44 protein-coding genes, 1 tRNA gene and 1 other RNA gene (1 of these 46 running past the window's edge) are annotated in these 57,671 nt (G+C 72.7%); 31 read left to right on the top strand and 15 right to left on the bottom strand.

Annotated elements, in window-relative coordinates; genetic code table 11:
• Positions 1 to 247: the 3' portion of an NAD-glutamate dehydrogenase gene (locus ABZ990_RS21845; protein ID WP_361233927.1), read on the top strand. 4,733 nt of this gene lie to the left of the window's left edge; the window shows 247 of its 4,980 coding nt (coding positions 4,734-4,980); its start codon lies off the left edge, out of view; the stop codon is at positions 245 to 247.
• Between the two features lie 120 nt (positions 248 to 367).
• On the opposite strand, the gene ABZ990_RS21840 is transcribed toward ABZ990_RS21845, so the two are convergent.
• From ABZ990_RS21840 to ABZ990_RS21830, 3 genes are read right to left on the bottom strand one after another with little or no spacing between them, the layout of a single operon-like run.
• The gene (locus ABZ990_RS21840; RefSeq protein ID WP_361233924.1) at positions 368 to 1,780 is read right to left on the bottom strand and encodes a glycosyltransferase 87 family protein; all 1,413 of its coding nucleotides are present in this window, start codon (positions 1,778 to 1,780) and stop codon (positions 368 to 370) included.
• Between the two features lie 26 nt (positions 1,781 to 1,806).
• Positions 1,807 to 2,688 carry an ATP-binding cassette domain-containing protein gene (locus ABZ990_RS21835; protein WP_361233921.1) on the bottom strand — a complete coding sequence of 294 codons (882 nt, stop codon included), beginning with the start codon at positions 2,686 to 2,688 and terminating at the stop codon, positions 1,807 to 1,809.
• Complete coding sequence (locus tag ABZ990_RS21830; RefSeq protein WP_361233995.1) at positions 2,681 to 3,541, bottom strand: ABC transporter permease; 861 nt, start codon at positions 3,539 to 3,541, stop codon at positions 2,681 to 2,683. Before ABZ990_RS21830 ends, ABZ990_RS21835 begins: the two co-directional genes overlap by 8 nt.
• A gap of 317 nt (positions 3,542 to 3,858) precedes the next feature.
• On the opposite strand from ABZ990_RS21830, the gene ABZ990_RS21825 reads away from it, so the two are divergent.
• Positions 3,859 to 4,464 carry a TetR/AcrR family transcriptional regulator gene (locus ABZ990_RS21825; RefSeq protein WP_361233918.1) on the top strand — a complete coding sequence of 202 codons (606 nt, stop codon included), beginning with the start codon at positions 3,859 to 3,861 and terminating at the stop codon, positions 4,462 to 4,464.
• Between the two features lie 58 nt (positions 4,465 to 4,522).
• Here ABZ990_RS21825 and ABZ990_RS21820 read toward each other — a convergent pair whose 3' ends face one another.
• From ABZ990_RS21820 to ABZ990_RS21805, 4 genes are all read right to left on the bottom strand, one after another.
• Entirely contained in the window at positions 4,523 to 5,398 is an 876-nt protein-coding gene (locus ABZ990_RS21820) for a carbohydrate ABC transporter permease (RefSeq protein WP_361233993.1), read from the bottom strand.
• 65 nt (positions 5,399 to 5,463) lie between these two features.
• Positions 5,464 to 6,789: a sugar ABC transporter permease gene (locus ABZ990_RS21815; RefSeq protein WP_361233990.1), complete on the bottom strand. Its 1,326-nt coding sequence runs from the start codon at positions 6,787 to 6,789 to the stop codon at positions 5,464 to 5,466.
• A gap of 255 nt (positions 6,790 to 7,044) precedes the next feature.
• Entirely contained in the window at positions 7,045 to 8,415 is a 1,371-nt protein-coding gene (locus tag ABZ990_RS21810; RefSeq protein ID WP_361233916.1) for an extracellular solute-binding protein, read from the bottom strand.
• 441 nt (positions 8,416 to 8,856) lie between these two features.
• On the bottom strand, positions 8,857 to 12,546 hold the full coding sequence (locus ABZ990_RS21805; protein ID WP_361233987.1) for an FtsK/SpoIIIE domain-containing protein: 3,690 nt from the start codon (positions 12,544 to 12,546) through the stop codon (positions 8,857 to 8,859).
• Between the two features lie 740 nt (positions 12,547 to 13,286).
• Between ABZ990_RS21805 and ABZ990_RS21800 the strand changes: the two genes are divergently transcribed.
• The 4 genes from ABZ990_RS21800 (at position 13,287) to ABZ990_RS21785 (ending at position 19,655) form a co-directional block, all read left to right on the top strand.
• On the top strand, positions 13,287 to 15,092 hold the full coding sequence (locus ABZ990_RS21800; RefSeq protein ID WP_361233913.1) for a protein kinase: 1,806 nt from the start codon (positions 13,287 to 13,289) through the stop codon (positions 15,090 to 15,092).
• A gap of 509 nt (positions 15,093 to 15,601) precedes the next feature.
• Entirely contained in the window at positions 15,602 to 16,849 is a 1,248-nt protein-coding gene (locus ABZ990_RS21795; protein ID WP_361233911.1) for a protein kinase, read from the top strand.
• A 239-nt stretch (positions 16,850 to 17,088) separates the two neighbouring features.
• Positions 17,089 to 18,204, top strand: a complete 1,116-nt coding sequence (gene prfB / locus ABZ990_RS21790) for a peptide chain release factor 2 (RefSeq protein WP_361233908.1) — start codon at positions 17,089 to 17,091, stop codon at positions 18,202 to 18,204.
• A 485-nt stretch (positions 18,205 to 18,689) separates the two neighbouring features.
• On the top strand, positions 18,690 to 19,655 hold the full coding sequence (locus ABZ990_RS21785) for an LPXTG cell wall anchor domain-containing protein (protein WP_361233905.1): 966 nt from the start codon (positions 18,690 to 18,692) through the stop codon (positions 19,653 to 19,655).
• 335 nt (positions 19,656 to 19,990) lie between these two features.
• Here ABZ990_RS21785 and ABZ990_RS21780 read toward each other — a convergent pair whose 3' ends face one another.
• Complete coding sequence (locus tag ABZ990_RS21780; protein WP_361233902.1) at positions 19,991 to 20,176, bottom strand: hypothetical protein; 186 nt, start codon at positions 20,174 to 20,176, stop codon at positions 19,991 to 19,993.
• A gap of 224 nt (positions 20,177 to 20,400) precedes the next feature.
• Between ABZ990_RS21780 and ftsE the strand changes: the two genes are divergently transcribed.
• The 5 genes from ftsE (at position 20,401) to ssrA (ending at position 24,612) form a co-directional block, all read left to right on the top strand.
• Positions 20,401 to 21,090 (top strand): cell division ATP-binding protein FtsE, encoded by a 690-nt coding sequence (gene ftsE, locus ABZ990_RS21775; RefSeq protein ID WP_361233899.1) that lies wholly within the window; start codon positions 20,401 to 20,403, stop codon positions 21,088 to 21,090.
• Between the two features lie 19 nt (positions 21,091 to 21,109).
• Complete coding sequence (gene ftsX, locus ABZ990_RS21770) at positions 21,110 to 22,030, top strand: permease-like cell division protein FtsX (protein ID WP_361233896.1); 921 nt, start codon at positions 21,110 to 21,112, stop codon at positions 22,028 to 22,030.
• Positions 22,031 to 22,211: 181 nt separating this feature from the next.
• Positions 22,212 to 23,591, top strand: coding sequence for a S41 family peptidase (locus tag ABZ990_RS21765; RefSeq protein ID WP_361233894.1), 1,380 nt, complete (start codon positions 22,212 to 22,214; stop codon positions 23,589 to 23,591).
• 18 nt (positions 23,592 to 23,609) lie between these two features.
• Positions 23,610 to 24,152 (top strand): SsrA-binding protein SmpB, encoded by a 543-nt coding sequence (smpB, locus tag ABZ990_RS21760; RefSeq protein ID WP_361233891.1) that lies wholly within the window; start codon positions 23,610 to 23,612, stop codon positions 24,150 to 24,152.
• A gap of 91 nt (positions 24,153 to 24,243) precedes the next feature.
• Positions 24,244 to 24,612: a transfer-messenger RNA gene (gene ssrA / locus ABZ990_RS21755) on the top strand.
• Between the two features lie 205 nt (positions 24,613 to 24,817).
• On the opposite strand, the gene ABZ990_RS21750 is transcribed toward ssrA, so the two are convergent.
• Positions 24,818 to 25,147, bottom strand: coding sequence for a type II toxin-antitoxin system prevent-host-death family antitoxin (locus ABZ990_RS21750; protein ID WP_361233888.1), 330 nt, complete (start codon positions 25,145 to 25,147; stop codon positions 24,818 to 24,820).
• A 44-nt stretch (positions 25,148 to 25,191) separates the two neighbouring features.
• Positions 25,192 to 26,568 (bottom strand): MFS transporter, encoded by a 1,377-nt coding sequence (locus tag ABZ990_RS21745; protein WP_361233885.1) that lies wholly within the window; start codon positions 26,566 to 26,568, stop codon positions 25,192 to 25,194.
• 83 nt (positions 26,569 to 26,651) lie between these two features.
• Between ABZ990_RS21745 and ABZ990_RS21740 the strand changes: the two genes are divergently transcribed.
• The 3 genes from ABZ990_RS21740 (at position 26,652) to ABZ990_RS21730 (ending at position 28,902) form a co-directional block, all read left to right on the top strand.
• Positions 26,652 to 27,611 carry a LysR family transcriptional regulator gene (locus tag ABZ990_RS21740; RefSeq protein WP_361233882.1) on the top strand — a complete coding sequence of 320 codons (960 nt, stop codon included), beginning with the start codon at positions 26,652 to 26,654 and terminating at the stop codon, positions 27,609 to 27,611.
• Between the two features lie 184 nt (positions 27,612 to 27,795).
• On the top strand, positions 27,796 to 28,179 hold the full coding sequence (locus tag ABZ990_RS21735) for a hypothetical protein (RefSeq protein ID WP_361233879.1): 384 nt from the start codon (positions 27,796 to 27,798) through the stop codon (positions 28,177 to 28,179).
• A gap of 171 nt (positions 28,180 to 28,350) precedes the next feature.
• On the top strand, positions 28,351 to 28,902 hold the full coding sequence (locus ABZ990_RS21730) for a GNAT family protein (RefSeq protein WP_361233877.1): 552 nt from the start codon (positions 28,351 to 28,353) through the stop codon (positions 28,900 to 28,902).
• A 38-nt stretch (positions 28,903 to 28,940) separates the two neighbouring features.
• Here the strand turns inward: ABZ990_RS21730 and ABZ990_RS21725 are convergent, their stop codons facing one another.
• Positions 28,941 to 29,768 (bottom strand): helix-turn-helix domain-containing protein, encoded by an 828-nt coding sequence (locus ABZ990_RS21725; RefSeq protein ID WP_361233874.1) that lies wholly within the window; start codon positions 29,766 to 29,768, stop codon positions 28,941 to 28,943.
• Positions 29,769 to 30,945: 1,177 nt separating this feature from the next.
• Between ABZ990_RS21725 and ABZ990_RS21720 the strand changes: the two genes are divergently transcribed.
• The 3 genes from ABZ990_RS21720 (at position 30,946) to ABZ990_RS21710 (ending at position 36,234) form a co-directional block, all read left to right on the top strand.
• The gene (locus ABZ990_RS21720; RefSeq protein ID WP_361233871.1) at positions 30,946 to 33,306 is read left to right on the top strand and encodes a UvrD-helicase domain-containing protein; all 2,361 of its coding nucleotides are present in this window, start codon (positions 30,946 to 30,948) and stop codon (positions 33,304 to 33,306) included.
• 549 nt (positions 33,307 to 33,855) lie between these two features.
• The gene (locus tag ABZ990_RS21715) at positions 33,856 to 35,271 is read left to right on the top strand and encodes an NAD-dependent malic enzyme (RefSeq protein WP_361233868.1); all 1,416 of its coding nucleotides are present in this window, start codon (positions 33,856 to 33,858) and stop codon (positions 35,269 to 35,271) included.
• A gap of 681 nt (positions 35,272 to 35,952) precedes the next feature.
• Positions 35,953 to 36,234 carry an HU family DNA-binding protein gene (locus tag ABZ990_RS21710; protein WP_003968811.1) on the top strand — a complete coding sequence of 94 codons (282 nt, stop codon included), beginning with the start codon at positions 35,953 to 35,955 and terminating at the stop codon, positions 36,232 to 36,234.
• Positions 36,235 to 36,522: 288 nt separating this feature from the next.
• Here the strand turns inward: ABZ990_RS21710 and murA are convergent, their stop codons facing one another.
• Positions 36,523 to 37,863 carry a UDP-N-acetylglucosamine 1-carboxyvinyltransferase gene (gene murA / locus ABZ990_RS21705; RefSeq protein WP_361233864.1) on the bottom strand — a complete coding sequence of 447 codons (1,341 nt, stop codon included), beginning with the start codon at positions 37,861 to 37,863 and terminating at the stop codon, positions 36,523 to 36,525.
• A 495-nt stretch (positions 37,864 to 38,358) separates the two neighbouring features.
• Here murA and ABZ990_RS21700 point away from each other — a divergent pair, with 495 nt between their 5' ends.
• The 9 genes from ABZ990_RS21700 (at position 38,359) to ABZ990_RS21660 (ending at position 50,324) form a co-directional block, all read left to right on the top strand.
• Positions 38,359 to 38,919, top strand: coding sequence for a YqgE/AlgH family protein (locus ABZ990_RS21700; RefSeq protein WP_361233985.1), 561 nt, complete (start codon positions 38,359 to 38,361; stop codon positions 38,917 to 38,919).
• A 234-nt stretch (positions 38,920 to 39,153) separates the two neighbouring features.
• On the top strand, positions 39,154 to 39,441 hold the full coding sequence (locus tag ABZ990_RS21695; protein ID WP_361233861.1) for a DUF3039 domain-containing protein: 288 nt from the start codon (positions 39,154 to 39,156) through the stop codon (positions 39,439 to 39,441).
• A gap of 253 nt (positions 39,442 to 39,694) precedes the next feature.
• On the top strand, positions 39,695 to 41,539 hold the full coding sequence (locus ABZ990_RS21690) for a beta-N-acetylhexosaminidase (protein WP_361233982.1): 1,845 nt from the start codon (positions 39,695 to 39,697) through the stop codon (positions 41,537 to 41,539).
• 242 nt (positions 41,540 to 41,781) lie between these two features.
• Entirely contained in the window at positions 41,782 to 42,669 is an 888-nt protein-coding gene (locus tag ABZ990_RS21685) for an FAD binding domain-containing protein (protein ID WP_361233858.1), read from the top strand.
• On the top strand, positions 42,666 to 44,198 hold the full coding sequence (locus ABZ990_RS21680; protein ID WP_361233855.1) for a 2Fe-2S iron-sulfur cluster-binding protein: 1,533 nt from the start codon (positions 42,666 to 42,668) through the stop codon (positions 44,196 to 44,198). The genes ABZ990_RS21685 and ABZ990_RS21680 overlap by 4 nt, the downstream gene beginning before the upstream one ends.
• Positions 44,195 to 46,480 (top strand): molybdopterin cofactor-binding domain-containing protein, encoded by a 2,286-nt coding sequence (locus ABZ990_RS21675; RefSeq protein WP_361233852.1) that lies wholly within the window; start codon positions 44,195 to 44,197, stop codon positions 46,478 to 46,480. The genes ABZ990_RS21680 and ABZ990_RS21675 overlap by 4 nt, the downstream gene beginning before the upstream one ends.
• Positions 46,481 to 46,858: 378 nt before the next feature.
• Positions 46,859 to 47,281, top strand: a complete 423-nt coding sequence (locus ABZ990_RS21670) for a hypothetical protein (RefSeq protein ID WP_361233849.1) — start codon at positions 46,859 to 46,861, stop codon at positions 47,279 to 47,281.
• An 11-nt stretch (positions 47,282 to 47,292) separates the two neighbouring features.
• Positions 47,293 to 49,638 carry a hypothetical protein gene (locus tag ABZ990_RS21665; protein WP_361233846.1) on the top strand — a complete coding sequence of 782 codons (2,346 nt, stop codon included), beginning with the start codon at positions 47,293 to 47,295 and terminating at the stop codon, positions 49,636 to 49,638.
• Positions 49,635 to 50,324 (top strand): hypothetical protein, encoded by a 690-nt coding sequence (locus ABZ990_RS21660; RefSeq protein WP_361233843.1) that lies wholly within the window; start codon positions 49,635 to 49,637, stop codon positions 50,322 to 50,324. The genes ABZ990_RS21665 and ABZ990_RS21660 overlap by 4 nt, the downstream gene beginning before the upstream one ends.
• A gap of 21 nt (positions 50,325 to 50,345) precedes the next feature.
• Here the strand turns inward: ABZ990_RS21660 and ABZ990_RS21655 are convergent, their stop codons facing one another.
• On the bottom strand, positions 50,346 to 50,729 hold the full coding sequence (locus ABZ990_RS21655) for a phage holin family protein (RefSeq protein ID WP_361233840.1): 384 nt from the start codon (positions 50,727 to 50,729) through the stop codon (positions 50,346 to 50,348).
• Between the two features lie 110 nt (positions 50,730 to 50,839).
• Positions 50,840 to 50,914: transfer RNA gene (locus ABZ990_RS21650), tRNA-Cys, on the bottom strand.
• 203 nt (positions 50,915 to 51,117) lie between these two features.
• Here ABZ990_RS21650 and ABZ990_RS21645 point away from each other — a divergent pair.
• The 5 genes from ABZ990_RS21645 (at position 51,118) to ABZ990_RS21625 (ending at position 56,552) form a co-directional block, all read left to right on the top strand.
• Positions 51,118 to 52,599 carry an MFS transporter gene (locus ABZ990_RS21645; protein WP_361233837.1) on the top strand — a complete coding sequence of 494 codons (1,482 nt, stop codon included), beginning with the start codon at positions 51,118 to 51,120 and terminating at the stop codon, positions 52,597 to 52,599.
• A gap of 162 nt (positions 52,600 to 52,761) precedes the next feature.
• Entirely contained in the window at positions 52,762 to 52,971 is a 210-nt protein-coding gene (locus ABZ990_RS21640; protein WP_361233834.1) for a hypothetical protein, read from the top strand.
• Positions 52,972 to 52,994: 23 nt separating this feature from the next.
• Positions 52,995 to 53,435: a type II toxin-antitoxin system death-on-curing family toxin gene (locus ABZ990_RS21635; protein WP_361233980.1), complete on the top strand. Its 441-nt coding sequence runs from the start codon at positions 52,995 to 52,997 to the stop codon at positions 53,433 to 53,435.
• Between the two features lie 108 nt (positions 53,436 to 53,543).
• Positions 53,544 to 55,331 carry a DEAD/DEAH box helicase gene (locus ABZ990_RS21630; protein WP_361233831.1) on the top strand — a complete coding sequence of 596 codons (1,788 nt, stop codon included), beginning with the start codon at positions 53,544 to 53,546 and terminating at the stop codon, positions 55,329 to 55,331.
• Positions 55,332 to 55,910: 579 nt separating this feature from the next.
• Positions 55,911 to 56,552, top strand: a complete 642-nt coding sequence (locus tag ABZ990_RS21625) for a helix-turn-helix domain-containing protein (RefSeq protein WP_361233829.1) — start codon at positions 55,911 to 55,913, stop codon at positions 56,550 to 56,552.
• A 217-nt stretch (positions 56,553 to 56,769) separates the two neighbouring features.
• Here ABZ990_RS21625 and ABZ990_RS21620 read toward each other — a convergent pair whose 3' ends face one another.
• Complete coding sequence (locus ABZ990_RS21620; protein WP_361233826.1) at positions 56,770 to 57,447, bottom strand: DUF998 domain-containing protein; 678 nt, start codon at positions 57,445 to 57,447, stop codon at positions 56,770 to 56,772.
• Positions 57,448 to 57,671: the final 224 nt, after the last annotated feature.

Here is a 57,671-nt window from a genome sequence, read left to right as displayed (position 1 = left end):
GGCCCGCGCCTCGATCCGCCAGGACCTGTTCGCCGCGCACGCCGCGCTCACCTCGGACGTCCTGGCGGCCGGGACCGACGAGGCGACGCCGGAGGAGCGGTTCACGGCCTGGGAGGCCGCGAACACGGCGATCCTGGGCCGGGCGCGCACGACCCTGGAGGAGATCCAGGGCTCGGACGCCTTCGACCTGGCGAACCTGTCGGTCGCGATGAGGACGATGCGCACGCTGCTGCGTACGCACAGCTGACCCGTTCAGGGGTAGCGAAAGGGGGGGCGCCCCCACCGGTTTTCGTACCGGTGGGGGCGCCCCTTTTTTTCGTTCCGGGGGTGCGGGTGCGGGGCGGGGGTGTGGGTGTGGGGCGGGGGGCTACGCGTTCGGGGGGACCGTCGCCGTCCACAGGCGGCGGGCGGCGAGCGCGGCGGCGGCGAGCAGGACGCCGTTGCGCAGCGCCATGACGGTGACGCCCTGCCAGGTGCCGGTGACGACGTCCATGTAGAGGACGGGATACGCGAGCGAGCTGAGGGCGGCGGCGGGCAGCAGCAGCATCGCCACGGGGCGCATGACGGTGGCGCGGAAGGTCAGACAGACGGCGCCGAGGCCGAGCAGCCAGATCAGGTACTGGGGGCTGATCACCCGGCTGGTGACGGTGAACATCAGCACCGCCGCGAGCGCCGCGTCCGCCGGGGTGGCCGCCGTCCACGTCCGGGCCCGCAGCCGCCACAGCAGCAGCCAGATGAAGGCGAGGGCGGTCAGCAGCAGCGCCAGGTGCGCGAGGGTGGACACGTACGGGCCGACGTACTCGAAGGCGCCGTACCGGAGTTCCACGAAGCCCTGCCACACTCCGGCGGCCCTCGCGAGGGCGAGGCCGGTGCCGGTGACCGACTCGATCTGGACGCCCCGCCCGCCCTGCTGCCGCAGGAAGTCCAGCGAGCCGGTGAACATCAGCGCCAGCGTCGCCAGCAGGGTGGCGGCGGTGACCGCCGCGGCGATCCAGGTGTCGCGGGTGGTGCGCCCGCGCGGGGTGCCGATCAGGGCGAGCGCCGGCCACACCTTGATCATCGCGCCGAGCCCGGCGAGCACCCCGCCCGCGCGGTGCGCGAGGGCCCGCCGGGACCGCAGCGCGAGCAGGGCGAGGACCGCGAGGGCGGTCGGCATCAGGTCGTAGCGGGCGAACGGCAGATGGAGCAGGAGCGGCAGGCCGAGCACCCAGTACCAGGCGCCGTGGGTGAGCCGGTCGCGGTCGGCGACGGCCAGGGCGAGTACGACGACCGCGTCCGCGAGCAGGACGAGCAGCGTGAACGCCTGGAAGTACGTGAACCAGGGCAGGAGCCCGGGGGAGATCACCGCGAGCGCCGCGCCCGGCGGGTACTGCCAGGTGACGTCGCCGGGCGGGAAGGTGCCGTGCGCGAACAGGCCGTACCAGTAGTGGTAGAGCGCGTACACCTCGCTCGCGACCCCGCCGATGCCGAGCCGGTCGCGCCACAGCAGGAACAGCATGCCGGCCCGGGTCACCGCCCAGGTGGCGGCGAGCGCGAGCAGCGGGCCGCGCCCGACGGTCACGAAGGTGGCGGCGGTGAAGGTCTCCGAGTCGAACGGCGAGCGGGTGAGGCGGGGGCGCGCGGTGGTCGTGGAGACCGCACGGGAGGTGTCGGAGGCCGTGGGGGAGGCGTCGGCACCGGCACCGGGGGCGCCTGCGGCAGTGCCGGGGGCAGCGCCGGGAGCGGAGCCGGCGGTGGCGGCGGTGGTGGCGGTGTCGTGCGGAGGGTGATCGTTCGTCATCCCTCCGCACTTTAGGGGGCTATGACCTATTTACAGCCGGTCTTGCCCGTCGTGCCGGTGAATTCCTCGTACGCCGCCACGACCTCGCCCGCCGGACCGTCCATGCGAAGGACGCCCGCCTCCAGCCACAGCGCGCGGTCGCAGGTTTCGGTGATGGTCGAGTTCGAGTGGCTGACCAGGAAGACCGTGCCCGCCTCGGCGCGCAGCTCGTCGATCCGCCGCTTGCTGCGCCGCCGGAAACCGGCGTCGCCGGTCGCCAGTGCCTCGTCGATGAGCAGGACGTCGTGGGTGCGGGCGGCGGCGATGGAGAAGCGGAGCCGGGCGCCCATGCCGGAGGAGTACGTGCGCATGGGGCGGGAGATGGCGTCGTCGCGTTCGTTGATGCCGGAGAACTCGACGATCTCGTCGTAGCGGGCGGCGATCTCCCGGCGGCTCATGCCCATCGCGAGCCCGCCGAGGATGACGTTCCGCTCGCCGGTGAGGTCGCCCATGAGTGCCGCGTTGACGCCCAGCAGGGACGGGCTGCCCTGGGTGTACACACGGCCCGCGCTCACCGGCAGCAGGCCCGCGATGGCCTTGAGCAGGGTCGACTTGCCCGAGCCGTTGGAGCCGATCAGGCCGATGGCCTCGCCCCGGAACGCGGCGAAGCTGACGCCCTTGACCGCGTGGACTTCGCGGGTGGCGGTCGTCGTGCCGGTTCCGGTTCCGGCGGGCTTTCCGGTGCCGGGGGTACGGCGGCGGGACGCGATCCGGCTGAGCGCGGCGGTCGCGCTGCCTCGGCCGGCGGCCCGGCCGCCCTGGACGGTGTACGTGACGTGGACGCCGTCGGCGACGACGGTGGGGGTGGGTTCGGGCGCCCTCGTCGGTGCCTGCGGGGTGTGCGGTGCGTACGAGACGGGATCAGCCACGGCCGTAGGTCTCCTCTGCCTTCCAGAAGTAGACGAATCCGCCGGCGAAGACGAGCGCGGCCCAGCCCGCCGCGAGCGGCCACACGTGCGGTGGGAGCTGCGAGGCGTGGAAGCTGTCGACGAGCGCGAAGCGGAGCAGGTCGATGTAGACGGCGGCGGGGTTGCACTGGAGCGCCACGATCACGGCGTGCGGCAGATCGCGGCCCGCGGTGAGGTGGGGGATGGACCACATGACCCCGGAGGCGTACATCCAGGTCCGCAGCAGGAACGGCATCAGCTGCGCGACGTCCGGCGTCTTCGCCGCGAGCCGGGCCATGACGAGGGCGAGCCCGGCGCTGAAGAGGGTCTGGCACACGAGCGCCGGGATCGCGAGCAGCCAGCTCGGGCGCGGGAACTCGCCGAAGCAGAAGAGGATCACGGCCAGCGCGCCGAGCGAGAACAGCAGTTGCTGGAGCTGCTGGAGGGCGAGCGCGAGGGGCAGGCCGGCGCGCGGGAAGTGCAGGGCGCGGACCAGGCCGATGTTGCCGCTGATCGCACGGGTCCCGGTCATGATCGTCTGGGAGGTGAAGGTCCACGCGAAGACGCCCGTGAGCAGGAACGGGACGTAGTCGGGGACGCCCTGCCGGGTGTTCATGAGGACGCCGAAGATCAGGTAGTAGACCGCCGCGTTGAGCAGCGGGGTCGTCACCTGCCAGAGCTGGCCGAGCCGCGCCTGGCTGTACTGGGCGGTCAGCTTGGCCGTCGCGAAGGCGGTGATGAAGTCCCGCCGGGACCACAGCTGCCGCGCGTACGCGGGGAGCGAGGGGCGGGCGCCGCTGACGGTCAGGCCGTGGCGCAGGGCGAGGGCCCGCAGTTCCTCGGAGGTGAGGGGCGTGGGGGATGCGGGGGAGGTGTCGGCGGGGGCAGGGCCGTCCGGCGCGGGGGCGGGCGCGGGGGCGGGAGCGGCGGGGGTGCCGGGAGGGGGTGGCGCGAGGGTCCGGGTGGTCACGGGGATCCCCTTTGTTCCGGGGTGGAGGGCGCGAGAGGGCGAGCGACGCGGGAGGGAGTAAGCGATGGGACGGGTCCGTATCGTCGCTACGGGGAGCGTAGGGGCGACCGCCGTCGGAACGCAACCGTATCGTCGGTACGGCATCGTTTCCCCTGGTGAGCGCGCTGGCTAAGATCCTCGGTATGACGACAGCCCCGGGAACCCCACGCCGCGCGCCCGCCGGAGCCGCCGTGCTCCGCGAGGACGTGACCGAGGCGATCCGGGCCGCCGTCTTCGCCGAACTGGCCTCGGTCGGTTTCTCCCGGATGTCCATCGAGGGCATCGCGCGCCGCGCGGGCGTCGGCAAGACCGCCGTCTACCGGCGCTGGAAGTCCAAGCTCTCGCTCGTCGTCGACCTCGTCGGCGCGGTCGCCGTCCAGGGCCTGCCCGCGCCCGACACCGGCTCGCTGTACGGGGACGTCCGCGCCCTCCTGGAGGTCGCGTCCCACGCGCTGCGCCACCCGGTCGCCTCGCAGGTCATCCCGGACCTCCTCGTCGAGGCCGCCCGGCACCCCGAGATCGCGGACACCCTGAAGGCCGCGCTGCTCGACAGCCGGCAGGGCGTGGTGGCGCGGATCGTCCACGCCGCCGCCGAACGCGGCGAACTGCCCGCGGACACCGACCCCGACCGGGCCGTGGACCTCGTGCTCGGCCCGCTCTACTGGCGGCTGGGGGTCGTCCGTACCGAACCGCCGCGGGGCTATCTCGACGACCTCGCGCGCTCGGTGGTGGCCGCGCTCACCGCCTGATCCCGTACGGGACATGCCGTACGGGAGGCCCCGTACGGGCCGGGCGCGGGCTGCCCGGCTACTTCACCGCGCCCGCCATCACCCCGGACACGAACTGCCGCTGGAACGCGAAGAACACCACCAGCGGGATCACCATCGACACGAACGCGCCGGGCGCGAGCACGTCCACGTTGTTGCCGAACTGGCGGACCTGCTGCTGGAGCGCCACCGTGATCGGCGGCGAGGCGGCGTCGGCGAAGATCAGCGCCACCAGCATGTCGTTCCACACCCACAGGAACTGGAAGATCCCGAGCGACGCGATGGCCGGCCCGCCCAGCGGCAGCACCACCCGGGCGAACAGGCGCAGCTCGCCCGCCCCGTCCAGACGGGCCGCTTCGAGCAGTTCGCGCGGGATCTCGGCGAAGAAGTTCCGCAGCAGGAAGATCGCGAACGGCAGCCCGAAGGCCGTGTGGAACAGCACCACCCCCAGCGTCGTCTCGAAGATCCCGAGCGTCCCGAACAGCTTCGACACCGGTACGAGCGCCACCTGCACCGGCACCACGAGCAGCCCCACGACCAGCAGGAACCACCCGTCCCGGCCCGGGAAGTCCAGCCACGCGAAGGCGTAGCCGGCGAAGGAGCCGATGACGATCACGAGGAGGGTGGCGGGCACGGTGATCAGGATCGTGGAGCCGAGGGAACCGGTGATCGTGTGGTTCGCGAGCAGATCGCGGTAGTTCTCGGTGGTCAGCTGCGCCGGGGCGGTGAACACCTGCCACCAGCCGCTCGCGGCGATGTCGGACGGCGAGCGGAGGGAGGAGAGCAGCAGTCCCGCCGTCGGCATCAGCCAGAACAGCGCGACCAGGACCAGGAAGACCCGGACCGCGCCCGAGGCGGCCCGCGCCGCGACCCGTGCCGCGATCCGTGCCGGGGCCCGTGCCGGGGCCCGTGACACGGCGGCGCGCTGGGCGGGCGTCGCGCTCCCGGCGGAGGAGTCGGAGGAGGCGGAGGAGAGGGGGCTCACCGGCGGTTCTCCCTTCGCATCCGGCGGATGTTGAAGCCCATCACCGGCAGGACGAGCAGCAGGAGCAGGACGGCGATCGCCGAGCCGACCCCCAGGTCCGCGCCCGTGCCGAAGGACGAGCGGTAGAGCTGGAGGGCGAGGACGTTCGCGTCGGCCAGCGCCGAGCCGGGCGCGATGACGTAGACCAGGTCGAAGACCTTCAGGACGTTGATCATCAGGGTGACGACGACGACCCCGAGGACCGGCGCGAGCAGCGGGACCGTGATCCGGCGGAACACCTGCCACTCGTTCGCCCCGTCGACCCGCGCCGCTTCGAGGAGCTCGCGCGGCAGCCCCGCGAGCCCGGCCGCGATCAGCACCATCGCGAACCCGGCCCACATCCACACGTAACTGCCGATGATCGCCGGGGTGACGAGCGTGGGACCGAGCCAGGACACCCCGGCGTACTGCTCGCGGAAGTTGCTCGCGGGCAGCCGCAGTACGGCCCCGTCGGCGGCGGCCGGCAGCCGGAAGGCGCCGTCCGCGCCCGCCGTGGCCCGCGCCACCACCCGGCCGTCCTTCACTGCCTCGATCCGCAGCCCCTTGAGGCCGGGCTCCCGGGGGTCGACGGTGTTCGGCCGCCCGCCGCCGCCCGGGGTGAAGTCCAGCCACGCGACTCCGGTGACCGGTCCGTCGTTCCCGCCGCCGGCCGAGCCCGGGGTCGGGGTCGGGGTCGGGGTCGCCTCCGGGGTACGGGCGGGGCGCGCGTCCTTCGGCATGCGCGCCGGAGCCACCCCGACCAGCGGCAGCAGCGCGGGCGTCCCGGCGTGGACCGGCGCCTTGGTCTCGTACGCCCCGCCGCCCGCCGCCTTCAGCGGATGCACCGGCAGCGGGCGGGCGCGGGGGAAGGACGACGACTCGGCGAAGGTGTCGTGCACGCCCACCCAGACGGCGTTGGCGACACCGCGCTCCGGGTCCTGCTCGTACACCAGCCGGAAGATGATCCCGGCGGCGAGCATCGAGACCGCCATCGGCATGAAGACGACGAGCTTGAAGGCCGTACCCCAGCGCACCCGTTCGGTGAGCACCGCGAAGATCAGGCCGAGGGCGGTGGCCACGGTCGGCGCGACGACCACCCAGATCAGGTTGTTGCGCAGGGCGGTGCGGATCGCGTCGTCCGTGAAGAGGGCGACGTAGTTGTCGAACCCCGCGAAGGAGTCGCCGCTCTTGTCGAAGAAGGAGCGCTGCACCGAGTAGCCGATGGGGTAGACGACGAGCGCGCCGAGCAGGAGGAGGGCGGGGAGGAGGAAGACGGTGGCGGTCAGGGCAGAGCGGGGACGCAGGGACCGCCGCGCGGACCCTGCCCGATCGCCGCGACGAGGGGTTCCGGGCGGTGCGGCGGCTCCGGGCGGTGCGGCGGGTCCGGAGGGGGCGGGGGATCCGGAGGGGGCGGAGGTTCCGGACGGGCCAGGGGCTTCGGACGGGACGGGGAATCCGGGAGGTCCGGCGGAACCGGCGGTCCCCGTGGACCCGCCGGGGTCGCCGGATCCCCCGGACGAGGGGGAGGCGGTGGTGCCGTGCTCGCGGTCCACCGCCGATCAGTCCTTGTACGCCTTGACGGCCTCGGCTTCCAGCGTCGCCTGGGTGCCGGACACGTCCTTCGGGTTCTTCAGGAAGTCCTGGAGCGCCTTCCACTCGCCCTTCCCGGGCGTCCCGCCGAACGACTGGGGCATCTGGTCCGACATGTCGAAGCGGAAGGCGTCGCCCGCCCCGATCAGCGCCGAGGCGATCGTCCGCTGGACGTCGTTCGGGTACGCGGCCGGCTCCAGCGACTTGTTGGGGGAGAGGAATCCGCCCTCGGCCGCCCAGATCGCGGCCGCCTCGGGCGAGGCCAGGAAGGTGAGGAGCGCCTGCGCCCCCTTGCCGTCCTTCAGTGCCACGGCCGCGTCGCCGCCCGTGACCACGGGCGCCGTGCCGCCGGCGACCGCCGGGAACGGGAACACCTTGGCGTCCGTGCCGATCTTCGCGCCCGTCTCGGCGATGTTGACGGCGGAGAAGTCGCCCTCGAACACCATCGCCGCCTTCGCCTGGCCGCCGCCGGCGAAGGTCTGGGAGACGGAGACCGGGAACTCGGTCTGCAGCGCGCCGTTCGTGCCGCCCGCGAGCAGCGACGGCTTGCCGAACAGCTCCGCCAGCGTGGACAGCGCCTTGGCGACGGACGGGTCGGTCCACTTGAGTTCATGGCGGGCCAGCCGGTCGTATTTATCCGGCCCGGCCTGGGAGAGATAGACGTTCTCGAACCAGTCGGTCAGCGTCCAGCCGTCCGCGCCGCCCACCGACACCGGGGTGGCCCCGGACGCCGAGATCGTCTCGGCGGTGGAGACCAGTTCCTTCCAGCTCTTCGGCTCCCTCGCGCCCGCGTTCTCGAACACGGCGGCGTTGTACCAGACCAGCGACTTGTTCGCGGCCTTGAAGTACACCCCGTAGGGGGTGCCGTCGACGGTGCCGAGGTTCTGCCAGCCCTTCCCGTAGTGGGCGGCCAGCTGCGCCTTGGCCTCCGGGCCCAGCGGCTTGAGCCACTTCTGCGCGACGGCCTGCCGGATGGCGCCGACCTGCGGCAGCATCGCCACATCGGGCGGGGAGCCGCCGGCGATCTTCGTGCCGAGGAAGTTCACGATCGGGTCCTGGGCGGGCACGAACGTGACGGTCGCGCCGGTGCGCTTCTCGAACTCCTTGAGGACCTTGGTGAAGTTGGTCTGCTCCGGCCCGGTCCAGACGGCGGCGACCTCCAACTTCTGGCCCTTGAGCGACGGCAGCGTGAGTCCGGAGTCCGCGGAGCCGCCGCCGGTGCCCGCGGAGGGGCGGTCGTCGTCCGATCCTCCGTTCCCGCCCCCGCACGCCGCGGCGGTGAGGACGGCGAGCGCCGTCACCGCGACGAGTCGAAGAGTTCGCCCTCTGCCCTGACGCATCCGAGCCCCGCCTCTCCCGCGCTGTCTGGTCCGTGGCATCCGGTCTACGCCCGGGGGCCGGGGCCCGCAATACCGCCTTCCGTGTCAAGTGCGCGATTGTGATGGGCCCGTGACGTGACGTCAGGTGAGGAGGCGGGGAGCGGCGGGGCGGAACGAGGGGGTGGGTGAGGGTTCGGCGGGGGGTGCGGCGAGGGGCGCGGTGGAGGTACGGCGGGGTGTGACGCGGGTACGGCGAGGGGCGCGGCAAGGCGTGCCGAGGCGCACGCCGGAGCGCTTTCGGGGGCGCGCGTCAGGGGTGCTCAGGGGCGCGGGTTCAGGGGCGTGCGTCGGGGGTGCTCAGGGGCGTGCCGGGGCCCGTACGAGGGCGCGAGGGGTCTCGCGCCGGGGCTCGTATCCCGTACCGGATCCGGGGAAGGGGGCCGACGGCCCGGCACACGGCCGTCAGGCGGGTGCCGGGGACGTCAGCGGAGGTATGGGGGTGGCCTCGACCGACCGGGCCGCCCGGTCCAGGGCGCTGGCCAGCAGGGCCAGGTCCGTCGGGCCGTTGCCCAGCTCGCGGATCGGCCGGCGGGCCGGCGGGTCGCCCATCCGCTCCCACTCCACCGGGACGACCGTGGGCCGCTGGGTCGCCGTGCGCGGGATGCGCCCGGTCACCCGGCCCGTCTGGAACGGGGTCACCCGGCCGTCCGGATGCCCGAGCCGTCCCCGGCCGGGCTGGGGCCCGTCCGGGCCGCCGTCGGGTGCGGCGGGCGGCGGGTCGAGGACGATCCGCAGCCGCGCGCCGTGCGCCAGTTCCGTGTCCGAGGTCCGGTCCGGCTGCGCCGAGGCCGCGACCAGATGGATGCCGAGCCGCGCCCCGCCCCGCGCCACGGCCTCCAGGGCCCGCATCACCGATCCGGCCGCCGGCCGTCCCGGCGCGCCGAGCGCGGGCGCCACCAGCGCGTCGTAGTCGTCGACGATCACCACGAGCCTCGGCAGCGTCCCCGCCCCGTCGGCCGGGCTCCCGGCACCGGCACCGACACCGGTATTGGCACTGGCACCGGCACCGGCTCCCGGTGCGGCCGAGCCGCCCGAGGACCGGGCGAGCCGCGTACTGGGTGTGTCGCCGAGAGCGCCGCCGCTGTCGCCGCCGGTCCGGTACGTCCGGGCGCTCGCCTGGTCGTAGAGGTCGGCCGACGGACGGGCGAGCCGTCCGCTGGGCGTGTCCCCGAGACCGCCGACGCCGTCACCGCCGGTGCGGTACGTCCGGCTGCTCGGCCGTTCGTGGAGGTCGGCCGCCCCGGCCCGGGGCAGCCGCCCGCTCGGGGTGTCCCCGAGAACGGCGGCGCCGCCCAAGGACCCGGCCGCGCCACCCGTACGGGAGTCCCCGGAGCGCGCCTCCGGGATCCGCGCCGTCGCACGGGACGCCGACGACGTCAGTGCGGAGGCCCCCGGGACAGACGAGCCAGACGAGCCGGATGGGACAGACGAGCCAGACGAGACGGAAGCGAGAGCAGAGGAGGACGAGGAAGGAGACGAGGCCGGGGCCGCGGACGGCAGCGACTCGGCGGGGCTCGGCGCGCGCTGGCCGACCAGCCGGCCGGCCGAACGCCGGTCGGCGAAGTCGGTGTCCCCGAGCAGCTCGGCACGCCGCTTCAGCTCGGCGTTCAGCGCCTGTGCGAACTCCCGCATCCGTACCGGATCGGAGGCCACCAGATGCTCGGTGACATGCGGCAGCTCCGTGCACACCGCGAGGCCCTCGCCCCGCCCGCCGCCCGCCCCGTCGACCAGGAGCAGGCCCAGCCGGTCCGGCCGGCCGCCCGCCGCGAGGGAGGCGGCGATCGAACGCAGCAGCTCGGTGCGGCCGCTGCCCGCCGGGCCCTCGATCAGCAGATGCGGGCCCTCCTTGGTGAGGTCCACGGCGGCCGGCCCGTGCGGGCCCGCGCCAAGCACCGCCGTACCCTCCGGGGCCGAGGCCCAGCGGGCCATCAGGGACGCGGGGGTGGCCCGGGCCAGCCCCAGTTCGTCCAGGAGCCGGGACGACGGCGGCAGAGCGGCGGCGGTCCGCCCGCCGTCCGCGCCGGCCGTGTCCGGGCGCAGCGGCGCGAGGGCGCGGCCGAACCGCTCCGCCCAGGCGACCGACACCGCGTCGAGCACCCCGACCGTGCCGTGCCCGGCGACCCGCCCGCCGGCCGTCCGCAGCAGCCGCAGCGCGGTCGCCACATCCCCGCTGAGCAGGGCCGCCGCCCCGCACTCACGGAAGGCGAGGGAGGTCGCGCACGCCGTCTCGTACGTCGCGGCGACCGGCGAGGCCGGCGACGCGGACGGCGCCTCGGCCAGCGCGATCAGATGGATCCCGACGGCGGCGCCCGCCACCGCGAGCCGCGCCGCCGTCTCGCGCAGCGCGGCGGAGCCCGGGTCGCCGTCGACGACCACGACCGTCACCGGTCCGGTGTGCCGGGCGGCCGCCTCGGCGATCGCGGCGCGGTCGGCGCTCGCCCAGCCCGTGCCGAGCGGCCCGCCGTCGAGCCGCCGGGTCAGTTCGGTGAGCCGCGCGTGGGCCTGGTCGCGGTCGTACGCGAGAAGCAGCCGGCAGTCCTGGCCGTGCGCCGGACGGGTGTGCGGCAGCCAGCCGAGCCATCCCCAGTTGCGGCGCCGCTCTTCCAGGGGGCGGCCGCGGTCGGCGCTGACCAGCACGATCTCCAGGTCGCCGGGGGAGTGCAGCGCGGCGAGCTGGGCCACCACCGAGCGGGCCAGGCCGTCGAGACGGGCCGTGGGTCCGGCGAGGCCGAGCGCACCGGCCTCGCGCAGCCCGACCGTGACGGGCACGCCGGACAGCTCGGCCCGGTCGGTCGTGCCGAGCCGGACCACCAGGGCCTCGGGATGGTCCAGGCCCCGCTCCCACAGGCGCGGGCCGGGGCCGAGGGCGGTGAGCAGCACGGCCGCCGGGTCGGGCCAGCTGTCGGCCGGGGCGCGGCCGGGGCCGCCAGTGCCGCCGGCGAGGCCCTCGGGGAAGGCGGGCACCGGCGTCACGCCGTACTCCGCCTCCGGCTCCTCCCGGCCGCCCGCGAACCGCCGCGCCCAGGCGCCGATCCCGCGCTTACGGGTCTGCCGGGTCCGGCCGTGGTGCTCGAACCCGCCGTGGGAATCACCGTGGGAATCGCCAGGGGACTCAGCGTGGGACTCGCCGGGCTCTGCCACGCGCGCGTGCCCGTCCCGGTCGGTGTCCCACTCGCCGTTCCCGTTCCTGTTCCCGGTTCCAGTTCCGGTTCCGTCTTCGTTCGCGGCGGCCGTTCCGTCGAGGCGCCGGTTGCCGCCGTGCGTCGGCGTCTCGGACGACGCCGTACGCGCACCGCCGAAGGGTTCGTACGACTGTCCGAGCGGGGTGACGGCCGTGCCACCCGTGGTGCTCGGGCCGCCGTTGCGCGGGCCGTTCGGGCCGTTCGTGCCGCTTGCGCTCCCCGGGCCGGCCAGGGTTCCGGCGTGCGCCACCCGCAGATGGCCCTCGCCGTCCGAGACGGTGGCCAGGGTGTCCTCGGGGCCGCCCGCCGGACCGGTCGTCAGACGCAGGGCGGACTCGCCGACGCGCAGCACCGCGCCCGGCGCGAAACGCACCGGCCGCGCGCCGACGGGCGTGCCGTCGAGCGTCGTCCCGTTGGTGGAGCCGGGGTCGGCGACCGTCACCCGGCCGTCCGGGGAGACGGTCACGGTGCAGTGGGTACGGGAGACGTCGGGGTCGTCGAGCGGTACGTCCGCGTCCACGGAACGGCCGATGACGATCGCTCCGCCGTGCAGCAGATGGACACCGCCGGCGTCGGGACCCGCGACCACATGGAGCCGGGCCGGGGCCTTCTCGCCGACGTGCTCGTCCGGTCCGGGCGGGCCCGGTACATGGAGGGACAGCACGCCGCCGTCGACCAGCGGCGGCTCGCCGAGCAGACAGCGCCGGGTGTCCAGCCGCTCCCCGCCCGCGTACAGCACGGTCGCGTGGGACGAGGGGGTCTCCGGGCCGGAGACGGCCGTGGCGAGCGCGGCGGCCACGGCGGCCAGCTCGGTCCCCGCGGGGGCGGTGACCAGCACGTCACAGGTGCGCCCCGCACCGTGGTCGGCATGGCCGGCGTGCGGTGCGAGGACGGTCAGCCGGATCTGCATCGCCGTCAGCGGTCCCTTCTGCGCGGCGCGCCCGGCAGGGGAATCACCCACTCGCTCCCCCCACCCGAACGCGGACGCGTCGTCCGGTCAGGTCGGCACGGTGCGCGCGGGCTCCCTACCCTCGACACGACGTGCTGTACGCATCCTCGCACCTGCCACCGACAACCCGCCCCCGGGTGGCCACCAAATGATCTTGTCCGGTCACCGATGGGCCGAATTTGGCCTGGTTGCGTACGTACGTGGTTGCAGCGCACCGGCGTTCGGACCGCTCCGGGCGCCCGCCGCACCCGCGTTCTCGGCCGCGCTCGTGGCGGCACCCCGACGCCGCCAGGGGCGTACGCCAGGGAGCGCGGGGGAGTGCGTGAAGGAGCCCCCGAGAACCCTTGGGGGATCACCCAGGGGAGCCCCCAAGGGTTCTCCCGGGCCCCAGGTGGCAACCCGGCCTCCGCTTTCGGCGTCTTGCCGCACGGGCGTGGGTGTCCCGTCCGCCACCCGCCCCGTCCGCCCCGCCCGCCCACGACGAGTACCCACGACGCGCACCCGCGACGAGTGCCCTGACCGGCTCACGGGCCCGGCCATGATCGACCGGTCAGGCCCTAAAGTGGGTCGGACACCCTGACGGGCCCCGGAAGGGTCCCGGCGCGTCCGAGGCGCGGGTTTGGACGGGGTACGGAAACACACAGGGACCGCGGGGACATTCGGCGACACCCCGGGACCACGATCAGCAGGGAGCGCGTGACGTGCGGCCTATCGGCAGCAAGTACCTGCTCGAGGAGCCGCTCGGCCGCGGCGCCACGGGCACCGTCTGGCGAGCCCGCCAGCGGGAGACGGCCGGCGCGGAGGCGGCGGTCCCGGGCGAGCCCGGCGAGACCGTCGCGATCAAGGTCCTCAAGGAGGAGCTCGCCAACGACGCGGACATCGTGATGCGCTTCCTGCGCGAGCGGTCCGTGCTGCTGCGGCTCACCCACCCCAACATCGTGCGCACCCGCGACCTGGTCGTGGAGGGCGACGTCCTCGCCCTGGTCATGGACCTCGTCGACGGCCCCGACCTGCACCGCTACATCCGCGAGAACGGCCCGCTCACCCCGGTCGCCGCCGCGCTCCTCACCGCGCAGATCGCCGACGCCCTCGCCGCGAGCCACACCGACGGCGTCGTCCACCGCGACCTCAAGCCCGCCAACGTCCTGCTCCGGCAGGACGGCGACGGCATGTACCCGATGCTCACCGACTTCGGCATCGCGCGCCTCGCCGACTCCCCGGGCCTGACCCGCACCCACGAGTTCGTCGGCACGCCCGCGTACGTGGCGCCCGAGTCCGCCGAGGGCCGCCCGCAGACTTCCGCCGTCGACATCTACGGCGCCGGCATCCTGCTGTACGAGCTGGTCACCGGCCGGCCCCCGTTCGGCGGCGGCACCGCCCTGGAGGTGCTGCACCAGCACCTCACCGAGGAGCCGCGCCGTCCCTCCACCGTGCCCACCCCGCTGTGGACGGTGATAGAGCGCTGTCTGCGCAAGAACCCGGATGAGCGGCCCAGCGCCGAGAACCTCGCCCGAGGGCTGCGGACCGTCGCCGCCGGCATCGGCGTGCACGCCACCCCCGACCAGATCGAGGCCGCCGAGGGCGTCGGCGCGCTGCTCGCGCCCGACCCGGCCCCCGCGCCGGTCCCGGGCGCCGGGAACGACCCGGCCGGCGCCACCCAGGTGCTGCCCGCCGGTTCCGCCGCCCCGGCGGGGATCGGCCGGCAGGGCTCGTACGACCCGGCCGCGCCCACCAGCGTGCTGCCGGCCGGCGGACCGGCCGGTGCGGCCGACCCGACCGCCGTGCTCCCCGCTGCGGGCCCCGGCCAGGGCGGCGCCGACCCGACCCGGGCCATGCCCCCCGTACCGCAGGACCCGCCGGGCGAGCAGCCGCACCCCTGGCAGAACCAGCTGCGCGCGGCCCGCGACCGCAACGAGCAGACGGAGATGCAGTACCTCGACCCGGGCGAGGACCCCCTGCGCCGGCGCCCGCAGCGCCGCCCCCAGCCCCAGCAGCCCCCGCAGCAGCCGCAGCAGCCGCAGCAGTATCAGCAGCAACCGCCGCCGCAGCAGTACCAGCACCCGCCCCGGCCGCCCCAGCAGTACCAGCAGCCGCAGCGGCCCCCGCAGGCCCCGCCGCCGGCGCCGTACCAGCAGCCGCATCCGCAGCAGTACGCTCCCCAGCCGCCGCAGCAGCAGTACGCGCCCCCGCAGCCGCCCCCGGCGGCGCCCGCGCCCGCGCCCGCACCCGCGCCGCGCGAGCCGCGTCCGCCGCGCCAGCGCGGCGCCAACCCGATGCGTATCCCGGGGCTCGGCTGCCTCAAGGGCTGCCTCTTCACGATCGTGCTGTTCGTGGTGGCGGGCTGGCTCGTCTGGGAGCTGACCCCGCTCCAGGACTGGGTCGCCCAGGGCAAGGGCTACTGGCAGGCGATCGGCGACGGCATCTCCTCGCTGAGCGACTGGATCTCCTCGGTCACCCAGAGCACGGGCACGGGCCTGGGCACGGGCGGCGACACCACCGGCCAGTGACCCCGCCGACCGCTACCGGCCGGTCAGTGACCGGCCGGTAGCCGGTAGCCGGTAGCCGGTAGCCGGCCGACCGGCGGATCGGACAACCGGCTGCCGGACGCCGTCACCACCCGTCGCCTGCCACCACCCGTTGCCGCGTGCCGGGTCGGCGCCCCGGCCGTTCCTGGCTGTCGCCGGCCTTCCCGACCGCTCGGCCACCCGACCGCTTCACGGCGGCCGGTGCGCCGGCCGGGCCGCCTCCCGCCCCGCAGGTCGCCGCGCGGTCCGCGGCACCCGTACTGTCTCCCCTACCGTCGCGCGTATCGCGCCCCGCGGTGACCCGCTCTGCCCCGCCCATACCACCGTCTCCACCGAGTGGTAACCGGGGGTAACTGGCGGGGCGGGGCACCCGGAGACGGATCAGGCCATCGACATGTCGACTTCCTCGGGGTGTTTTCCCCTCGGAAGTGCCGGTCCGACTCTCCGGACGCGTAACTTTGTCGCGAACCGCAGCCGCTGAGGGAGCAGTCTTGGCACGGAATATCGGCAGCCGCTACACGGCCCACCAGATCCTCGGCCGGGGCAGCGCCGGCACGGTGTGGCTCGGCGAGGGACCCGAGGGCCCCGTCGCCATCAAGCTGTTGCGCGAGGACCTCGCCGCCGACCAGGAACTCGTCGGCCGCTTCGTTCAGGAACGCACCGCCCTGCTCGGCCTCGACCACCCGCACGTGGTCTCCGTCCGCGACCTCGTCGTCGACGGCAACGATCTCGCGCTGGTCATGGACCTGATCCGCGGCACCGATCTGCGCACCCGCCTCGACCGCGAACGCCGGCTCGCGCCCGAGGCCGCCGTCGCGATCATCGCCGACGTCGCCGACGGCCTCGCCGCCGCGCACAAGGCCGGTGTGGTCCACCGGGACGTCAAGCCCGAGAACATCCTGCTCGACATGGAGGGCCCGCTCGGCCCCGGCGGCGCCCACCCGGCGCTGCTCACCGACTTCGGCGTCGCCAAGCTCATCGACACCCCCGGCCGCACCAAGGCCACCCGGATCATCGGCACCCCCGACTACCTCGCCCCCGAGATCGTCGAGGGCCTGCCGCCCCGCGCCGCCGTCGACATCTACGCCCTCGCCACGGTGCTGTACGAACTGCTCGCCGGGTTCACGCCGTTCGGCGGCGGCCACCCGGGCGCCGTCCTGCGCCGCCACGTCACCGAGACCGTCGTCCCGCTGCCCGGCATCCCCGAAGAGCTGTGGCAGCTGATCGTCCAGTGCCTGGCCAAGGCCCCGGCGTCCCGGCTGCGCGCCTCCGAGCTGGCGACCCGGCTGCGGGACGTACTGCCCACCCTCAAGGGCATCCCGCCGCTCGACGTCGACGAGCCGGACGCGGACCCGGCGGGCGAGGCGGGCGGCGCGCCGGACGCGTACGCCGGCCGGCCGGACAGCGAGCCCGCCCCGCGCCGGGCCGCCGTCCCGCTGGTGCCGGGCGCCTCCACCGACTCCAACCGCGACACGCACACCTCCATGCGCGTGCCCGCCCCCGACGAGCTGTCCGGCGGCCCCCTCGGCACCGCCCGCGCCCCGCGCTCGGCGGGCGCCCGCCGCCCCGGCTCGGCCCGCCACAAGGCGGACGCGGTCCGCAAGCGCCGGATCACCCTGGGCGTCGCGGCGGCCGTCCTGGTCGCCGCGCTCGGGGTCGGCGGCTATCTGGCCGCCTCCGGGGACGCCGACGCGCCGCCGCGCGACGCGCAGGAGACGACACGGAGCGCGCAGCCGTAAGGACGCGCGGGCCCGGCCCGGCGGGGGCCCGCGCGGCCCCGGCCGGGCCGGCCCGTACCCGCCCGCGCGCGGCGCGCCCACGCGGTGTTCGTACGGCGGGCGCACGGCGTTCGTACGGCGCGTGGGCCGCGTTCGAGCCGTGCGTGAGCCGCGAATGAGCCGCGTATGAGCCGGGCCCGGCGGGCATATGCGGGGATCCACAGGTCCGGCTCCGCGCCATGAGCCGTTACGCTGGACGCGTGGCAGTCGTCGATGTATCCGAAGAGCTGAAGTCCCTCTCCTCGACCATGGGGTCGATCGAGGCCGTCCTGGACCTCGAAAAGATGAGGGCAGACATCGCCGTGCTCGAAGAGCAGGCCGCGGCCCCGTCCCTGTGGGACGACCCCGAGGCGGCGCAGAAGATCACGAGCCGGCTCTCGCGCCTCCAGGCCGAGGTCCGCAAGGCCGAGACCCTGCGCGGCCGCATCGACGACCTCGCGGTCCTGTTCGAGCTGGCCGAGGAGATGGACGACTCGGACACCCGGGCCGAGGCCGAGGGCGAGCTCGTCAACGTCCGCAAGGCGCTCGACGAGATGGAGGTCCGCACCCTCCTGTCCGGCGAGTACGACGAGCGCGAGGCGCTGGTCAACATCCGCGCCGAGGCGGGCGGCGTCGACGCCTCCGACTTCGCGGAGCGCCTCCAGCGCATGTACCTGCGCTGGGCCGAGCGCCACGGCTACTCGACCGAGATCTACGAGACCTCGTACGCGGAAGAGGCCGGCATCAAGTCGACCACCTTCGTGGTCAAGGCCCCGTACGCGTACGGCACCCTCTCCGTCGAGCAGGGCACCCACCGCCTCGTCCGCATCTCCCCCTTCGACAACCAGGGCCGCCGCCAGACCTCCTTCGCGGGCGTCGAGGTGCTCCCGGTCGTCGAGCAGTCCGACCACGTCGACATCGACGAGTCGGAGCTGCGCATCGACGTCTACCGCGCCTCCGGCCCCGGCGGCCAGGGCGTCAACACCACCGACTCGGCGGTGCGCATCACGCACATCCCGACCGGCATCGTGGTCTCCTGCCAGAACGAGCGCTCCCAGATCCAGAACAAGGCGAGCGCCATGAACGTCCTCCAGGCCAAGCTCCTTGAGCGCCAGCGCCAGGAGGAGCGCGCCAGGATGGACGCGCTCAAGGGCGACGGCGGCAGCTCCTGGGGCAACCAGATGCGTTCGTACGTCCTCCACCCGTACCAGATGGTCAAGGACCTGCGCACCGAGCACGAGGTCGGCAACCCGCAGTCCGTCCTCGACGGCGAGATCGACGGCTTCCTGGAGGCCGGCATCCGCTGGCGCAAGCAGCAGGAGCAGGCGGACGCGTAGGCCCGCCGGGGGCCCGCCCCCGCTTTACGCACCATGCACATACGGCCCGGGGCCCCGCTCACCAGATGAGCGGGGCCCCGGGCCGGTCGTCGTATCCGGGGCGGTCGGGTGGTCGCGGAAGACTCGTGGGAACCGTCGGGAACCGGCGGGAACGCACGGTCGGATGGTCGGCGATTCGCGCGCGCAAGCGGTGGGGTGATCGAGCTGGCGCTTTGTCGACAAGGGAACTGGCTTGGAAGAGGCGGGAGTTCAGGTTTACGTCACAGTTGCATCGCCGCAGGGCGGGCGGATCGGGAGCTTTCCGGCATCGCACGCGCAACGGCCTTGACGAGTTCTTTGAAACTCGGAAGGGTGGCACGCGGCACGCGTGTCTCCGGGGCGTGTGTGGACGGGGGCAGGTCCGGATCTCACGGTGATCGCCCCCAGTGCCCGGGCCCCGGGCCGCGGCTCTACGGACAAGATGAGCTACTGGGGGTAGCAAGCACATGACGAAGAAGACGCGGATCCGTATCGCGCGGATCGCGGCCGGCGCGGTGATCGCGGCCGGCGCGTCGCTGACGGCGGCCGGCGCCGCTTCGGCGGCCGGGGTGGGCATCGGTTTCTCTTCCGAGATCCAGGGTGACGGCCCGGGCGACGACTGTGGCGCGAACCCGGAGGGCTGCGACCCGGGCAACGGCACTGGCGGTGACAACGGGACCGGTGGTGACAACGGGACCGGTGGCGACAACGGCACCGGCGGTGACAACGGGACCGGCGGTGACAACGGCACCGGTGGCGACAACGGCACTGGCGGTGACAACGGCACCGGCGGTGACAACGGGACCGGCGGTGACAACGGCACCGGTGGCGACAACGGCACTGGCGGTGACAACGGGACCGGCGGTGACAACGGCACCGGTGGCGACAACGGGACCGGTGGTGACAACGGGACCGGTGGTGACAACGGGACCGGTGGCAACAATGGCACCGGCGGCAACAACGGGACCGGTGGCAACAATGGCACCGGCGGTGGCAACGGGACCGGTGGCAACAATGGCACCGGCGGTGGCAACGGGACCGGCGGCCACAATGGCACCGGCGGTGGCAACGGCACCGGTGGCGACCAGGGCACTGGCGGCAACGGCGGCGACCACGGCAACGGCAACGGCACGGGCGGTAACGGCAACACCGGCAACGGTGGCCACGACAACGGTGGCGACGCCAACTGCACCGTGACCGTCGACGGCGCCGAGTGCGCCGGCGGCACCGGCACCAGCGGTGGCGGCAACGACAACGGCGCCAACAACGCCGGCTCGCAGCCCGTCGAGCAGGGCCAGGTCAAGGAGGAGCTCGCCGAGACCGGTGCGGCGGAGACGTCGTTCCTGATCATCGGCGCCGCCACCATGATCGCCGGCGGCATCGGCTTCCGGATCCTGCCCCGCCTCGTCGGTGGCGCTCGCGCCGCCGTCTGAGACCGCTGATCCCGCGGGCGCTTAGGCCCCCAGGGGACACGGTCCGCTGAGACCGGACGCGAAGGGCCGGGGCGCCTCACCAGGTGCCCCGGCCCTTTCCCGTACTCCGTATCCTCCGCGTGCTCCGTGCTCCGTGCTCCGTGCTCCGTCCTTCGCGCCCGGGTACACCGGCTGCTCCGAACACTGTACGTACGTCGGTGTGGTGTCTCCGTACGCCATGCGCACGGCGCGACGCATCCGCGCGCACGCCCTCGGGTGCCTCCACACGCCCCGTACGCCCCGCACGCCTCACGCACTCCTGCTCGCGGGGCTCACGGCCGTACGGGCTTACGGGCTCACAGCCCCCGTACCGCCACCAGCAGGGCCGTCGCCGCCACCAGGGCGACCACCAGGGCCAGCAGCATCGCCGGCGTCACTCCCGTCGGCTGGGGCAGACGCTCGCGGTTCGCGCGGCAGACGGGGCAGCGGCCCTCCGCGACGGGCGCCGCGCAGTTGGCGCACACCAGTCGGTCATAGGTCATGCGCTCTCCTCCTCCCGCACCGGGCTCCTTCTCGAAGAACGTCCGGGGCGGCCCCGGCGTTCCTCTACCACTGTGCCAGCTCCGGCGCGTTTCGGCGCGCCCCGGGCCGGGTCGCCCGGAAGGACGAAAAGGATAAAGGACACAAGCGCGGTCCGCGACTGCGCGGGCCATGTCCGTTCGCGTATGGTCACGCACACCTACTCCCGGCCGACCGTGGTGCATCCGTGATCCGATTCGACAACGTCTCCAAGTCCTATCCGAAGCAGAACCGCCCCGCGCTCCGGGACGTTTCCCTGGAGATCGAGAAGGGGGAGTTCATCTTCCTCGTCGGTTCCTCCGGCTCCGGAAAGTCGACCTTCCTGCGGCTGATCCTGCGCGAGGAGCGCGCCAGCCACGGGCAGGTGCACGTCCTGGGCAAGGACCTCGCCCGCCTTTCCAACTGGAAGGTGCCGCATATGCGCCGCCAGTTGGGCACGGTGTTCCAGGACTTCCGTCTGCTGCCCAACAAGACCGTGGCCGAGAACGTCGCCTTCGCCCAGGAGGTCATCGGCAAGCCGCGCGGCGAGATCCGCAAGGCCGTCCCCCAGGTGCTCGACCTGGTCGGCCTCGGCGGCAAGGAGGACCGCATGCCGGGCGAGCTGTCCGGTGGTGAGCAGCAGCGTGTCGCCATCGCCCGGGCCTTCGTGAACCGCCCCATGCTGCTGATCGCGGACGAGCCCACCGGCAACCTCGACCCGCAGACCTCCGTCGGCATCATGAAGCTGCTCGACCGCATCAACAGGACAGGGACCACCGTCGTCATGGCGACCCACGACCAGAACATCGTCGACCAGATGCGCAAGCGCGTCATCGAGCTGGAGAAGGGCCGACTCGTCCGCGACCAGGCCCGCGGCGTTTACGGCTACCAGCACTGACGGGCGGGAGAACAGTCATATGCGCGCTCAGTTCGTGCTCTCGGAGATCGGTGTCGGTCTTCGCCGCAATCTCACGATGACCTTCGCGGTCATCGTCTCCGTCGCCCTCTCGCTGGCCCTCTTCGGCGGCGCCCTGCTCATGCGCGAGCAGGTCAGCACGATGAAGGACTACTGGTACGACAAGGTCAACGTCTCCATCTTCCTCTGCAACAAGAGCGACGCCGCCTCCAGCGCCAAGTGCGCCAAGGGAGCGGTCACCGCGCAGCAGAAGAAGGAGATCGAGTCCGACCTCAGGAACATGAAGGACCTCGTCGAGACGGTCCATCACGAGACCGCCGACGAGGCGTACAAGCACTACAAGCAGCAGTACAGCGACACGGCGATCGCGTCCGTCGTCACCCCGGACCAGATGCAGGAATCCTTCCGGGTGAAGCTGAAGGACCCGGAGAAATACAAGGTCGTGGCCACGGCCTTCGCGGGCCGTGACGGTGTCGAGTCGATCCAGGACCAGCGGTCCATCCTGGAGACCCTCTTCAACATGATGCGCAGCGTCAACTATGCCGCCGTCGCCCTCATGTTCCTGATGCTCGTCATCGCGCTGATGCTGATCATCAACACGGTCCGGGTGTCCGCGTTCAGCCGCCGCCGCGAGACCGGCATCATGCGGCTCGTCGGCGCGACCAACTTCTACATCCAGATCCCGTTCATCGCGGAGGCCGCGTTCTCCGGCCTCATCGGCGGCCTCTTCGCGTGCGTGCTGCTGCTCGGCGGGCACTACTTCCTCGTCGATCACGGACTCGAACTGGCCCAGCAGATGCCGCTGGTGAACTTCGTCGGCTGGGACGTCGTCCTCGCCCAGCTTCCGCTGGTCCTCGTCATCGGACTGCTGATGCCGTCCATTGCGGCGTTCGTCGCGCTGCGCAAGTACCTGAAGGTGTGACCGTCCGGCCTCGTACCGCCCCGGCCCCGGGTGACCTCGGGGCGGGGGTCGGTACGGGGTCGGGACGGGGGGCGGGGCGGGGCGGTTGGGACGCCAGGGGCACCGGATCACGGAGGGCGCCGTACGGCCAAGGGCCTTACGGCGCCCTCCGCTTGTCATCCGGTTGTCCTAGAGTGGCCGCATGCGTGCCGGTGCCGGCCCCGAGTTCTGTCGACGGCCCCGCGGAGTTCTCCGTGGGGCCGTCTTGACGTTGGTGTTCACCGGAGTGATCGGTACGGCCGCGGCCACCGGCGCCCTGCCGCGCCGCCCGGCCGCCCCGGAGCCACCCGCCGCGGCCGGGTCCCCGGACCTGTCCCCGCCGTCCGGTACGGCCCTGAGCGCCGCCCTCGGCCCCGGCGGCCCCGGGGGTTACGGCGGCTCCGCCGTGGTGCCCGTCGACCGTGACGCGCTGGCCCGCGCCGCCGCCGACGCCGTCGCTGACGGGAAGTCGGGCAAGCAGGCGGCCGAGGAGTTCGTCTCGCGCAGCGGCGACCGCTGGGGCGCGGTCTACGACGCACGCGAATACGCCGAGTTCGAGCAGAGCCTGGACGGTTCGTACACCGGCGTCGGACTCTCCGCCCGACGCGCGGGCGCGGGCCGCGTCGAGATCAGCCGGGTCCTGCCCGGCGGCCCCGCCGCCCGCGCGGGACTGCGGGCCGGCGACCGGATCACCGCCGTCGACGGGAGCCCGGTCGGCGACCGGTCCGTCTCCGAGGTCGTCGCGCTGCTGCGCGGCGACGAAGTCCCCGGCTCTGTGGCTCCCAGTTCTGTGGCTCCCGGTTCCCCGGCCGCCGGTTCTGCGGCCTCCGGCTCCCCGGCCGCCGACTCTCCAGCCGCCCACTCCACGGCACCTGGCACCACGGTCACCCTCGGCGTCGAACGCGGCCGGGCGGCGTGGTCCCAGCCGCTGCGCCGGGCCCGGCTCGTCACCGACCCGGTCACGGTCCGCCGCCTTGACGACGGCGCGGTCCTCGTCCGCGTCACCGCCTTCACCAAGGGAACGGGCGAGCGGATACGCACGGCCGTGCGCACCGCACCGGCCGGCACCGGGATCCTGCTCGATCTGCGCGGCAATTCCGGCGGACTGCTCGCCGAGGCCCGTACCGCGGCCTCCGCCTTCCTCGACGGCGGGCTGATCGCCACGTACGACATGGACGGCAGCCAGCACGCCGTGTACGCGGAGGGCGGCGGCGACACCGCGCGGCCCCTGGTGGCGCTCGTCGACGGCGGCACCATGAGCGCCGCCGAACTGCTGACCGGCGCCCTGAAGGACCGGGGCCGGGCCGTCACGGTCGGCTCGCGCACGTTCGGCAAGGGATCCGTACAGATGCCCGAGGCCCTGCCCGGCGGCTCGGTCGCCGAACTGACCGTCGGCCACTACCGCACCCCCGCCGGGAACGCGGTGGACGGCCACGGCATCACCCCGGACGTCCTCGTGCGGCAGGCGCCGGGGGCCAGGGCGGAGCAGCGGGCCGAGGAACGGGCCCGCACAGTATTGAGTGGCCTCGGAGGGGGCTCGTAGTGCGAAAATGACCGCACTATGGCTAAGGGACTCGTCAACGTGCAGGGCAAGCCTGCGAAGAAGAAGACCCAGGACAAGGGGCCGGAGCGCAAGCTCATCGCGCAGAACAAGAAGGCGCGACACGACTACCACATCCTGGACACCTACGAGGCCGGTGTGGTCCTCATGGGAACCGAGGTGAAGTCGCTGCGGATGGGGCGGGCGTCGCTCGTGGACGGATTCGTCCAGATCGACGGCCACGAGGCGTGGCTGCACAACATCCACGTCCCGGAGTACGTCCAGGGCAGCTGGACCAACCACTCGGCGAAGCGGAAGCGCAAGCTGCTGATGCACCGCGCCGAGATCGACAAGCTGGAGCAGAAGGCGTCCGAGACGGGTCACACGATCGTGCCCCTGGCGCTGTACTTCCTGGGCAGCCGGGTGAAGTGCGAGATCGCGCTCGCCAGGGGCAAGAAGGAGTACGACAAGCGGCAGACGCTGCGCGAGCAGCAGGACACCCGTGAGGCGAGCCGCGCGATCTCCGCCGCCCGGCGCCGGCAGCGGGCCGCCAAGCTGGGGTGACGCCCCGGGAATACGCTGGCGACCGTCGGCGTTGGTCACGTACGATGGGCCGTGCACCCCACCGAGGGCGCACGATTTGAAAAATCAACATGGGGATGATCGGTTTCGACAGCGGATGTCGAAGCAGGGGAAGCGTGTCGAGGAAGCGGCAATGATCTCGTAAACCACGCGCCGAAACCTATAATCGCCAACACCAAGCGCGATTCCTTCGCCCTCGCTGCCTAAGTAGCGACTTGCGAAGTGTCAGCCCGGGGCTGTTTCCGACCCGGATCCTGGCATCATCTAGGAAACTAAACCTTGATCCCGGTCACGGGGTGAAGAGGGAAATCAAACAGTGACTGAGCCCGTTCCGGACTTGTCTGGGTGATCCGGAGGGCTGAGAAAATCGCACCAGACTGCACACGGAGAAGCCCTGGTTCCGCACCGTTGGACGCGGGTTCGATTCCCGCCATCTCCACTCATCCCATGTGGGCGAAGGCCCGGTGGTCCGCAAGGACCGCCGGGCCTTCGTCATGTCCGGACCCCTCTGGGATCGCCTGTCCGCTGGGTCGCCGTGTTCCCGTCCCGGGTGTTCTACGGCCGCACCTCGTCCGGGTGGCCGAGGCAGCCTTTTGCGGCCTCGGTTCTTTCGGTGTTCCGCCTGATGCGATGGCCCGGCCACCCGGTCAATCCCGGCGCAACCCGTCGAGAATCGTCGCGTTCTCCTCATGACTGGTGCCGGTGATGCCGGCGGCATGGGCCTGGACGGCGGCCGAGAAGGCGGCGTCGACCCGGGCGGGTTCGGCGGCCGTTCCAGCGAGGAGCGGAAGAAGTTCGGCGGGCACGATGGCGGCGACGGGTCGGCCGTAGCGGGTGAGGGCGGTGATCTGCCCGGTGTGCTCGGCGAAGGTGACCAGCTGGGGGAGCCGGGCGCCGGCTTCGGACAGCGGAACGGACGGCAGGGCATCAGAGGGAGGGGCGGCATCGTCGGGGATGCGATTCGGCTCTTCGTTCACAGCCCTCTTCCTATCGTGTTCGGGCCCCGGGAACCCGCCCCCGCTCAGGCGCGGCGGCGGGTCGTCACGCGGGCGGTCAGGGCCATGGCCGCCGCCGTCGTGGGGACGAGGAAGCCGTACGTGACGGACGGGGCGTGGTCGACGAGCCAGCCGCCGGTGGCCGAGCCCGCCGCGATGCCGCCGAGCAGGGCGGTCACGGCGAGGGTCATGCCCTCGTTGAGGCGGCCGTCCGGGGTCAGCCGCTGCACCTCGCCCATGCCCGTGACCATCGTCGGCGCGGTCGCCATGCCCGCGACCAGCAGCGCGCCCGCGAGGACCAGCAGGGAACCGGTGAGCGCGGCGGCCAGCAGGGGCAGGGTCATCAGGACGGTCATCGCGGCGAGGCAGGCCGCGAGCGGCGCGGCGCGCCGGACCCGGCCGTAGACGAGCCCCGCGATACAGGAGCCCGCCGCCTGGAGCGCCAGCACGGGCCCGGCCCCCGGCCCGTCGACGAACGCGAGGGTGGAGACCTCCATCGAGCCGAAGACGGCGCCCGTGGCCAGGAACATCACCAGCAGCGCCGGCATGCCGGGCGCGCGCAGCGGCGAGGGGCCGCCGATGGCGGAGGGCGGGGCGACCGGCGGTTCCGTGGCGCGCTGCGCGGTGAACAGCACGGTGCCGGTGAGCAGCAGCGCCGAGCCGATGAGCGCGGCGGCGGACGGGAACAGCGCCGAGCACAGCAGCGCCGCGAGCACCGGGCCGAGCATGAAGCACAGTTCGTCGGCGGCCTGCTCGAAAGCGTTGGCCGTGTGCAGGGAGTCCGGGTCGTCCTTCAGCAGATACGCCCAGCGGGCCCGCGCCATGCCGCCGAGGTTGGGGGCGGTCGAGGAGAGCACGGTGGTGACGATCAGGGCCCAGGCCGGCGTCCGGACGTGCACGCACGCCACCAGGGCGAGCTGTCCGACGACAGCCCAGGCGGCGGCGGGCAGCGCGACCCTGGCCTGGCCGTACCGGTCGACCATCCGGGCGACCCACGGCGCCGTGAGCCCGCCCGCGACCAGGCCGGCGGCGCTGACCGAGCCGGCCAGGGCGTACGAGTCGTAGGTGCGGGCGATCAGCAGGACGATACCGACCCCGAACATGCCCACCGGCAGCCGGGCGACCAGATTGCCGAGCACGAACGCGCGGGTGCCGGGCAGGGTGAAGAGGCGGAGGTAGGGATTGGTGGGGGCGGGGCGGGCCGGGCGGGCCGTGGGGCTTGGGTGTTCCGGACGGGCCGGGCGGTCCGGGTGTTCCGTGCGGGCCGTGCGGTTCGGGCGCTCCCGGTAGCGGGGGGCGAGGCCGGGGCCGGCGGGTGTCAGGGTCACCTCGGGGGAGGTGGTGGACGTGGGGGTCGCGGTCGGTGCGGGGGTCCCGGCAGGTGTGGGGATCGGATCGGGCATGGACCAAGGCTCGGTTGGCATGGCCCTGCCGGTCCAACACCAATTTGGTCGCGATTCACGCACTTTTGTTGTTGAATGCCGCGGTGCCTCCCGCGAACGATCTCGACCCCCGGCTCCTGCGCGCCTTCACCGCCGTCGCGGCGGAACTCCACTTCACCCGCGCCGCCGCCCGCCTCTACATCGCCCAGCAGGCGCTCAGCCGGGACATCCGGCGGCTCGAACGCGACCTGGGCACCGAACTGTTCGCGCGTTCCACCCGGCAGGTCCAGCTCACCCCGGAGGGCGTCCGGCTGCTCCCGTACGCGCACAAGGTCCTCGCCGCCCACGACGAACTCGCCGACGCCTTCCGCGGCTCCCCCCGCCCCCTCCTCGTCGACCTCAACACCGCCGGCCTCGCCCACGACCGCGTGCTGGCCCGCGCCCGCGAACTCGCCCCCGACCTGGAACTGATGCCCCGCTACGAGAGCGGACTGACCGGCGCCGTACGGGAGATCCTGTCCGGCCGGCTCGACGCCTCCTTCGGCCGGTACGGCGGGCTGCTGCCGGATCTGCGGGCCCGGGTGGAGGCGCAGTTCGTCCGGTACGTGCCGATGGGCGTCCTGCTGGGCGAGAGCGACCCGCTCGCCGGCCTCGCCGAGGTCCCGCTCGGCGCGCTCGCGGGCCGAGCCGTCTACGCGGGCGCCGGCAACGACCGTACGCCGGAGTGGACCGACCTGGCCGTACGGCTCTTCGAGGGGCGCGGCATCGAGGTCGCGCCGCCCGCGCCGATGATCATCGGCAAGGAGGAGTTCCGGCGGTTCATGGCCAAGGACCCCGTGCCCGTTCTCGCCGCCGTCGACTTCCCGCATATGCCGGGCAGCGTGCTGCGTCCGCTGGTCGACCCCGTACCGCTGTCACCCGTGAGCCTGGTGTGGCGCAAGGGCCTTCGCCACCCCGGCCTCGACGCGCTCCGCCGCGCCGCCGCCGAACTCGGCGCGAGGGAAGGCTGGCTGACCCGTCCGGAGGGGGCCTGGCTGCCGGAGGGGGAACCCGGACTGCCGTAGCCCGGCGGCCGGAGGGGGCTCGGACTGTCGAGGTCCGGCTGCCGGGAGAGCCGGGGCTGGTGGGGCGCGGTGGGGTCGGGGCGCCCGGTGCTGTGCCGCGCGGCCCGGTGGGGTGGAGTGGGGTGGGGTGCTTGAGTACCCGTACTCATGTGCCGTCGTCCCGGACCGGGGCAGCCTGAGGGGCATGGACACGGCGAGCGGAAGCGCGGCGGACGCGGCGGGTACGGCGGACGCGGCGGGGGAGAAGCGGGGGCGTGCCTGGTACCGGCGGGTGCGCCGGGCCGACGGCGCGGTGGCCGTGCTCGTCGGCGTGGGGAACCTCCTGCTGTGCTGGTGGCTTCTCCTCATGGGCATCGGCTCGGGCATCACCTTCGGAGCGCCCGACGCGGTCACCCAGGCGGAGACGGACGCCACGCACGCGTTGATGGCGCGGATGTACGTCGGCTGGCTGGTGGGCGGGCTGCTGGTGTTCGCCGTGTTCCGGATGGGTCGCAGCGTGGCCAGCCATCTGTTCTTCCTGGTCGTGCCACCGGCCGCGCTCTTCATTTATGTTGCGGCGAATCCATGACGGGCGGAGTCCCGCTCGCGCCTCCGCGCCGCTTTGGCATATGCCCGGTTGTCGGGGCCTGTCGTGTCCGTGGGGTCCGCCGGGCCGCCGGGTCCGTGGGCCTCGGCCGTGGTCCTGACCGGCTGCGATTTCCCGTCGCACCCCGCGTACGCGCGCGTCTACGGTACGCGGATGACCTCCATAACGATCAGACGCGCGGACCCCGCGGACCCTGCCGAGGCGGCGGGTCTCGCCGCCGCCCTGCTGCGCAACCGCGCCGCCATGCGCCCCTTCGAACCGAACCGCACCGAGTCGTACTACACGCCGGAAGCCCAGGCCGCCCGGCTGGGCGACGGCGGCCTGCGCTGGTTCGCCGTGGACGAGAGCCGGGACCGCGAGTGCCGGGACGGCCGGATCGTCGGCTCGGCGACGCTCTCCGGGATCGTCCTCGGCCCCTACCGCAACGCCACACTCGGCTACTGGACCGACGCCGAATACGGCGGCCGGGGCCTGGCCACCGCCCTGACCGAGGAGGTGTGCCGGGCCGCCCGCGACGAACTCGGCCTGCACCGCATCGAAGCCGGCACCCTGCTCGACAACCACGCCTCCCAGCGAGTCCTCGCCAAGTGCGGCTTCGAACGGATCGGCACCGCGCCCCGCTGCCTCCACATCGACGGCGCCTGGCGCGACCACCGTCTCTTCCAGCGGATCCTGCACGACGACCCGCCGCCCCCGTCCGTCTGACGGCGGGCGCGGGCGCGGGCGGATCGCGACGGCAGGCGCTACGTCAGGACCCGCAGCATCGGGGTGCGGGCGTGGGACTTCCGGGGGCCCGGCCGGAAGATCATGATGATCAGACGGGCCCCCGGTGCCGTGAGCGGCTGGGCCGCGCAGATCGAGACGTGCCCGGCGCCCAGCAGCGCATGACGGATCGGACGCTCGTCGCCGTCCGGATGGATATGCGCGCCGCCCGCCTCCCACAGCGGCCCGAGATCCGGATCGGCCCGGACCTCCCGTTCGATCTGCCGCAGCGTCTCGTCGTCACGGCGCGCGGCCAGAGCGGCGTGCAACTGCGGCAGGATCAACGGCGCCCAGCCCGCACGCCAGTCCACGAGCACCGCGTCACGGGCCGACTTGTCGAGCAGCATCCAGCGCATGGTGTTCGACGGGGCCACACCACCCGGATACATGTCGGCGAAGTGCCGGTTGTGCGCGAGCAGATTCCAGGACGCGTCGGTCACGTACGCCATGTGCCGGATCCCGTCCACGGCCTCCTGCCACACCCCCGGCACCTCCAGGCCCGAGGACGGATGCAGCGGCCCCGGAGGGTCGCCGATCCCCGCGTACCGGCACAGCGACACCCACTCCTGCTCGTTCAGCCCGAAGAGACGGGCGACCTGGCGCAGATAGTCGGCGGGCGGATTCGGATAACGGCCGGTCTCCAGCCGGTTGTACGTGTCGATGGCCCGGCACGTCAGCTCGTCGACCTGCTGCTGCGACAGCCCGCGGGCACGGCGGCCGCGGCCCGTCGGGCGGGACAGGCCATGGGCCTCGGGGGCGATCAGCTCACGGCGCTCCTTGAGCAGGGCGCGCAAGGCCGTCTTGTTCACCGCACCCTCCCCTGGGGGCCTGGTTTCTCCGTGTGTGAATTCGTAGGAAAAACGATTCGTAGATATTAAACCGTTCAACGTTCATGCTGTGGGTGCCCCGGCGTTGACCTGCGGGGACATCAAGACAACCGGACCGGCCACCCCCCGAGCCGCTCCGGTTCAGGTCGGCCCGGGCGACTCCCCCGTACGCCCGGGCCGACCCTTTTTGTCTTTTATGGCGCGATCGCGATTGCGATCGCACTTGCAGTCGGGTACGGCGGCTGGGGTGAGGCCTGCGTGTAGGTGCGGCGGCTGGGGCGTGGCCCGCACGCGGGTGAGACGGCAGGGAACTGGCCCGCACGGACGCGAGACGGCTACAGGCGAGCGCATGTTGCTTGCTTCACGTTGGCCTTTTTTGTGCCTCCTTCGCCTCCGGGGTGCTGGAGTCGGACTCACAGCACCGATCGTGCTCGGCCCACTCGTTCCTCGCGGGCCTGTGCGCGTTCGGCACTGTTCCCCCGACGCACCCCTTCGGCTCACTCGGCCGTACACAGCAACCCACACAAAGACGTGACGGCAGGGGCGTGGCCCGCACTCACAGGGGCAAGGCCGGCCCGCACGAGCGCAAGGCGGCAGGGTGAGCCCGCACTTGTCGGTGCCCCAGGGGCGGGGGTCCACCCCCTGGGCCACTCATGACTGTTCGTCCGCCCTTGTCGTTGCGAAGGCGTGCGGGGTGCCGTTTACGGGCGAGTGAGCCGAAGGGTGCCGCGGGTGTCGAAAGGGAGAGCGCGCACAGGCCCGCGAGGAACGAGTGGGCCGAGCACGGTCGACCGTCGACACACGCACCAGGCACCCGGAGGCGAAGGAGCCACAAAAAAGGCCAACGTTGCTCAATCACACATGCGCTCGCCCCTTGCCGCCTTGTGCTCGTGCGGGCCCGGCCCTTGCCGTTTCACTCCCGTGCGGGCCGCCCGCCTGCCGTCCCGTACTCGTGCGCGCCCGCCCCCCGCCACCTCGCCCCCATGCGGGCCCGCCCCCACCGCCTCGCCCCCCCCGGGCCCGCCCCCGCACGGGCACCAGGCACCCCACACCATTCGCCCAGAGGCGAACCGAGCCACAAAAAAGCACGCGGACTGACACGGGGCTCTGCGTGGCGTACGCTCGACGGCTGCCCAGTGCACGTCAGAAGGGGGCCCCGGTGGCCGCGCAGGAAGCCGTCGACACGGTCAGAGACCGTGAGATCGGTGTCGAACAGGAACATCTGGATCAGGTCTACCGCCGCCTGGAGGAGAAGATCCACGAGGCGGAGTTCCTGATGAACGACGCCGCCCAGCGGGGCCACGTCGGCACCCCCGGCGCGCTCGCCGAACGGGACGCCCAAGTGTTCCGGGCCGGCATCCATCTCAACCGGCTCAACAACGAGTTCGAGGACTTCCTCTTCGGCCGGATCGACCTCCTCTACGGCAAGGACGGCGAGAAGGGCCCCGACGGCGCGTACACCTCCGTCGAGCCCGCCGAGGACGCCATCCGGACCGACGACGGCGGCCGTACGTCCGCCGAGGTCGGCGAGACCTTGCACATCGGCCGGATCGGCGTTCTCGACGCCGACTACTCCCCGCTGGTCATCGACTGGCGCGCGCCGGCCGCCGCGCCGTTCTACCGGGCCACCCCGGTCGACCCCGGCCGGGTCGTCCGCCGCCGGGTCATCCGGTCCAAGGGCCGCAAGGTCCTCGGCGTCGAGGACGACCTGATGCGTCCCGAGCTGACGGCGACCCTCGACGGGCAGACCCTGCCCGTCATCGGCGACGGCGCGCTGATGGCCGCGCTCGGCCAGGCCCGCAGCCACACCATGCGGGACATCGTCTCCTCCATCCAGGCCGAGCAGGACCTGGTCATCCGGGCGCCCGCCGCCTCCGTGACGTACGTCGAGGGCGGGCCCGGCACCGGCAAGACCGCCGTCGCCCTGCACCGCGCCGCCTACCTGCTCTACCAGGACCGGCGCCGTTACTCCGGCGGCATCCTCATCGTCTCGCCGACCCCGCTGCTCGTCTCGTACACCGAGGGCGTGCTGCCCTCGCTCGGCGAGGAGGGCCAGGTCGCCATCCGGGCGCTCGGCTCGCTCGTCGACGGGGCCGAGGCGGACGCGTACGACGAACCGTCCGTCGCCCGCGTCAAGGGCTCCTCGCGGATGCTCGCCGTGCTGCGCAAGGCCGCCCGCGGCGCCCTGGAGACGCCCGCGCCCAAGGCCGTCGTACAGCCGGAACTCGGGGACCCCGAGGAGGGCGGGCCCGAGGCCGCCCCGGCCGGCACCCCGACCCGGCTGCGGGTCGTCGCCTTCAACCGCCGTCTGGAGCTGGAGGCCGACGACCTCAAGCGGATCCGGCACAACGTGCTCGGCGGCACCGCGCCCGTCAACCTGCTGCGCCCGCGCGCCCGCCGGCTGCTGCTCGACGCGCTGTACGCCAAGTCCGGTGCCGCCGGCCGGCACAGCGACCCGCAGCTCGCCGCCGAACTGCGTTCCTCCTTCGACGAGGACGTGTCGACCGAGGACGCCTTCCTCACCTTCCTCGACGCCTGGTGGCCCGAGCTCACCCCGCGCGGGGTCCTCGACGCCATGGCCGACGAGAAGCGGCTCGGCCGCTGGGCCCGCCGGATCCTCAACCCCGGCGAGACGCGCCGGCTCGCCCGCTCGCTGCGCCGCCCCGGTCTGTCCGTGCACGACGTGGCCCTTCTCGACGAGCTGGCCACGCTGCTCGGCACGCCGGCCCGGCCGCGCAAGAAGCGCGAGTACGACCCGCTGGACCAGCTCACCGGCCTGGAGGAGCTGATGCCGGTACGCGAGGAGACCCAGCGCGAGCGCGCCGAGCGGCTCGCCGCCGAGCGCGTCGAGTACGCCCACGTCATCGTCGACGAGGCCCAGGACCTCACGCCCATGCAGTGGCGCATGGTCGGCCGCCGCGGCCGGCACGCCACCTGGACGGTCGTCGGCGACCCGGCCCAGTCCTCCTGGTCCGACCCCGACGAGGCCGCCGCCGCCCGCGACGAGGCCCTCGGCACCCGGCCGCGCCGCCGCTTCGAGCTGACCGTGAACTACCGCAACCCGGCCGAGATCGCCGAACTGGCCGCGAAGGTCCTCGCCCTCGCGATGCCCGGCAAGGAATCGCCGCGCGCGGTGCGTTCCACGGGTGTCGAGCCCCGCTTCGTGGCCCTGCCGGAGCAGGCCGCGATGGCGAGGACGGTGCGGGCGGAGGCGGAACGGCTGCTCGGCGAGGTGGACGGCACGGTCGGCGTGGTCGTCGCCATGGACCGCCGCAAGCAGGCGGCGGGCTGGCTCGACGGACTCGGCGACCGGGTCGTCGCGCTCGGCTCCCTGGAGGCCAAGGGCCTGGAGTACGACGCGACGGTGGTCGTCTCGCCCGCCGAGATCGCCGACGAGTCGCCGGCCGGACTGCGGGTGCTGTACGTGGCCCTGACCCGGTCCACGCAGGCGCTCACGGTGATCTCCGGCGAGCGCGACCTGCCGGACGAGGACGGCGTGCCGGACCTGCTCCGGGACTGAGGCGTACGGGGCGGGGCCGGGTCGGACCGGGGCGGGTGGCAGGGCCGGGGCGTACGGGCCGGGGCGTACGGGCGGGGGCCGGGTCGTACCCGGTCATGGCCGGTCGTACGGGCCCGGCCCCGCCCTCACCCCCGCCCTCCACAGCCCCGCGCGGCCCCGCCCCTGCGGCCGTCCGGGGCCGGTTCGAACGTCGACACGCACTTCGGGAATCACGTACCAGGGTGGTTTGTTAGCCTTGTCGGTGGCACCGGCTCGATCCAAGCCCCCGGGCCCAACCTTCGTCCCTTAGAGGGACCACTTGCCGCGAGGCGAGCATGGCGGGTCGGTGCCACTTGAACTCGATAGACAGTCGAGGCCCCGGTCACCTCCAGGTGACCGGGGCCTCTTCTGCTTCCTTCCGGTCTCTCGAATGATGGAAGAAGTTTTCCGGAAACGAAATGACCGCAGTTACCTGCTACTGGCGGGTAGGTGCGACGATCGAAGGATGCCGCCGGGCGACCAGCCTGGGCGGCGTAGCAGTGTTAACAGGGAAAGCAGAGGAACACGGTCATGGCAACGGCGCCCAGCGTCTCGTATTCGATGACGGTCCGCCTGGAGGTGCCCGCGAGCGGCACCGCGGTCTCTCAGCTCACCACGGCGGTCGAGACCCACGGCGGTTCCGTCACCGGCCTCGACGTGACCGCCTCCGGCCACGAGAAGCTGCGTATCGACGTCACCATCGCCGCGACCTCGACCGCCCACGCCGAGGAGATCGTCGAGCAGCTGCGCGGCATCGAGGGCGTCGTGCTGGGCAAGGTCTCCGACCGTACGTTCCTGATGCACCTCGGCGGCAAGATCGAGATGGCGTCCAAGCACCCCATCCGCAACCGTGACGACCTGTCCATGATCTACACCCCGGGCGTCGCCCGCGTGTGCATGGCCATCGCCCAGAACCCCGAGGACGCCCGCCGCCTCACCATCAAGCGCAACTCCGTCGCAGTCGTGACGGACGGTTCCGCCGTCCTCGGCCTCGGCAACATCGGCCCGAAGGCCGCGCTGCCCGTCATGGAGGGCAAGGCGGCCCTCTTCAAGCGCTTCGCCGGCATCGACGCCTGGCCGCTCTGCCTGGACACCCAGGACACCGACGAGATCGTCGCCATCGTCAAGGCGATCGCCCCCGGCTTCGCGGGCATCAACCTGGAGGACATCTCCGCGCCCCGTTGCTTCGAGATCGAGGCCCGGCTGCGCGAGGCCCTCGACATCCCCGTCTTCCACGACGACCAGCACGGCACCGCCATCGTCGTGCTCGCCGCGCTGACCAACGCCCTGCGCGTGGTGGGCAAGGACATCAGCGGCGTACGGGTCGTCATGTCCGGTGCCGGCGCCGCCGGTACGGCCATCCTCAAGCTGCTCATCGCGGCCGGCGTCAAGCAGGCCGTCGTCGCCGACATCCACGGTGTCGTGCACGCGGACCGCGCCGACCTCGTGGACGCCGCCCCGGACTCGCCGCTGCGCTGGATCGCCGACAACACCAACCCCGAGGGCGTCACCGGCACCCTCAAGGAGGCCGTCGCCGGCGCCGACGTCTTCATCGGCGTCTCCGCCCCGAACGTCCTCGACGGGGACGACATCGCCGCCATGGCGGACGACGCCATCGTGTTCGCGCTCGCGAATCCGGACCCGGAGGTCGACCCGGCCGAGGCCCGCCGTACGGCGGCCGTCGTGGCCACCGGCCGTTCGGACTTCCCCAACCAGATCAACAACGTGCTGGTCTTCCCCGGTGTCTTCCGCGGCCTCCTGGACGCCCAGTCCAAGACCGTGAACACCGAGATGATGCTGGCGGCCGCCACCGCGCTCGCCGACGTCGTCACCCGGGACGAGCTGAACCCGAACTACATCATCCCCTCGGTCTTCAACGACAAGGTCGCCGGCGCCGTCGCCGGTGCCGTCCGCGAGGCGGCGAAGGCGGCGGCCGCGGGCGCCTGACCGCGCCCGAGCGGCTCCTGACGGGGCGACAGGGGGCTTGGGCGGCTTCGGGCCGGGGGCGCCGAGCGGCTTCCCGCCCGGGAGCCGGGCGGCTCCGCGTACGTACGGCGCCCGGGCGGTACGCCCTCCGGTGGCCGCCCGCTGCCGGACCGCGCCGTGGCGCCCGGCCGGCCTCCCGGCCACGTACAGCCGGCCACGTACGCCCCGCCACGTACGCCCGGCCACGTCGCGCACGGCCGCGCTCCGGCCCCGACGGGCCCCGACGGCCCCCCGACCCCGTCCAGGGCCCTGGACGGGGTCGGCGGTGCCCCGCAACGGACCGTGACCGGACCCGAGGGGCCCATGGGGTGCGTGTCGCGGGTCGGCGCACCCCAAACCCGCCTTTAGGGTGGTAGTTCGGCTCCGTACCGGCGCGTCCGCCGGACGGGGGCGACGCGACGTCACCAGGGTGGGAACCGGCGCTTTTCGTGTGACCCCAGGGGGTGCCGGATTGGCGTTCCCGCCGCTGGTGGGGGCAGGATGCGGTCTGGGCGCGCGGGTCTGGGACCGGACCCGGGTCCAGGGAGTGTCCGAGGGCCCTGGCAGCATGCTTCGCAGTGCCCACTCATGCGGCCTCGCGCCGCATGGCCCGCCTCACAGGCAACCCGCCTCACAGGCAAGAAGAAACACGGGAGTAACGAAATGAACCGCAGTGAGCTGGTGGCCGCCCTGGCCGACCGTGCCGAGGTGACCCGCAAGGACGCCGACGCCGTTCTGGCCGCGCTCGCCGAGACCGTCGGCGAGATCGTCGCCAAGGGCGACGAGAAGGTCACCATCCCCGGCTTCCTGACCTTCGAGCGCACCCACCGTGCCGCTCGCACCGCCCGCAACCCGCAGACCGGCGACCCGATCAACATCCCGGCCGGCTACAGCGTGAAGGTCTCCGCGGGCTCGAAGCTCAAGGAAGCCGCCAAGGGCAAGTAAGGCCTGGAGGCAGCACGCCGAAGGCCGCGGAAGCGGCTCAGGCGGGCGAAGAGGGCGGCCACCCTGTCAGGGGGTGGCCGCCCTCTTTTTCGTGCCTCAGAAACAAGCGGAAGCCCCTTCTCCGGGCCCGTGAGGGCGGAGAAGGGGCTTCCGTGTCGATTCCAAGCCGGTTTTCAGCCGGTTCCGGGCCGGTTCAGGGCCCTCGCCGGTCCCCGTGCGGGGCCCCTCGCAAGGTCCCTCGCCGGGCCGGTTTCCGCCCGGTCGGACGGGGCCGTCCGGGCGAGCCGGTCAGACGAGCGCGCTGCCCGGCAGCTCGACCTTGGCGCCCAGTTCCACGAGCTTCTCCATGAAGTTCTCGTAGCCGCGGTTGATCAGGTCGATGCCGTGGACCCGGCTGGTGCCCTGCGCCGCCAGGGCGGCGATCAGGTACGAGAAGCCGCCGCGCAGGTCGGGGATGACCAGGTCGGCGCCCTGCAGCTTGGTCGGGCCGCTGACGACCGCCGAGTGCAGGAAGTTGCGCTGGCCGAAGCGGCAGGCGGAGCCGCCCAGGCACTCGCGGTACAGCTGGATGTGGGCGCCCATCTGGTTGAGCGCGGAGGTGAAGCCGAGCCGCGACTCGTACACCGTCTCGTGCACGATCGACAGACCGGACGCCTGCGTCAGCGCCACGACCAGCGGCTGCTGCCAGTCGGTCTGGAAGCCGGGGTGCACGTCCGTCTCCAGCGCGATCGCGTTCAGCGAACCGCCCGGGTGCCAGAAGCGGATGCCCTCGTCGTCGATCTCGAAGGCGCCGCCGACCTTCCGGTACGTGTTGAGGAAGGTCATCATCGAGCGCTGCTGCGCGCCGCGCACGTAGATGTCGCCCTCGGTCGCCAGCGCCGCCGACGCCCAGGACGCCGCCTCCAGGCGGTCGGAGAGGGCGTGGTGGTTGTAGCCGCCGAGCTGGTCGACACCGGTGATCCGGATGGTCCGGTCGGTGTCCATGGCGATGATCGCGCCCATCTTCTGCAGTACGCAGATGAGGTCCTCGATCTCCGGCTCCACGGCCGCGTTGGACAGCTCGGTGACGCCCTCGGCGAGGACGGCGGTGAGCAGGACCTGCTCGGTCGCGCCCACGGAGGGGTACGGGAGGGCGATCTTGGTGCCGCGCAGCCGCTGCGGGGCCTCCAGGTACTGCCCGTCGGCCCGCTTCTCGATCGTGGCGCCGAACTTGCGCAGCACGTCGAAGTGGAAGTCGATCGGCCGGCCGCCGATGTCGCAGCCGCCGAGGCCGGGTATGAAGGCGTGGCCGAGGCGGTGCAGCAGCGGGCCGCAGAAGAGGATGGGGATGCGGGACGATCCGGCGTGGGCGTCGATGTCGGCCACGTTGGCGGACTCGACGTGCGTCGGGTCCATGATCAGCTCACCCGGCTCCTCGCCGGGGCGGACCGTCACACCGTGCAGCTGGAGCAGTCCGCGGACCACGCGGACGTCACGGATGTCGGGCACGTTGCGCAGGCGGCTCGGCGCGCTGCCGAGCAGCGCGGCGACCATCGCCTTGGGCACGAGGTTCTTCGCGCCGCGGACGCGGATCTCGCCCTCCAGCGGGGTGCCGCCGTGGACAAGCAGGACATCGTCAGTGCCGGTCATGAATCTCGCGTTCCGGGTCGTAGGTCGGATGGGCCAGTCAAAAGAGTAAGGGGCGCGGGGACCCCACCCGGGTGGGTGAGGGGGGCTCGCGAATGTAATGAATTCGGCACAACACCCTCCGCTCTCGTGATCTTGCGGAGTGTCACCGTCCGCTTCTTCCGGTTCCTCCTCAGGAGGGACGTGACGGCGCACGGCTTGACCTGCGGTGGCGTACGTCTGCCCCGGACGGGGCCGGGCAACCCCGTCGATGTCCGCTGATGCCCGTCGATGCCCGCCTGTCCATGTCCGTCCGCGTCGGTCCATGTCCGTCCGCGTCGGTCCACGCCGATCCGCGTCGGTCCATGCCGATCCGCGTCCGTCCGCGTCGATCGGTCTCGATCAGGTCGGTCCCCGTCGACGTCCGTCGATCCTCCGTGATCCCGGGGGACCCCCGGCGCTCCGGCGATCCCGGCGATACCCGGACGCCGCCGGCGAAGATGCGGGATCATGGCTCGCATGACGGAGGTGTCCTCGCTCACAGGCCGGCTGCTCGTCGCCACCCCCGCGCTCGCGGACCCCAATTTCGACCGCACGGTGGTCCTGCTGCTCGATCACGACGACGAGGGTTCCCTCGGCGTGGTCCTCAACCGGCCCACCCCCGTGACCGTCGGCGACGTCCTCGCCTCCTGGGCCGCTCTCGCGGGCGAGCCCGGCGTCGTCTTCCAGGGCGGGCCCGTCTCGCTCGACGCCGCCCTCGGGATCGCCGTCATCCCCGGTGACGAGGGCCCGCTGGGCTGGCGCCGGGTGCACGGGGCGATCGGGCTGGTCGACCTGGAGGCCCCGCCCGAGCTCGTCGGCCCGGCCCTCGGCGCCCTGCGGATCTTCGCCGGGTACGCGGGGTGGGGGCCGGGGCAGCTGGAGACCGAGCTGCGCGACGGCGCCTGGTACGTCGTCGAGTCCGAGCCCGGCGACGTCTCCGCCCCGCGCCCCGAGACGCTGTGGAGGCAGGTGCTGCGCCGGCAGCGCGGGGAGCTGGCGATGGTGGCCACGTACCCGGACGACCCCTCCCTCAACTGAGCCGCTTCCGGGGTCGTACGGACCTCGGGGCGGGCGCGTGCGGCGGTCCGTGGCGTCCGTGGTGGCGTCCGTGGTGGTGCGCGGCGGCGGGCGTGACGAGGGTGTGGTCGGGGGGTGTCGTCGGGGGTGCGGACCGGCGCGCGAACGCGGGTGAGCGCGGGGTCGCGCGCGGCCGAAAGAGGGGCGTACGCGGGCGGGCCTGGGGGCGCTGCCCACCCAGTACCCTTGGGTGCCATGAGCACTCTCGAGCCCGAGCGCGGGGCAGGTACGGGGACCCTCGTCGAGCCGACGCCGCAGGTGTCCAACGGTGACGGCGACCACGAGCGCTACGCCCATTACGTCCAGAAGGACAAGATCATGGCGAGCGCCCTCGACGGCACTCCCGTGGTGGCGCTGTGCGGCAAGGTCTGGGTGCCGGGCCGCGACCCGAAGAAGTACCCGGTCTGCCCGATGTGCAAGGAGATCTACGAATCCATGGGCGCGGGCGGCGACAAGGACAAGGGCGGCAAGGACAAGAAGTAGTCCTCCGACGCCAGGCCGGAAGGCCGTACGGCCCCCGGCGGGCGCCCCTTATGGGGCGGACCCGCCGGGGGTCGTTTGTCATATGCCGACCAGTAGGGGGCGCGGGAGTACTTGTGGCGGTTCCGGCCCGCGCCTACGCTCACGCGTGTTGTGTCATGTGGAACGACCGTTGCGCATGCTGCAACAGTAGTGACCTCGATAGCCGGGCTCGGCGGCACGGTGAAGGGCGGATCTGGTGGACCCGATGGACCGAATGGACCCGGTGGGCTCGGTGGACCCGGTGGGTTCGGCCGACCTGGTGGGCGACCGCCCCGCGTACCCCGGCCTCGACCTGATCCCGGCGCCCCGGGAGGCGACGCTCCGGGGCGACGCTCCGGGGCACGTCACCCTCGACGAGCGCACCACCCTCGACGCGGGCCCCGGCACCCACCGCGCCGCCCGCTGGCTGCGGTCCGCGCTCGGCGCCGCGACCGGTCTGCCGCTGCCCGACGGCACGGGGCCGTACGCCATCAGGCTGCGGATCAGCGCGGACGTGGAACGGGAGCACGGACCGGAGGGCTACGTCCTGTCCGTCCTGCCCACGGACGGTTCCCTCGCCGGTCTTGCCGGTGCCGGTGCCGGTGCCGGTGCCGAGGCCGCCGGAGCGCCCGACACCGACTCCGCCGCCGCCGTCGTCATCGAGGGCGGCGGCCCCGCCGGGGTGTTCTGGGCCGCCCAGACGCTCCGTCAGCTGCTCGGTCCCGAGGCGTACCGCGCGGCACCCGTGGCGCCCGCCGGGCACACCTGGGACCTCCCGTGCCTCACCGTCACCGACAGCCCCCGTTTCCGCTGGCGCGGTCTCATGCTCGACGTCGCCCGCCATTTCATGCCGAAGACCGACGTACTGCGTCAGGTCGACCTGATGGCCGCGCACAAACTGAACGTCCTCCACCTCCACCTCACCGACGACCAGGGCTGGCGGGTGGAGATCCGGCGCCACCCCCGGCTCACCGAGGTCGGCTCCTGGCGGCCCCGCAGCAAGTGGGGCCACCGGCTCTCGTCGCAGTGGAACGAGACCCCGCACGGCGGGTACTACACCCACGACGACCTCCGCGAGATCGTCGCCTACGCCGCCGACCGGCACATCACGGTCGTCCCCGAGATCGACGTCCCCGGCCACTCGCAGGCCGCCATCGCCGCGTACCCCGAACTCGGCAACACCGACGTCGTCGACACCACCGCCCTCGGCGTCTGGGACACCTGGGGCGTCAACCCGAACGTGCTCGCCCCCACCGAGGCCGTGCTCCGGTTCTACGAGGACGTCTTCGAGGAGATCCTGGAGCTCTTCCCCTCGCCCTTCGTCCACATCGGCGGCGACGAGTGCCCCAAGGACCAGTGGAAGGCGTCGGCGACGGCCCAGGCCAGGATCGCGGAGCTGGGCGTGGGCGACGAGGACGGGCTCCAGGCGTGGTTCGTCCGCCACTTCGACCGCTGGCTCGCCGCGCGCGGCCGCCGGCTCGTCGGCTGGGACGAGATCCTGGAGGGCGGACCGGCGGCCGGCGGGGCGGTCCTCGTGGATACGGCGGGCGGGACGACCGGGCTCGGTCTCACCCCCGGCGCGACCGTCTCCTCCTGGCGCGGCTACGCGGGCGGGATCGCCGCCGCCGAGGCGGGCCACGACGTCGTCATGTGCCCCGAGCAGCAGGTGTACCTGGACTACCGTCAAGGCCCGGGCGAGGACGAGCCGATGCCCATCGGCTACGTGCGCACCCTGGCCGACGTCTACCGGTTCGACCCGGTCCCGCCGGGCCTCTCCGAGGCCGCCGCCGCCCATGTCCTCGGCACCCAGGCCAATGTGTGGACCGAGGTGATGGAGAACCGGGCCCGCGTCGACTACCAGACCCAGCCCCGGCTCGCCGCCTTCGCCGAGGTCGCCTGGTCCCGGCTGCCCGCCCCCGACGCCCGCGACCTGGCCGGATTCGAACGCCGGATGACCGCCCACTACCGGCGCCTCGACGCGCTCGGCGTGGAGTACCGCCCGCCCGGCGGGCCCCGCCCCTGGCAGCGTCGCCCGGGCGTGCCGGGTCGCCCTCTGGAGGGAACGCCCCCGAACGTGTGAGACCCGCCCGCCCGGCGACCCACCGCGCCCCGCCGTGCCCCGCCCCGCGCCGCCGTGCCACGGTGAAACGGGGCTTGGGGCCGCCGCACGCGGAACCTCCGCTTCACGGACCCTCGCGACGTACGGTTCGGAAGATGTGCCAGAGTTGCAACGTCCAGGCTGGGAGGACGTACCGTACGCCCACACAGGCGTGAGCGCCGGGACGGTCGGGGAACTCCGGGACACCGGGAAGGGGCAGCGGGTTGACCACGCACGCACCACAGACGGCACCACACACGGCGCGGTCCGTGACGTTGCCCGTGTCGCTCGACGAGGCCGTGGGGGCGCTCACCGCCATGCCGGCCGCCGTGCCCGTGGCCGGCGGCACCGACCTCATGGCCGCCGTCAATCACGGCCGGCTGCGCCCCGCGGGGCTCGTCGGCCTGGGCCGGATCAACGAGATCCGCGGCTGGCAGTACCAGGACGGCCACGCCCTGCTCGGCGCCGGCCTCACCCACGCCCGCATGGGACGCCCCGACTTCGCGGCGCTGATCCCGGCGCTGGCCGCCGCCGCGCGCGCCGCCGGCCCGCCGCAGATCCGCAACGCGGGCACCCTCGGCGGCAACATCGTCTCCGCCGCGCCCACCGGCGACTCGCTGCCCGTGCTCGCCGCCCTGGAGGCCGAGCTGGTCGTCGTCGGCCCGCTCGGCACCCGTGAGATGCCGGTCAGTCATCTGCTGGCCGGCCGGGACCTGCTGGCCCCCGGTGAGCTGGTCGCGTTCGTCCGGGTCCCGCTGCTGCACGCCCCGCAGGTCTTCCTCAAGGCCACCGGCCGCACCGGTCCGGCCCGCGCCACCGCCTCCGTCGCCGTCGTGCTCGACCCGGCGCGCCGCGGGGTGCGCTGCGCGGTCGGCGCGATCGCGCCGATGCCGCTGCGGCCGCTGGAGGCCGAGCAGTGGATCGCCTCGCTGGTGGACTGGGACGGCGAGCGGGGTCTCGCGCCGGAGGCGCTGACGGCGTTCGGCGAGTACGTGGGCGCCGCCTGCGTGCCGGACCCGCAAGGCGACGAGAAGGTGCCGCCGACCGTACTGCACCTGCGGCGCACGGTCGCCGCGCTGGCCCGACGGGCACTGGGGAGGGCGCTGTCGTGAGCGACGCACACAAGGACGACAACCGTACGAGCGGATGGGAACCGGTCCCGCAGAGCGAGGGGTACGACGGCGACGCCACGGCGTTCGTCCAGCTGCCGCCCGAGTTCATGCTGGAGGGCACGCCCCTGGAGGCGCCCGGCCACGGGTACGTGCCGCCGATGATCACCCCGCTCACCCCTCTCGCCCCCCACACGCCGACGACGCCGCTGACCCCGTTCACGACGGGGGACCCGGCGGCGGATCCGGCGACGGGGCCTGTGGCGGCCGGCAGCTGGGAGGTCCAGCCGCCGGTGGTGGCGGAGCAGACGCCGTACGAGTTCCACGAGTCCTGGGCGCAGCAGCAGCACCAGCAGCAGCACCCGCCGGCGGCCGGGCCGGGGCCGGTCACGTACGCGGGGGCGTCGGACACACTGCCGGGGGGCGCTCTCGCGCCCTGGGCGGAGCACGTACAGGAGTACGCGCAGGAACAGCACGTTCAGGAACAGCACGTTCAGGAACACGTCGGGGAGTACGCGCCGGAGTACGTGCCCGAGTACGCCCCCGAGTTCGCGCCCGAGCCGGTGCACGCCCCCGGTCCGGGGCCGGAGCCGGAGCTGATGCCGGAGCCCGAGCCCGAGCCGGGACCGATGTCCGAGCAGGTGCCGGTCCCGGAGCCCGTGGCGCCCGTGGCGGAATTCGTCCCGGAGCCGGCGGCGGAGCCCGTACCTGAGCACGAGCCCGAGGCCGAGGCCGAGGCCGTCGCGGCCCCGGCGCCCGGCGTGGCGTTCGTACCGGAGCAGGCCCGGCCGCCCGTAACGGACACGCCCGCCGCGCCCGTGGAACCCGCCGTACCCGCGCAACCCCTCGTACTCGCGGAACCGGCCGCCGTGGTCGAGCCCGCCTTGGCCGAGCCCGTCATGGACGAGTTCGCCGTGGACGAACTCGCCGTGCCCGCCGCCCCCCCGATGGGCAACGACGAACACCCGCACACCTCCTACGTGCTGCGCGTCAACGGCGCCGACCGCCCCGTCACCGACGCCTGGATCGGCGAGTCGCTGCTCTACGTGCTGCGCGAGCGGCTCGGCCTCGCCGGTGCCAAGGACGGCTGCTCGCAGGGCGAGTGCGGCGCCTGCAACGTGCAGGTCGACGGCCGGCTCGTCGCGTCCTGCCTGGTCCCGGCGGCGACGGCGGCCGGCAGCGAGGTGCGGACCGTCGAGGGCCTGGCCGCGGGCGGCGAGCCGTCCGACGTCCAGCGGGCCCTCGCCTCGTGCGGTGTGCAGTGCGGTTTCTGCATCCCCGGCATGGCGATGACCGTCCACGACCTGCTCGAAGGCAATCACGCCCCGACCGAGCTGGAGACCCGGCAGGCGCTGAGCGGCAACCTGTGCCGCTGCTCCGGCTACCGGGGCGTCCTCGAAGCCGTCCGCGAGGTCGTCGAGGCCCGCGCGGCCGACCCCGACCCGCAGGCCGGCGCCGGCGGCGCCACCGGTGACGAGGCCGCCCGGATCCCGCACCAGATCCCGCACCCGTACGACGGAGGCACGGCGTGAGCAGCGACCCGACGACCACGGACCCCGAGGGGGCGCGCGTCCACGGGATCGGCGTCTCGCTCCCGCAGGCCGACGCGCGGGCCAAGACCGAGGGCACCTTCCCGTACGCCTCCGACCTGTGGGCCGAGGGCCTGCTGTGGGCGGCGATCCTGCGCTCCCCGCACCCGCACGCGCGGATCGTGTCGATCGACACCTCGGCGGCGGCCGAGATGCCGGGCGTACGGGCCGTGATCACCCACGCCGACGTGCCCGGCGCCACCACCTACGGCCGCCGGGTCGCCGACCGTCCCGTCTTCGCCTCCGACCTGGTCCGCCACCACGGCGAGGCGATCGCCGCCGTCGCCGCCGACCACCCCGACACGGCCCGGCTCGCGGCGGCGGCCATCGCGGTCCAGTACGAGGTGCTCGAACCGGTCACCGACCCGGAGGCCGCGTTCGCCGCGCAGCCGCTGCACCCCGACGGCAATCTGATCCGGCACATCCCGCTCCGCTTCGGCGACCAGGAGGCCGTCGGCGAGATCGTCGTCGAGGGGCTGTACCGGATCGGCCGTCAGGACACCGGCACGGTCGGCGCGGAGGCCGCGCTCGCCGTCCCGCGCCCCGGCGGCGGCGTCGAGATCTACACCTCCTCGACCGACCCGCACACCGACCGTGATCTCGCCGCCGCCTGCTTCGGGCTGCCGCCCGAGCAGGTCAAGGTGGTCGTGACCGGTGTCCCCGGCGCCACCGGCGACCGCGACGACCCCGGCTTCCAGCTTCCGCTCGGGCTGCTCGCGCTGCGCACCGGCTGCCCGGTCAAGCTCACCGCCACCCGCGAGGAGTCCTTCCTCGGCCACGCCCACCGCCACCCCACCCTGCTGCGCTACCGCCACCACGCCGACGCCGAGGGGCGCCTTGTGAAGGTGGAGGCGCAGATCCTGCTCGACGCCGGCGCCTACGCCGACTCCTCGTCGGAGTCGCTGGCCGCCGCCGTCTCCTTCGCCTGCGGTCCGTACGTCGTCCCGCACGCCTTCGTCGAGGGCTGGGCGGTCCGCACCAACAACCCGCCGTCCGGCCATGTGCGGGGCGAGGGCGCGATGCAGGTGTGCGCCGCGTACGAGGCGCAGATGGACAAGCTGGCCGGCAAGCTCGGCCTCGACCCGGTCGAACTGCGCATGCGCAACGTCCTGGCCACCGGCGACATCCTGCCCATCGGCCAGACCGTCACCTGCCCGGCCCCGGTCGCCGAACTCCTCGCCGCCGTACGGGACTTCCCGCTGCCCGAACTCCCCATGGACGCCCCAGAGGAGGACTGGCTGCTGCCCGGCGGCCCGGACGGCGCGGGGGATCCCGGCGCGGTGCGGCGGGGTGTCGGCTACGCCCTCGGCATGGTGCACATGCTCGGCGCCGAGGGCACCGACGAGGTCTCCACGGCCACCGTCCGGGTCCACGACGGCATCGCCACCGTCATCTGCGCCGCCGTCGACGCGGGCTCCGGCTTCGCGACCCTGGCCCGCCAGATCGTCCAGGAGACGCTGGGGGTCGAGGAGGTCCACGTGGCCGCGGTCGACACCGATCAGCCCCCGGCCGGACCGGCCACGCACGGTCGGCACACCTGGGTCTCGGGCGGCGCGGTCGAACGCGCGGCGAAGATGGTCCGTACGCAACTGCTCCAGCCGCTGGCCCACACGTTCGGCATGTCCACCGAACTCCTCCAGATCAACGACGGCCGCATCACCTCGTACGACGGGGTGCTGTCCACCACCGTCGCCGAGACGCTGGAGGGCAAGGAACTCTGGGCCACCGCCCAGTGCCGCCCGCACCCCACCGAGCCGCTGGACGACTCGGGCCAGGGCGACGCCTTCGTCGGTCTCGCGTTCTGCGCCATCCGCGCCGTCGTGGACGTGGACGTGGAACTGGGCACCGTACGGGTCGTGGAGATGGCCGTCGCCCAGGACGTGGGCCGGGTCCTCAACCCGGCCCAGCTGGCCACCCGGATCGAGGCGGGCGTCACGCAGGGCGTCGGCGCGGCCCTCACCGAGAACCTCCGCACCTCCCGGGGCATCGTCCGGCACCCCGACCTGACGGGCTACGCCCTGCCGACCGCCCTGGACGCCCCCGAGATCCGTATCGTCAAGCTGGTCGAGGAACGCGACGTCGTCGCCCCCTTCGGCGCCAAGCCCGCGAGCGCGGTCCCGGTCGTCACCTCGCCGGCCGCGGTCGCCTCGGCGGTCCGCGCGGCCACGGGCCGCCCGGTCAACCGCCTCCCGATCCGCCCGCAGGCGGCGGTGGTCACCTCTTGACGCCCTGAAGTCCTGAATTACGCGCTCCGCCCTGGGCCTGCCGAAGGCCCGGGGCGGAGCGTTTTCCGTCGTGTTCCGTGCTCTGGCTTGTTTCAGTTGCAAAAGTCGAGAGCGTGATTCGGTCAGGCTTTGAGGGAAGCCGACGTTTCGCGTGCGGCGGACGACCGGCCGGGCTCCCTGCTCGCAGCGGGGAACGGCCGTGCGAAATCAGAAGCCTCCGCGCTCGCGAGGGCCCTGGATTCGGCCAGGCCGCCCATGAGCCGCTCCGGCGACAACTGGCTTGCCATTTCTTTGCATTAGCGTGGGCGGTGCGCGCGGTCGCCCGGGGGGAAGGGCGCCGGCGGACGGCGACGATTCGCCGGACGGGGGAGAAGCGGCATGTCTTTCGACGAGGAATGGGCGTCCGCCCGCGAAGCGGCGCGAGAGCGCATCGCGATGCGCCTGAACCAGACGGACCCGTCCCGAGGTGGCGCCAGTGACGCGGATCTGAAGGTCCGGCAGGACCACCTCGGCGCCATCGGGCACGCCGCCTACGAACTGCACGGCCGTCTCGCCCGGGACGGCAGGCACGCGAGCGCCACCACCGAGGAGGCGGGCGGCGATCTGACGGACAACGGCTTCCTCACGGGCATCGCGATGAACACCGTGCAGCGGACCTGGAGTTCCCAGCTGCGCACGCTGGTCGACGCGTGCGCCCACATCTCCAACCATCTCGACTACAGCGCGGCCCTGCATGCCCAGGACGACCGGGACATCCGTACCTCGATCAGCCGGTCGAAGATCGACGAGTACCTGAAGTAGGGGGAACGGTCATGCTGACGTACGACAGTGTCATGCGGGCATCGCTCGCCACACTCAAGGCGGCGGTCGAGGACTGGGCGGAGATGAAGTCCAGGCTGGACCGTCTCGCCGAGGACGCGCGCACCACGATGGCCGCGAAGGCCAAGGACGAGGACTGGCAGGGCACGAATGCCGGGGTCGCCAAGCCCTTCATCGACAAGACCGCCAAGGAATTCGGCGACGCGGCCAAGTCCGCCGACGGCATCCACAAGGTCCTTCACGAGGGGTACGAGGCATTCAAGAAGGCCCAGGACGAGCTGAAGAAGATCACCGACAGCGAGGCCCCGGCCCAGGGGCTGGTCGTGCGCTTCAACGGAACCGTGGAAGCGGCCCACCCGGTCGCGGAGACGGCCGGCCCGGGGGCGCGGAACGACCCGGACCACCAAGACCTGGTCCGCAAAGAGGAGCAGGCCATCGGCGCCTTACGGCGGCGCATCGACGCCATCCTCGACACCTGCGACGAGGCCGACGTCGCCTGCTCCAACGCGCTGAAGGCGGACGTCACCACCGACCCGCACAACTTCAGCGCCCCGAAGTACACCAGCCTCGACGCCGAAGAGGCCGACCGCGCCCTCGCTCTCGCCAAGAAGGGCAAGGGGCTCTCGCACGAGGAGCTGGAGCGCCTCAACGAACTGCTGGCGGACAACAGCGGTTCCAAGGTGTTCGCGCGGGCGTTCTACGACGGGCTGGGCCCGAAGCGGGCGCTGGAGTTCTTCGGGCAGCTGTCGGTGGACACCACGGGCCCCGACGGCGGTCCGGACAAACAGCGGGTCGCCGATGTGCAGGACCTGCAGAAGAACCTCGGCCTCAACCTGGCCCAGGCCACCCAGGGCGGCGACCAGTGGGCCGAACGCTGGTCCAGGGATCTGCGGAAGCTCGGCACCGAGCCCATCCCGCTCGGCAAGAACGACTACCACCCGCCGTACGGGTACCAGCTGCTCGGCGGCATTCTGCGCAACGGCGACTACAGCCCCGCGTTTCTCAAGCCGATCGCCGAGCACGTCACGCAGCTGCACGCCAAGGACCCGTACATGTTCGGCAACAACACGCTGAACGACGGGATGAAGAACCCGTACAACCCGTCCGGGGTCAACGGCTCCGGCTTCGACCCGATGGTCTCGGTCCTGGAAGCGCTCGGCCACAGCCCGGAGGCGGCGAAGCAGTTCTTCCTGGCGGACCCGCCGACGGCCTACAACGAGGACGGCTCGGTGAACCACACCGCCGTCACCCCGTCCACGTCCCCGGTGGACCTCTACCCGGACGACCCGGACAAGTCCTTCACCAGTTACCTGGACTTCTTCCAGGACGACCACTACGAGTCCTTCCCCGACACCCCGGGGCGGGCCCCCGGCGGCGATTCGGCGACCTACCTGCCCGACGCCCTGGGCCACGCGCTGGAGGCGGCCACGACGGGGCACGCGTGGGACGACGCGAGTGCGGGCCTGCACCGCGACGCCGACACCGCGAAGATCATGAAGGAAGTGGTCGAGGACTACGGCTCCGGCGGCGACCTGATGAAACGCCATGAGGCGCTGACCGACAGCCTGGGCCGCATGGGGGCGGCGTACATCGACGACCTCAACTACTCCACGATGAATTTCGGTAACTCGGCGGACTTCATCGGGCGGGACGAATTCTTCCCCCACAGCAGTGACGGGAGTGCGCGGACCGACTTCGGGCAGGGGGCGAGTGTCAACTTCATGAGGGTCGTCGCGGGCGACAGTGAGGGGTACCGGGCGATGACGACGGCCCAGCAGCTGTTCACGGCCAGCGGTATCCACGCGATGGCGGACGACAGCGACAAGGCCATTGAGTTCGCGAACAATGGCGCCAAGGTCCACGGGATCCTCGACGAGTCGCGGGCGACGGCGATCGGGGCCGAGTTCACGGACATCGAGGATGCCAGGAACCTGGAGATGGAGAAGACCGCCGAATGGCGAAAGGCCGCCGTGGGCGGCTTGGTCGGTGCGGCGGTCGGCTTGGGGACCGGGGCGCTGGTGGGTCCGGCCGCCGGAGTCGTCACGGCCACAGTGGTCCCGATGATCGTGGAGAACGTGGGTGGGGCGGTCAACACTTCGTACGCCACGGACACACTTCAATATCTCAAGGACAACGAATACGCGAATGACGAGGAGGCTCGGAAAGGCATTGGGATCCTCCGCGCGGCAGGGCAGGCGGGTGCCGTCCGGCCACTCGTGAATTACGCCGATTCGCTCGACCTGAGCGCCCCGCAGAAGTCGGATCTCATCAGAGATCTGGAGTCCTCTTACAAGGCCGGGGTCGCCGACATCGCTGACACCGAAGGGAAGGTCCGGTGAAGTCGACTCTTTCGAGGGCGATCAAGGCGGCCGCAGTGATATCCGCGGTCCTTCTGGCTGTGGCGTGTGAAAGTGCGCCCGGCAAGCAAGGCGGAGAGAGTGCGTCGCAGAAATCGATGAAGGTGTGCCGAGATGCTCTCGGTGCCAAAGATGTGGAGGCGCTGAAGCGAGGCTTGGGCGATGATGCGAGGGCGTCGGCGGCGCCTTCCTCCAGCTTGCGCGATGCCATGCTCGAAGATGCGCGCCGCTGGGACTCAGAATCATTTAAAATTAAGATTCGTGGCCCTTATGAGCGCTGCCGATTGACCTGGTACAAGAGCGATAAGGCGTCCCCGAGTGTCGTCGCCGAAGTGAAATGGTCTTACTCCACCATGGAAATGGTGACTCAAGGGAGATCCGGCATGCGCGAGATCGCGGATGATATTTATTCGACACCTTTTGTGCGCAACAGTTATTTGATCGTCTTCCCTTGCCGCGTGGCCGGCTCCGCGCCGGGGCAGCGCGCGGGCATGCCCCTGGAGATTCAGTTCATGGGCAACAGGGTCAGCGAGGAAGAGCCGGGCCTGCCGGGCCGGGTGGTGGTCGCTTTGGCGCGGGATACTCAGAAACTCCTGGGATGCAAGGACTCCCCTCGGATCCCCGACAGGCTCTCGCTTCCCAAGCCCCCGTCCTCGGATACGTTCTGACGGGCCGCCCGCATGCCCCCCTCAGCCCTCGGCGGTTTCCCCGCCCCGGGTCAGCTGGGAGGCCAGCAGCGTCGCCGCGCGGGTGATCAGGGCCGCGAGGAGGATTGTGCCGAGGCCCTCGACGTGGAGGTCGGAGATCTTCGGGCCCAGCCAGGACAGCAGCCACCAGATCAGCGCGTCCTCGACGAAGCCGAGGGCGCCGAAGAGCAGGAGCGCGAGCGGCGGGACGCGGCGGGAGGGGCCGATGAAGATCAGCTGGGTGAGGATGACGAGGACGACGACGGCGTAGCCGTAGGAGAGGAACGCGTCGAAGGTCTCCGCGCCCAGGGTGATGCCGGGCAGGACCCCGACGGCGATGCCGACGCCGAGGGCACTGCCCAGCTTGCGTCTTCCTTGATCGCTCATGCCCGGACTGTGGCATGGCGGCGAGGCGGGTGGGAAGAGCCGGAGGCGAGGGCGTTCCGGACTCCCGGATTCCCCGCTTTCGAGGGAGCCTGCCCAGGAGTCCGGGCGCGTGGAGACCGTGATCGGATTCGAACCGACGTTGCTCGCTTTGCAGGCGAGTCCCTGAACCACTCGGGTACACGGTCGCGGTGGTGACGGGAACGACGCTACGGGCCCGGCGAGGGGCGTTCAACGGATCCGGGCGGGCTGCCACAGGGCCGTCATGCGCCCGCCATGCGCCCGCCATAAGGCCAGGTCGCGCGGGCCGGAGGTCGTACGACCATCGGGGTGACGAGGATCCGACTCCCGACAGGGGCCATCGCGCCGTACGCCCCTTACTCTTGGGCGTATGAGCGCCCTTGAACCACGCGACGCCGGCGCGGACGCCGACGTCGCACCCGCCCCCGCCGCCCTGCCGCCCCTCCCGGAAGGCGGCGGCTCCGTGCTGGACCGGGCTCATCGGGCGCTCAGCATCGGCATCGTGTCCGTCGTCCTGCTGATCGCCTTCGAGGCGACCGCCGTCGGCACCGCGATGCCCGTCGCCGCCCAGGAGCTGGACGGCGTCTCCCTCTACGCCTTCGCCTTCTCCGCGTACTTCACGACCAGCCTCTTCGGCATGGTCCTCGCCGGCCAGTGGTCCGACCGCTCCGGCCCCCTCGCCCCGCTCGCGGTCGGCATGAGCTGCTTCGCGGCCGGACTGCTGATGTCCGGCACGGCCGCGACGATGTGGCTGTTCATCCTCGGACGGGCGGTGCAGGGCCTCGGCGGCGGGCTGGTGATCGTCGCGCTGTACGTGGTGATCAGCAGGGCGTACGAGGAGCATCTGCGGCCCGCGATGATCGCGGCGTTCGCGGCCGGCTGGGTCGTGCCATCCGTCGTCGGCCCGCTGGCCTCCGGCACGATCACCGAGCAGCTCGGCTGGCGCTGGGTGTTCATCGGCATCCCCGCCCTCGTCGTCTTCCCGCTGGCCCTCGCACTGCCCGCGATACGCCGGACCGCGTCCGGGCCCGCCGACCCGACGGCACCCGTCCCCGGCTGGGACCGGGGACGGATCCGCCTCGCGTTCGCGATCTCGCTCGGCGCGGGGCTCTTGCAGTACGCGGGCCAGGAACTGCGCTGGCTGTCGCTGCTGCCGGCCGCCGCCGGTGTGGCGCTGCTCGTCCCCGCCATCCGAGGGCTGCTGCCGCGCGGCACCGCCCGGGCCGCGCGCGGGCTGCCGTCCGTGATCCTGCTGCGCGGCATCGCCGCCGGTTCGTTCATCGCGGCCGAGTCCTTCATCCCGCTGATGCTGGTCACCGAGCGGGGCCTCAGCCCCACGCTCGCCGGACTCTCCCTCGCGCTCGGCGGTGTGACCTGGGCCCTCGGCTCGTGGGTGCAGTCCCGGCCGCGCACCGAGCCGTACCGGGAGCCGATGGTCGTCGGCGGCATGGTGCTGATCGCGCTGGGCATCCTGGCGGCGCCGAGCGTGCTCATCGACGGTGTGCCGGCCTGGGTGGTGGCGGTCGCCTGGGCCTTCGGCTGCTTCGGCATGGGCATCGCGATCTCCTCCACCAGTGTGCTGCTGCTGAAGCTGTCCCCGCCGGAGGAGGCGGGCACGAACTCCGCCGCCCTCCAGATCTCCGACGGCCTGTCCAACGTCCTGCTCCTGGTGGCGGGCGGCGCGGCCTTCGTGGCGCTCGGCGGCGGAGCGGCGGGGAACGTCGCCATGGCGTCGGTGGAGCCCTCGTCGCACCCGGGAGCCTTCGTGGCCGTCTTCCTGCCCATGGCCGCCGTGGCGGCGGCCGGCGTGTGGGTCGCGACCCGGCTGCGGGCCGTACCGGCGAAGGACTGAGCGGGTCCAGGGCGGGTCCAGGGCGGGCCTCGGCCGGGCCTCGGCCGGGCCCCGACCCGGTCCTGGCCCGGTCCTGACCTGCGGCGGGAGCCCGGGCCGGCTACCGCGCCCGGCCCGGAAACCCCGTCGCTCCCACCCCGTACCCCCGCCTACGATCGGCGGGTGAACCGTGACCGGGTGAACCCTGACACCGTGACGCTGACCGTCACCCCCGCCCTCGCCGATCTCGCCGACGCCCGCGGCGTCGGCGTCGAAGAGCTGGCCGCCGAGGCCGTACGGCGCTACGTGGCCGACGAGGCCACGCGCACGCGTGTCGCGGCGACGGGGCTCGCGCAGCGCCACCAGAGCCTGCTGCGGAGGCTCGGGGAATGAGCACGATGGAGACGCCAGACACGATGCGGAACACGGCGCCGGACACGACCCGGACCCGGAGCGTGACACCGGACACGACCCGGTTCCTCACCGTCGCCGAAGTCCGGGACATCGCCCGGATTGCCTTCACCGGCGAGGGCGACCCGGAGCTGCGCGCGCCCGGGCTGCTGGAGTCCGCGGTGCACCGGCCGCGCGCCCGCATGTTCGGCGAGAGCGCGTACACCGGCCCGTACGAGCAGGCCGCCGTCCTGCTGCACGCCCTCGCCTCGAACCACCCCTTCGTCGACGGGAACAAGCGCGCCGCCTGGCTCGCGGCGGCCACCTTCCTCGCCGTCAACGGGATCGATCTCCGGCACGCGGACCTCGATGCGGCATATGACCTGGTCGTGGGCGTAGCGAGCGGAAAAGTGGCGGATATAGAGGACATAGCGGGGCGATTGCAAGGCCTTTGCCCGGCCGTGTGAGGACTCTCTCAAGAGCCCTCGGCACCGGCTCGCGCGTTCCGGATCGGGGTGGCGGCACCGGTAAGGTGGCCCGGTTGTCATATCTGGACGAGCGTCGAACCGGAGATCGTGACTACTACCACCGCCTCCCATCACCTCTCTCCCGCCTTCCCCGGACGAGCCCCCTGGGGCACCGCCAACAAGCTGCGTGCCTGGCAGCAGGGCGCGATGGAGAAGTACATCCAGGAGCAGCCCCGTGACTTCCTCGCGGTCGCCACGCCCGGCGCCGGCAAGACCACCTTCGCCCTGACCCTCGCGTCGTGGCTGCTGCACCACCATGTGGTGCAGCAGATCACGGTCGTCGCCCCCACCGAGCACCTGAAGAAGCAGTGGGCGGCCGCGGCGGCGCGCGTCGGCATCAAGCTCGACCCGGACTACAGCGCCGGGCCGCTCAGCAAGGAATACGACGGGGTCGCCATCACCTACGCCGGTGTCGGTGTGCGCCCCATGCTCCACCGCAACCGCTGCGAGCAGCGCAAGACCCTCGTCATCCTCGACGAGATCCACCACGCCGGCGACTCCAAGTCGTGGGGCGAGGCCTGCCTGGAAGCGTTCGAACCCGCCTCCCGGCGGCTCGCCCTCACCGGCACGCCCTTCCGCTCCGACACCAACCCGATCCCCTTCGTGACCTACGAGGAGGGCAACGACGGCATCCGGCGTTCGTCCGCGGACTACACGTACGGATACGGCAACGCCCTGGGCGACGGAGTCGTCCGGCCGGTCATCTTCCTCTCCTACAGCGGCAACATGCGCTGGCGCACCAAGGCCGGCGACGAGATCGAGGCCCGCCTCGGCGAGCCGCTGACCAAGGACGCTGTCTCGCAGGCCTGGCGTACCGCCCTCGACCCGCGCGGCGACTGGATGCCCAACGTGCTGCGCGCCGCCGACCAGCGGCTGACCGAGGTCAGGAAGTCGATCCCGGACGCCGGCGGCCTGGTCATCGCCTCCGACCAGGACTCCGCGCGGGCCTACGCCAAGCTGATCCGCGAGATCACCGGCACCAAGGCCACCGTCGTGCTCTCCGACGACACCGGTGCCTCGAACCGCATCGACGAGTTCAGCGAGAACACCGACCGCTGGATGGTCGCGGTCCGGATGGTGTCGGAAGGCGTCGACGTACCCCGGCTCGCGGTCGGCGTGTACGCGACGACGATCTCGACCCCGCTGTTCTTCGCCCAGGCCGTCGGCCGCTTCGTGCGTTCCCGCCGGCGCGGCGAGACCGCGTCCGTGTTCCTGCCCACCATCCCCAGCCTGCTCGGCTTCGCCACCGAGATGGAGGTCGAACGCGACCACGTCCTCGACCGGCCGAAGAAGGAGGGCGAGGAGGACCCGTACGCCGAGTCCGAGAAGGAGATGGCCGAGGCCGAGCGGCAGCAGGACGAGGACACCGGCGAGCAGGACATGCTGCCCTTCGAGGCGCTGGAGTCCGACGCCGTCTTCGACCGGGTGCTCTACAACGCCGCCGAGTTCGGCATGCAGGCCCACCCCGGCAGCGAGGAGGAGCGGGACTACCTCGGCATCCCCGGGCTGCTCGAACCCGACCAGGTGCAGCTGCTGCTCCAGAAGCGGCAGGCCCGGCAGATCGCGCACAGCCGCAAGAAGCCGGACAGCGAGGCCGACCTGATCGAACTCCCGGCGGAACGGCGGCCCATCGTCTCCCACAAGGAGTTGCTCGAACTGCGCAAGCAGCTCAACACCATGGTCGGCGCGTATGTGCACCAGAGCGGCAAGCCGCACGGGGTGATCCATACCGAGCTGCGCCGGGTGTGCGGCGGACCGCCGAGCGCGGAGGCGACCGCAGGGCAGATCCGGGAACGGATCAAGAAGGTGCAGGAGTGGGCCACCCGGATGCGGTGAGCCCAGGGTGATCCCTGGGCGAGCCGCGGGGTGACCTGTGCCTGTGTGGGGGAGTCCCCGGGGTGATCCGCGGGGAGTCCTCGGGGTGATCCGCGGGGAGTCCTCGGGGTGAGCCGCGGGGAGATCCCGGGGTGATCCGCCGGGTGGCCTGTGGGGTGAGCCCCGGGGTGGAGACCTCGTGGCGACCTCCTCCACGAACAGCGAGTGAGGCCCGTACGCCGATGGCGTACGGGCCTCACCCATGGCAAGGCACGGCCCCCACGGTCGGCCTCGCACAAGCCCTACGTTACGAGGTCAAACCGGGCGCCGTTGTCCGCCAAAGTCCCTTGTTCAGGCGACTTAGGTCCCGAACCGCGCGTATCAGGTCGCACACGCCCGGATTCTGGACGAGGTCTTCCGCTGAGCGGAGCGGATCGCTACTCTCCCGGCTCAAGCAACCGCCCCGTGGCAACGCCGCCACGGAGCGCAGCCGGTGTACACCCGTCCTGCCGGCGGCCGCTGACGTGCGTCGCCGATGGGACCGGTGCCGCGTCCCCGTGAGCGCCGCCCGCTGTCACTCACTCCGAAGGAGAGGGCGTCGTGACCGCGGAGACCTCCCAGACGCTCGACCGGGGACTTCGAGTCCTCAAACTGCTCGCCGACACCGACCACGGCCTGACCGTCACCGAGTTGTCCAACCGACTCGGCGTCAACCGCACCGTCGTCTACCGTCTGCTGGCCACGCTCGAACAGCACGCCCTCGTCCGCCGCGACCTCGGCGGCCGCGCCCGGGTCGGCCTCGGGGTCCTGCGCCTCGGGCGGCAGGTGCACCCCCTGGTGCGCGAGGCCGCGCTGCCCGCGCTGCGCTCGCTCGCCGAGGACATCGGGGCGACGGCCCATCTGACCCTGGTCGACGGGGCGGAGGCGCTCGCCGTCGCCGTCGTCGAGCCGACGTGGACCGACTACCACGTGGCCTACCGGGCGGGCTTCCGCCACCCGCTGGACCGGGGCGCGGCCGGCCGCGCGATCCTCTCCGCCCGGCAGGGCGAACTCGCCGAGTCCGGCTTCACCCTCACCCACGGCGAACTGGAGGCGGGCGCGAGCGGCGCCGCCGCCCCGCTGCTCGGCGTGACCGGCATCGAGGGCAGCGTCGGCGTCGTCATGCTCACGGACGCGGTGCCGGAACGGGTCGGCCCGAGAGTCGTGGACGCGGCCCGCGAGGTCGCCGAAGCTCTGCGCTAGACGGCGGAACGGCCGCTTCGGGGCGGCGGGTTGGCGGGAAGGTGGCGGTTCCGGGGGCGGGGCCTGCCTTCCGGCGTGCGCCCCCGGATGCCCTGAGTGGCGAAGGCCCTATGTGCGGGCGGCGGCCAGGGCCCGGGCCTCGCGGCCGTCGCCCCCCGCTGCCCTTGGCTTGCCGTCACGACTCTGCCGAAGCCACCCTGCCGTCACCGTCCTGCCGTCATCGCCCTGCCGTTACCGTCCCGCGCGGATCCGTAGCGTGTGGATCCGTCGCGCGGCGGGTGAGGCCGTGGACGCCGATCGCCACCGTCCAGACCAGCAGGGGCAGCGCGGCGACCCGTTCCATGCCGCCGAGGCCGAGGCCCAGGTAGTGGCGGGACAGGAACAGCCCGAACCCCGCGATCGCCACGACACCCAGCGCCGTACCACCCCACCGCAGCGCCGCCGGAGCGCTCCTCTCCAGGGCGTAACCCGCCAGCACCAGACCGGTGTTGCCCAACACCATGATCAAGAGGGCGCCCAGGACGTGCTGGTTCTCATGGACGTCGGCGGGAAACAGCCCGGCCAGCGCGAACCCCACGCCCGCTCCGGCTAGCAGCACCCGGGACACGGCGGCGAGCGGCCCCCGACACCACAGCGCCCCGCCCATCAGGACGCCACCGGCCAGGAAAAGTACACCCAACGCGATGAACGACCCGTTCATCAGGGCGTGTTCGGGTGAGCAGATGTACCGGGGCTCGGGCTGCTGCTGTATGGCGCACAGCGCGTTCCCCAGGTCGCTGATGTTGTTGCGCGCCCAGCTGTACGGCGTGGCCCACGCCGACTCGACGATCGCGTGGACGACGAAGAACTGCACCACGCCCACGATCCACGCCACGTACCCGATCCGGACTCTCATCCGACCCCCTCGGTCGTATCCCTCGGTCGTATCCCGAGCGCACAGTCGATCATGTCGGCCCGGTGCGCGGCACTGAGGTAAACCCCCCTGAGGCGAGTGGAGTTGGCCTCGCCCGAGGGCGGGTCGGGCGCGCTGGTCAGAGCGGCGGGCGCGGGCGCGGGCGCGGGCGCGGGCGCGGGCGCGGGGGCGCCCGCGAAGGAGGTCTGGCGGCGGCCCTGGTTGTC

Origin of the sequence: Streptomyces sp. NPDC046203 (assembly GCF_040646255.1) — a bacterium.
In the GTDB taxonomy this organism is placed as follows: Bacteria; Actinomycetota; Actinomycetes; order Streptomycetales; family Streptomycetaceae; genus Streptomyces.
The sequence above is the reverse complement of the archived record's forward strand: the minus strand, read 5'-3'. Positions and strand labels throughout refer to the sequence as shown.

Excerpts from the sequence above, each read along its gene's own strand:
- ftsX (WP_361233896.1), top strand. The coding sequence starts at position 21,110 with ATGCGCGCTCAGTTCGTGCTCTCGGAGATCGGTGTCGGTCTTCGCCGC.
- smpB (WP_361233891.1), top strand. The coding sequence starts at position 23,610 with ATGGCTAAGGGACTCGTCAACGTGCAGGGCAAGCCTGCGAAGAAGAAG.
- ABZ990_RS21780 (WP_361233902.1), bottom strand. The coding sequence starts at position 20,176 with ATGACCTATGACCGACTGGTGTGCGCCAACTGCGCGGCGCCCGTCGCG.
- ABZ990_RS21765 (WP_361233894.1), top strand. The coding sequence starts at position 22,212 with ATGCGTGCCGGTGCCGGCCCCGAGTTCTGTCGACGGCCCCGCGGAGTT.
- ABZ990_RS21840 (WP_361233924.1), bottom strand. The coding sequence starts at position 1,780 with ATGACGAACGATCACCCTCCGCACGACACCGCCACCACCGCCGCCACC.
- ABZ990_RS21710 (WP_003968811.1), top strand. The coding sequence starts at position 35,953 with ATGAACCGCAGTGAGCTGGTGGCCGCCCTGGCCGACCGTGCCGAGGTG.
- ABZ990_RS21635 (WP_361233980.1), top strand. The coding sequence starts at position 52,995 with ATGCGGAACACGGCGCCGGACACGACCCGGACCCGGAGCGTGACACCG.
- ABZ990_RS21655 (WP_361233840.1), bottom strand. The coding sequence starts at position 50,729 with ATGAGCGATCAAGGAAGACGCAAGCTGGGCAGTGCCCTCGGCGTCGGC.
- ABZ990_RS21785 (WP_361233905.1), top strand. The coding sequence starts at position 18,690 with ATGACGAAGAAGACGCGGATCCGTATCGCGCGGATCGCGGCCGGCGCG.
- ABZ990_RS21690 (WP_361233982.1), top strand. The coding sequence starts at position 39,695 with ATGGACCCGGTGGGCTCGGTGGACCCGGTGGGTTCGGCCGACCTGGTG.
- ABZ990_RS21745 (WP_361233885.1), bottom strand. The coding sequence starts at position 26,568 with ATGCCCGATCCGATCCCCACACCTGCCGGGACCCCCGCACCGACCGCG.
- ABZ990_RS21700 (WP_361233985.1), top strand. The coding sequence starts at position 38,359 with ATGACGGAGGTGTCCTCGCTCACAGGCCGGCTGCTCGTCGCCACCCCC.
- ABZ990_RS21645 (WP_361233837.1), top strand. The coding sequence starts at position 51,118 with ATGAGCGCCCTTGAACCACGCGACGCCGGCGCGGACGCCGACGTCGCA.
- murA (WP_361233864.1), bottom strand. The coding sequence starts at position 37,863 with ATGACCGGCACTGACGATGTCCTGCTTGTCCACGGCGGCACCCCGCTG.
- ABZ990_RS21715 (WP_361233868.1), top strand. The coding sequence starts at position 33,856 with ATGGCAACGGCGCCCAGCGTCTCGTATTCGATGACGGTCCGCCTGGAG.
- ABZ990_RS21665 (WP_361233846.1), top strand. The coding sequence starts at position 47,293 with ATGCTGACGTACGACAGTGTCATGCGGGCATCGCTCGCCACACTCAAG.
- ABZ990_RS21620 (WP_361233826.1), bottom strand. The coding sequence starts at position 57,447 with ATGAGAGTCCGGATCGGGTACGTGGCGTGGATCGTGGGCGTGGTGCAG.
- ABZ990_RS21670 (WP_361233849.1), top strand. The coding sequence starts at position 46,859 with ATGTCTTTCGACGAGGAATGGGCGTCCGCCCGCGAAGCGGCGCGAGAG.
- ABZ990_RS21735 (WP_361233879.1), top strand. The coding sequence starts at position 27,796 with ATGGACACGGCGAGCGGAAGCGCGGCGGACGCGGCGGGTACGGCGGAC.
- ABZ990_RS21825 (WP_361233918.1), top strand. The coding sequence starts at position 3,859 with ATGACGACAGCCCCGGGAACCCCACGCCGCGCGCCCGCCGGAGCCGCC.
- ABZ990_RS21810 (WP_361233916.1), bottom strand. The coding sequence starts at position 8,415 with ATGCGTCAGGGCAGAGGGCGAACTCTTCGACTCGTCGCGGTGACGGCG.
- ABZ990_RS21805 (WP_361233987.1), bottom strand. The coding sequence starts at position 12,546 with ATGCAGATCCGGCTGACCGTCCTCGCACCGCACGCCGGCCATGCCGAC.
- ABZ990_RS21695 (WP_361233861.1), top strand. The coding sequence starts at position 39,154 with ATGAGCACTCTCGAGCCCGAGCGCGGGGCAGGTACGGGGACCCTCGTC.
- ABZ990_RS21730 (WP_361233877.1), top strand. The coding sequence starts at position 28,351 with ATGACCTCCATAACGATCAGACGCGCGGACCCCGCGGACCCTGCCGAG.